The sequence below is a fragment of the Shewanella oneidensis MR-1 genome, from assembly GCF_000146165.2.
Taxonomy (GTDB): Bacteria; Pseudomonadota; Gammaproteobacteria; order Enterobacterales; family Shewanellaceae; genus Shewanella; species Shewanella oneidensis.
Map to the genome: position 1 here is coordinate 1 of NC_004349.1, position 57,281 is coordinate 57,281.

Annotated in this window: 60 protein-coding genes and 4 pseudogenes; 41 read left to right on the forward strand and 23 right to left on the reverse strand. The window is 43.1% G+C overall.

Going from position 1 to position 57,281, the window contains the following annotated elements:
• Positions 1–607: 607 nt before the first annotated feature.
• From SO_RS22135 to SO_RS22150, 4 genes are all read left to right on the forward strand, one after another.
• Positions 608–1,489: a RepB family plasmid replication initiator protein gene (locus SO_RS22135; RefSeq protein ID WP_011074341.1), complete on the forward strand. Its 882-nt coding sequence runs from the start codon at positions 608–610 to the stop codon at positions 1,487–1,489.
• Between the two features lie 343 nt (positions 1,490–1,832).
• Positions 1,833–2,048, forward strand: coding sequence for a hypothetical protein (locus SO_RS22140; protein WP_164925943.1), 216 nt, complete (start codon positions 1,833–1,835; stop codon positions 2,046–2,048).
• Between the two features lie 602 nt (positions 2,049–2,650).
• Positions 2,651–2,878, forward strand: a complete 228-nt coding sequence (locus tag SO_RS22145; RefSeq protein ID WP_011074342.1) for a helix-turn-helix domain-containing protein — start codon at positions 2,651–2,653, stop codon at positions 2,876–2,878.
• Positions 2,879–2,898: 20 nt separating this feature from the next.
• Positions 2,899–3,933: a restriction endonuclease gene (locus tag SO_RS22150; protein ID WP_238560618.1), complete on the forward strand. Its 1,035-nt coding sequence runs from the start codon at positions 2,899–2,901 to the stop codon at positions 3,931–3,933.
• 4 nt (positions 3,934–3,937) lie between these two features.
• On the opposite strand, the gene SO_RS22155 is transcribed toward SO_RS22150, so the two are convergent.
• From SO_RS22155 to SO_RS22165, 3 genes are all read right to left on the reverse strand, one after another.
• Positions 3,938–5,650, reverse strand: coding sequence for an Eco57I restriction-modification methylase domain-containing protein (locus tag SO_RS22155; RefSeq protein ID WP_011074344.1), 1,713 nt, complete (start codon positions 5,648–5,650; stop codon positions 3,938–3,940).
• A 63-nt stretch (positions 5,651–5,713) separates the two neighbouring features.
• Positions 5,714–6,019, reverse strand: coding sequence for a hypothetical protein (locus SO_RS22160; RefSeq protein WP_011074345.1), 306 nt, complete (start codon positions 6,017–6,019; stop codon positions 5,714–5,716).
• A gap of 17 nt (positions 6,020–6,036) precedes the next feature.
• The gene (locus tag SO_RS22165; protein ID WP_011074346.1) at positions 6,037–6,813 is read right to left on the reverse strand and encodes a ParA family protein; all 777 of its coding nucleotides are present in this window, start codon (positions 6,811–6,813) and stop codon (positions 6,037–6,039) included.
• Positions 6,814–7,112: 299 nt separating this feature from the next.
• Between SO_RS22165 and SO_RS22170 the strand changes: the two genes are divergently transcribed.
• The 6 genes from SO_RS22170 to SO_RS22195 all read left to right on the forward strand — a co-directional run bounded on the left by SO_RS22170 (position 7,113) and on the right by SO_RS22195 (position 9,948).
• Positions 7,113–7,850, forward strand: a complete 738-nt coding sequence (locus SO_RS22170; protein WP_011074347.1) for a hypothetical protein — start codon at positions 7,113–7,115, stop codon at positions 7,848–7,850.
• A complete protein-coding gene (locus SO_RS22175) occupies positions 7,840–8,559 on the forward strand; it encodes a hypothetical protein (protein WP_011074348.1) in 720 nt (239 codons plus the stop codon). The genes SO_RS22170 and SO_RS22175 overlap by 11 nt, the downstream gene beginning before the upstream one ends.
• 13 nt (positions 8,560–8,572) lie before the next feature.
• On the forward strand, positions 8,573–8,818 hold the full coding sequence (locus SO_RS22180) for a hypothetical protein (protein WP_011074349.1): 246 nt from the start codon (positions 8,573–8,575) through the stop codon (positions 8,816–8,818).
• Positions 8,805–9,323: a metal-dependent hydrolase gene (locus tag SO_RS22185; RefSeq protein ID WP_011074350.1), complete on the forward strand. Its 519-nt coding sequence runs from the start codon at positions 8,805–8,807 to the stop codon at positions 9,321–9,323. Before SO_RS22180 ends, SO_RS22185 begins: the two co-directional genes overlap by 14 nt.
• Positions 9,324–9,464: 141 nt before the next feature.
• Positions 9,465–9,707 (forward strand): HTH-like domain-containing protein, encoded by a 243-nt coding sequence (locus SO_RS22190; RefSeq protein WP_011074351.1) that lies wholly within the window; start codon positions 9,465–9,467, stop codon positions 9,705–9,707.
• A 34-nt stretch (positions 9,708–9,741) separates the two neighbouring features.
• Positions 9,742–9,948 carry a hypothetical protein gene (locus SO_RS22195; protein WP_011074455.1) on the forward strand — a complete coding sequence of 69 codons (207 nt, stop codon included), beginning with the start codon at positions 9,742–9,744 and terminating at the stop codon, positions 9,946–9,948.
• Positions 9,949–10,077: 129 nt separating this feature from the next.
• On the opposite strand, the gene SO_RS22200 is transcribed toward SO_RS22195, so the two are convergent.
• Together SO_RS22200 and SO_RS22205 are read right to left on the reverse strand one after the other, a co-directional pair.
• A complete protein-coding gene (locus SO_RS22200; RefSeq protein ID WP_011074352.1) occupies positions 10,078–11,334 on the reverse strand; it encodes a Y-family DNA polymerase in 1,257 nt (418 codons plus the stop codon).
• Positions 11,335–11,739: a LexA family protein gene (locus tag SO_RS22205; protein ID WP_011074353.1), complete on the reverse strand. Its 405-nt coding sequence runs from the start codon at positions 11,737–11,739 to the stop codon at positions 11,335–11,337.
• A gap of 480 nt (positions 11,740–12,219) precedes the next feature.
• Between SO_RS22205 and SO_RS22210 the strand changes: the two genes are divergently transcribed.
• Complete coding sequence (locus SO_RS22210; RefSeq protein WP_164925944.1) at positions 12,220–12,432, forward strand: hypothetical protein; 213 nt, start codon at positions 12,220–12,222, stop codon at positions 12,430–12,432.
• A 512-nt stretch (positions 12,433–12,944) separates the two neighbouring features.
• Here SO_RS22210 and SO_RS22215 read toward each other — a convergent pair.
• Positions 12,945–15,911 carry a Tn3-like element ISSod9 family transposase gene (locus SO_RS22215; protein ID WP_011074356.1) on the reverse strand — a complete coding sequence of 989 codons (2,967 nt, stop codon included), beginning with the start codon at positions 15,909–15,911 and terminating at the stop codon, positions 12,945–12,947.
• A 163-nt stretch (positions 15,912–16,074) separates the two neighbouring features.
• Here SO_RS22215 and SO_RS22220 point away from each other — a divergent pair, with 163 nt between their 5' ends.
• From SO_RS22220 to SO_RS22250, 7 genes and pseudogenes are all read left to right on the forward strand, one after another.
• Positions 16,075–16,365 carry a nucleotidyltransferase family protein gene (locus SO_RS22220; protein ID WP_011074357.1) on the forward strand — a complete coding sequence of 97 codons (291 nt, stop codon included), beginning with the start codon at positions 16,075–16,077 and terminating at the stop codon, positions 16,363–16,365.
• Entirely contained in the window at positions 16,362–16,739 is a 378-nt protein-coding gene (locus SO_RS22225) for a HepT-like ribonuclease domain-containing protein (RefSeq protein ID WP_011074358.1), read from the forward strand. The genes SO_RS22220 and SO_RS22225 overlap by 4 nt, the downstream gene beginning before the upstream one ends.
• Positions 16,733–17,290, forward strand: a complete 558-nt coding sequence (locus tag SO_RS22230; protein ID WP_011074359.1) for a recombinase family protein — start codon at positions 16,733–16,735, stop codon at positions 17,288–17,290. Before SO_RS22225 ends, SO_RS22230 begins: the two co-directional genes overlap by 7 nt.
• A 33-nt stretch (positions 17,291–17,323) precedes the next feature.
• A pseudogene (locus SO_RS22235) lies at positions 17,324–18,154 on the forward strand (Tn3 family transposase); the annotation flags it as partial.
• A gap of 32 nt (positions 18,155–18,186) precedes the next feature.
• Positions 18,187–18,462: pseudogene (locus tag SO_RS22240) on the forward strand (integrase core domain-containing protein); the annotation flags it as partial.
• 311 nt (positions 18,463–18,773) lie between these two features.
• Positions 18,774–19,079, forward strand: coding sequence for a type II toxin-antitoxin system RelE/ParE family toxin (locus SO_RS22245; RefSeq protein WP_011074360.1), 306 nt, complete (start codon positions 18,774–18,776; stop codon positions 19,077–19,079).
• Between the two features lie 74 nt (positions 19,080–19,153).
• On the forward strand, positions 19,154–19,453 hold the full coding sequence (locus SO_RS22250) for a HigA family addiction module antitoxin (RefSeq protein ID WP_011074361.1): 300 nt from the start codon (positions 19,154–19,156) through the stop codon (positions 19,451–19,453).
• A gap of 69 nt (positions 19,454–19,522) precedes the next feature.
• Here the strand turns inward: SO_RS22250 and SO_RS22255 are convergent.
• Together SO_RS22255 and SO_RS22260 are read right to left on the reverse strand one after the other, a co-directional pair.
• Positions 19,523–20,682, reverse strand: a protein-coding gene (locus SO_RS22255; protein WP_141135407.1) for an IS3-like element ISSod1 family transposase whose coding sequence is annotated in 2 segments (ribosomal slippage) — positions 19,523–20,433 and positions 20,433–20,682 — 1,161 coding nt in all. Because the reading frame shifts where the segments join, the coding sequence is not laid out codon by codon here.
• 76 nt (positions 20,683–20,758) lie between these two features.
• Positions 20,759–21,070 (reverse strand): annotated as a pseudogene (locus SO_RS22260) (recombinase family protein); the annotation flags it as partial.
• Between the two features lie 67 nt (positions 21,071–21,137).
• Between SO_RS22260 and SO_RS22265 the strand changes: the two are divergent.
• From SO_RS22265 to SO_RS22285, 5 genes are all read left to right on the forward strand, one after another.
• Positions 21,138–22,297, forward strand: a protein-coding gene (locus tag SO_RS22265; protein ID WP_141135407.1) for an IS3-like element ISSod1 family transposase whose coding sequence is annotated in 2 segments (ribosomal slippage) — positions 21,138–21,387 and positions 21,387–22,297 — 1,161 coding nt in all. Because the reading frame shifts where the segments join, the coding sequence is not laid out codon by codon here.
• A gap of 481 nt (positions 22,298–22,778) precedes the next feature.
• Complete coding sequence (locus SO_RS22270) at positions 22,779–24,653, forward strand: ParB/RepB/Spo0J family partition protein (protein WP_011074367.1); 1,875 nt, start codon at positions 22,779–22,781, stop codon at positions 24,651–24,653.
• A gap of 124 nt (positions 24,654–24,777) precedes the next feature.
• Positions 24,778–25,233, forward strand: coding sequence for a type II toxin-antitoxin system HicB family antitoxin (locus tag SO_RS22275; protein ID WP_011074368.1), 456 nt, complete (start codon positions 24,778–24,780; stop codon positions 25,231–25,233).
• 1 nt (position 25,234) lies between these two features.
• A complete protein-coding gene (locus tag SO_RS22280; protein WP_011074369.1) occupies positions 25,235–25,723 on the forward strand; it encodes a hypothetical protein in 489 nt (162 codons plus the stop codon).
• Between the two features lie 30 nt (positions 25,724–25,753).
• Positions 25,754–25,975: a hypothetical protein gene (locus SO_RS22285; RefSeq protein ID WP_011074370.1), complete on the forward strand. Its 222-nt coding sequence runs from the start codon at positions 25,754–25,756 to the stop codon at positions 25,973–25,975.
• Positions 25,976–26,126: 151 nt separating this feature from the next.
• Here the strand turns inward: SO_RS22285 and SO_RS22290 are convergent, their stop codons facing one another.
• Positions 26,127–27,329, reverse strand: a complete 1,203-nt coding sequence (locus SO_RS22290) for an IS256-like element ISSod4 family transposase (RefSeq protein WP_005054087.1) — start codon at positions 27,327–27,329, stop codon at positions 26,127–26,129.
• A 45-nt stretch (positions 27,330–27,374) separates the two neighbouring features.
• Between SO_RS22290 and SO_RS22295 the strand changes: the two genes are divergently transcribed.
• Entirely contained in the window at positions 27,375–27,656 is a 282-nt protein-coding gene (locus SO_RS22295) for a GNAT family N-acetyltransferase (protein WP_238560619.1), read from the forward strand.
• 112 nt (positions 27,657–27,768) lie between these two features.
• Positions 27,769–27,996: a type II toxin-antitoxin system HicB family antitoxin gene (locus SO_RS22300; protein ID WP_011979515.1), complete on the forward strand. Its 228-nt coding sequence runs from the start codon at positions 27,769–27,771 to the stop codon at positions 27,994–27,996.
• A 349-nt stretch (positions 27,997–28,345) separates the two neighbouring features.
• On the opposite strand, the gene SO_RS22305 is transcribed toward SO_RS22300, so the two are convergent.
• Positions 28,346–29,505, reverse strand: a protein-coding gene (locus tag SO_RS22305) for an IS3-like element ISSod1 family transposase (protein WP_141135407.1) whose coding sequence is annotated in 2 segments (ribosomal slippage) — positions 28,346–29,256 and positions 29,256–29,505 — 1,161 coding nt in all. Because the reading frame shifts where the segments join, the coding sequence is not laid out codon by codon here.
• Between the two features lie 41 nt (positions 29,506–29,546).
• Between SO_RS22305 and SO_RS22310 the strand changes: the two genes are divergently transcribed.
• The 6 genes from SO_RS22310 to SO_RS22335 all read left to right on the forward strand — a co-directional run bounded on the left by SO_RS22310 (position 29,547) and on the right by SO_RS22335 (position 34,993).
• Complete coding sequence (locus SO_RS22310) at positions 29,547–30,668, forward strand: DUF3560 domain-containing protein (protein WP_238560620.1); 1,122 nt, start codon at positions 29,547–29,549, stop codon at positions 30,666–30,668.
• 163 nt (positions 30,669–30,831) lie between these two features.
• Positions 30,832–31,083 (forward strand): antitoxin, encoded by a 252-nt coding sequence (locus SO_RS22315; protein WP_011074373.1) that lies wholly within the window; start codon positions 30,832–30,834, stop codon positions 31,081–31,083.
• Positions 31,077–31,394 (forward strand): type II toxin-antitoxin system PemK/MazF family toxin, encoded by a 318-nt coding sequence (locus SO_RS22320; RefSeq protein ID WP_011074374.1) that lies wholly within the window; start codon positions 31,077–31,079, stop codon positions 31,392–31,394. Before SO_RS22315 ends, SO_RS22320 begins: the two co-directional genes overlap by 7 nt.
• A gap of 144 nt (positions 31,395–31,538) precedes the next feature.
• Positions 31,539–32,027, forward strand: a complete 489-nt coding sequence (locus SO_RS22325; protein ID WP_011074375.1) for a hypothetical protein — start codon at positions 31,539–31,541, stop codon at positions 32,025–32,027.
• 468 nt (positions 32,028–32,495) lie between these two features.
• The gene (locus tag SO_RS22330) at positions 32,496–33,626 is read left to right on the forward strand and encodes a tyrosine-type recombinase/integrase (RefSeq protein ID WP_011074377.1); all 1,131 of its coding nucleotides are present in this window, start codon (positions 32,496–32,498) and stop codon (positions 33,624–33,626) included.
• On the forward strand, positions 33,623–34,993 hold the full coding sequence (locus tag SO_RS22335) for a tyrosine-type recombinase/integrase (protein WP_011074378.1): 1,371 nt from the start codon (positions 33,623–33,625) through the stop codon (positions 34,991–34,993). Before SO_RS22330 ends, SO_RS22335 begins: the two co-directional genes overlap by 4 nt.
• Positions 34,994–35,915: 922 nt before the next feature.
• Here SO_RS22335 and SO_RS22340 read toward each other — a convergent pair.
• The 5 genes from SO_RS22340 to SO_RS22360 form a co-directional block, all read right to left on the reverse strand.
• Positions 35,916–37,844 (reverse strand): alpha/beta hydrolase family protein, encoded by a 1,929-nt coding sequence (locus tag SO_RS22340; protein ID WP_011074381.1) that lies wholly within the window; start codon positions 37,842–37,844, stop codon positions 35,916–35,918.
• Positions 37,845–38,326: 482 nt separating this feature from the next.
• Complete coding sequence (locus tag SO_RS22345) at positions 38,327–38,530, reverse strand: bacteriocin-like peptide (RefSeq protein WP_011074457.1); 204 nt, start codon at positions 38,528–38,530, stop codon at positions 38,327–38,329.
• An 11-nt stretch (positions 38,531–38,541) separates the two neighbouring features.
• Complete coding sequence (locus tag SO_RS22350) at positions 38,542–38,751, reverse strand: bacteriocin-like peptide (RefSeq protein ID WP_011074458.1); 210 nt, start codon at positions 38,749–38,751, stop codon at positions 38,542–38,544.
• Positions 38,752–38,935: 184 nt separating this feature from the next.
• The gene (locus tag SO_RS22355; protein WP_011074382.1) at positions 38,936–41,113 is read right to left on the reverse strand and encodes a peptidase domain-containing ABC transporter; all 2,178 of its coding nucleotides are present in this window, start codon (positions 41,111–41,113) and stop codon (positions 38,936–38,938) included.
• Positions 41,113–42,360, reverse strand: coding sequence for a beta-barrel domain-containing protein (locus SO_RS22360; protein WP_011074383.1), 1,248 nt, complete (start codon positions 42,358–42,360; stop codon positions 41,113–41,115). Before SO_RS22360 ends, SO_RS22355 begins: the two co-directional genes overlap by 1 nt.
• Before the next feature lie 1,361 nt (positions 42,361–43,721).
• On the opposite strand from SO_RS22360, the gene SO_RS22365 reads away from it, so the two are divergent.
• The gene (locus tag SO_RS22365) at positions 43,722–44,090 is read left to right on the forward strand and encodes a hypothetical protein (RefSeq protein ID WP_011074384.1); all 369 of its coding nucleotides are present in this window, start codon (positions 43,722–43,724) and stop codon (positions 44,088–44,090) included.
• Between the two features lie 61 nt (positions 44,091–44,151).
• Here SO_RS22365 and SO_RS22370 read toward each other — a convergent pair whose 3' ends face one another.
• Positions 44,152–45,012: a DUF7146 domain-containing protein gene (locus SO_RS22370; RefSeq protein ID WP_164925945.1), complete on the reverse strand. Its 861-nt coding sequence runs from the start codon at positions 45,010–45,012 to the stop codon at positions 44,152–44,154.
• Between the two features lie 48 nt (positions 45,013–45,060).
• Here SO_RS22370 and SO_RS22375 point away from each other — a divergent pair.
• A protein-coding gene (locus SO_RS22375; RefSeq protein ID WP_141135407.1) for an IS3-like element ISSod1 family transposase occupies positions 45,061–46,220 on the forward strand; the annotation gives its coding sequence in 2 pieces (ribosomal slippage) (positions 45,061–45,310 and positions 45,310–46,220; 1,161 coding nt in all).
• Here the strand turns inward: SO_RS22375 and SO_RS22380 are convergent.
• Positions 46,156–46,482, reverse strand: a complete 327-nt coding sequence (locus tag SO_RS22380) for a hypothetical protein (RefSeq protein ID WP_193378421.1) — start codon at positions 46,480–46,482, stop codon at positions 46,156–46,158. The two genes, SO_RS22375 and SO_RS22380, sit on opposite strands and share 65 nt — an antisense overlap.
• A gap of 128 nt (positions 46,483–46,610) precedes the next feature.
• Here SO_RS22380 and SO_RS22385 point away from each other — a divergent pair, with 128 nt between their 5' ends.
• From SO_RS22385 to SO_RS22415, 7 genes are all read left to right on the forward strand, one after another.
• On the forward strand, positions 46,611–46,793 hold the full coding sequence (locus tag SO_RS22385; RefSeq protein ID WP_011074385.1) for a hypothetical protein: 183 nt from the start codon (positions 46,611–46,613) through the stop codon (positions 46,791–46,793).
• Positions 46,794–47,237: 444 nt separating this feature from the next.
• Positions 47,238–47,987, forward strand: coding sequence for a hypothetical protein (locus tag SO_RS22390; RefSeq protein ID WP_011074387.1), 750 nt, complete (start codon positions 47,238–47,240; stop codon positions 47,985–47,987).
• 749 nt (positions 47,988–48,736) lie between these two features.
• Positions 48,737–49,027, forward strand: coding sequence for a type II toxin-antitoxin system TacA family antitoxin (locus SO_RS22395; RefSeq protein WP_011074388.1), 291 nt, complete (start codon positions 48,737–48,739; stop codon positions 49,025–49,027).
• 3 nt (positions 49,028–49,030) lie between these two features.
• Positions 49,031–49,558, forward strand: a complete 528-nt coding sequence (locus SO_RS22400) for a GNAT family N-acetyltransferase (RefSeq protein WP_011074389.1) — start codon at positions 49,031–49,033, stop codon at positions 49,556–49,558.
• Between the two features lie 186 nt (positions 49,559–49,744).
• Positions 49,745–50,431 (forward strand): ParA family protein, encoded by a 687-nt coding sequence (locus SO_RS22405; protein ID WP_011074390.1) that lies wholly within the window; start codon positions 49,745–49,747, stop codon positions 50,429–50,431.
• Complete coding sequence (locus tag SO_RS22410; protein ID WP_011074391.1) at positions 50,424–50,783, forward strand: hypothetical protein; 360 nt, start codon at positions 50,424–50,426, stop codon at positions 50,781–50,783. Before SO_RS22405 ends, SO_RS22410 begins: the two co-directional genes overlap by 8 nt.
• A 144-nt stretch (positions 50,784–50,927) precedes the next feature.
• Positions 50,928–51,485, forward strand: coding sequence for an IS6-like element ISSod8 family transposase (locus SO_RS22415; RefSeq protein ID WP_011074392.1), 558 nt, complete (start codon positions 50,928–50,930; stop codon positions 51,483–51,485).
• Between the two features lie 188 nt (positions 51,486–51,673).
• Here the strand turns inward: SO_RS22415 and SO_RS22420 are convergent.
• Positions 51,674–52,591 (reverse strand): annotated as a pseudogene (locus SO_RS22420) (IS256-like element ISSod4 family transposase); the annotation flags it as partial.
• Between the two features lie 237 nt (positions 52,592–52,828).
• On the opposite strand from SO_RS22420, the gene SO_RS22425 reads away from it, so the two are divergent.
• Positions 52,829–53,988 (forward strand): IS3-like element ISSod1 family transposase gene (locus tag SO_RS22425; RefSeq protein WP_141135407.1). Its coding sequence is split into 2 segments (ribosomal slippage): positions 52,829–53,078 and positions 53,078–53,988, totalling 1,161 coding nucleotides; the frame shifts between segments, so codons are not numbered across the junction.
• On the opposite strand, the gene SO_RS22430 is transcribed toward SO_RS22425, so the two are convergent.
• The 5 genes from SO_RS22430 to SO_RS22450 all read right to left on the reverse strand — a co-directional run bounded on the left by SO_RS22430 (position 53,924) and on the right by SO_RS22450 (position 57,275).
• Complete coding sequence (locus SO_RS22430) at positions 53,924–54,424, reverse strand: hypothetical protein (RefSeq protein WP_238560621.1); 501 nt, start codon at positions 54,422–54,424, stop codon at positions 53,924–53,926. The two genes, SO_RS22425 and SO_RS22430, sit on opposite strands and share 65 nt — an antisense overlap.
• A 79-nt stretch (positions 54,425–54,503) precedes the next feature.
• Complete coding sequence (locus tag SO_RS22435) at positions 54,504–55,382, reverse strand: hypothetical protein (protein ID WP_011074393.1); 879 nt, start codon at positions 55,380–55,382, stop codon at positions 54,504–54,506.
• Between the two features lie 138 nt (positions 55,383–55,520).
• Positions 55,521–55,808, reverse strand: a complete 288-nt coding sequence (gene nadS / locus SO_RS22440) for a NadS family protein (RefSeq protein ID WP_011074394.1) — start codon at positions 55,806–55,808, stop codon at positions 55,521–55,523.
• A complete protein-coding gene (locus SO_RS22445) occupies positions 55,805–56,140 on the reverse strand; it encodes a type II toxin-antitoxin system RelE/ParE family toxin (RefSeq protein WP_011074395.1) in 336 nt (111 codons plus the stop codon). The genes nadS and SO_RS22445 overlap by 4 nt, the downstream gene beginning before the upstream one ends.
• A gap of 430 nt (positions 56,141–56,570) precedes the next feature.
• Entirely contained in the window at positions 56,571–57,275 is a 705-nt protein-coding gene (locus SO_RS22450) for a DUF2931 family protein (RefSeq protein WP_011074396.1), read from the reverse strand.
• Between the last annotated feature and the right edge of the window lie 6 nt (positions 57,276–57,281).

Here is a 57,281-nt window from a genome sequence, read left to right on the forward strand (position 1 = left end):
CCAGAATCGCTACAGCCCAATGACACCAAGGGCTACAGCGGAGGACGGTGTATTCTAATTGGGTAAATGGTGTATTCTAATTGGGTAAACGGTGTATGCTAATTGGGTAAATGGTGTATTCTAATTGGGTAAGCGGTGTATGCTAATTGGGTAAATAGCTCCTTTTTTACACAGAGCAAAGCGACACGCCTAATTTGTTTAAAATCAATGCCTTACAATTATATCAAAAATAAAGCGTTTCACTGGCTATCCCGCAGTTACCCACAGCTCGATAAAACTGATCGTGATATTCTGATCTTTAGCCCTCTAACATAGCAAAGTGTATTCTAATTGGGTTTTGCATTTGGGGTTCGGTGTATGCCGAGTGGGTTCAAAAAATAACCAGCGGTGTATGCCGAGTGGGTAAAGTGAAACGCAAACCAAGCCATAAAGAGGGGTAATACCGCCCGATTCAACCGTCCTAAAAGCCGTGCGCTGTTGATAAAGAGCGAGCGCGATCTATTATTACAAAACTATTACGGATGATAGCGTGTAACATTCCAATTAGGTGTATTCTAAATGGGTTCCATGGTGTACTCTAATTGGGTTACAGGCATAAGTGGCGCACATGGACCGATCAGAAAACGCATTATTACCCATACCGGTTACCGAAAACCTCAACAGCGGTAAACTCCTAACGATTAGCAGCACAACCAGTGTGCAGCCTAATGTTCTCCTCAGGACAGGTGTATTTACGCCCGTAGGCCGCAGAACGAATGCCAATGATGTCAAAGCGCAAGATCTCAGTAATGATCTGGTTAACCTCGATGTTTGCCAAAAGGAAGGCTATGACCTCGTTACCGTCAGGGGCCAACGGCTGAATATCGAAACCGATTTTAAGGTGTGGTGCGGTATTGTACTGGTTTTTAGTAAGTACGGATATTCATCCAACACAGTAAAACTAACGTTTTCAGAGTTCGCGAAGTTTTGCAGTTATCCCAGCCGACGTTTTGATAAAAACCTGCGTAAACAGATCGGTGATTCACTCGGGCGCATCCAAAGCCAAAGTTTGTCATTCAGGCGCAAAAATTCCGAAAAGGCCGTGCATACGGGGATGCTGTTGCGGGCCATGTATGACGGTGAAGAAGATATTGTTGAGCTAATGGCCGATGAAACCCTGTGGGATCTGTATCGGTTAGACTATCAGGTGTTAGTTAGTCTGCGAGTATTGGAAAAATTGCCCCGTGCAGAGGTCGCACAGTGCCTGTATTTGTATTTCACCTCTTTACCCGAGAATCCTCACCCCGTTTCATTTGAGCGCCTTAGAGAGCGTTTGAGGCTTGAGACGTCCAAAAAAGAAGCAAATCGGAAGATTAAGACTGGTATTCAGAAGTTGGAATCGATTGGCTACCTGTCTGGCAGCTTCGCAGTTAAGAACGGTGAGCAATACTATTTGATTGATCAGCGTTATAAGAAACTGGAAGCCGCCATTACTGGCTCACTGTTTTGATAATGTAACATTATCAAGTTGACGTTGAATCAATTCTCTAGAAATTTGATTCATACCAAGTCAAAAAAACCGCCCTCAAATAGCTCAAAACTGGGTTCAAGGGCAGGTTTTTAGAGGTAGCGTGAATCAGTCATTCACTGTCTCCAATTCGTGAGTTTATGATCAAAATTTGTATGCTTAACGTAAAAAATCAATGGTCCGTTTTGACGCTGTCATTAGATTGGCTACTTATGCCATATAACAAATAATCCAGCTCAAAATTCCCTCAGCCCCTTGAAAAAAATTTTTAACGCCATATATACATGCATGCAACACTGCATAAACTTAAGAAGAGATTTTACCGATGAAAGATTTGGATTACGTGAATTTTAGCGAAGATCATGAAATGAATTATCATTTAGGGTTAGTTAGTAAATCGAAGTCTGAAGACAACAGAAAATACCTAAGAGATAACACTCAAACGACAGCAAAAAACAAGTTGGGAAAAAGCCCCATTACACACGCTGAATTTAAGCCCTTTGTTATAGCAGATAAGCCGTTTTTACAAAACCCAGCTTAACGCGGAAATGCAGATAAAACGCCTCCTATGAGGAGGCGTCCTTTGTTACGGCACCACAAGCGCTTGGTTTCTATTGGGCTACATCCTTCCATAAATACCACTCCGAGAAATGGAACAATAAATCTGGCCACTCACTTAGAGATGGTAAACACGTTTTGAGGCAAAAATTGGTTAGCCAGAAACTCATGAAATAATGATCGAGTTTAGTGCGTGAACCAGACTAGACAAGTCTTATTCACGCATTATAAAGTCACATCATTATTCGAATGGATCAATAGATCTTGTCGCGCATTCTAGTCAGGCTACGGAACCACTCAGTAGCAATGTATAACAGCGAGCAATATTATAATTTTACAAAATTTAGCACATCATTTTTAATTATTAAACATTTTCAATGTTGCCATAAAACCAATTCCTAAGAAATTTTGACTGTTCATTATGTTGTTCGCAGCCCTAAATCAACAAACAGACTCAAAACCCACTACCCACAGTACAGCATAACTTCAACCAGCATTAATTACCCTGGCACCATAATGCTACTTATAGTCTGTAGACTTAAAGTGTTCACATGTAATTATCTATATAATTTTTAAGAGGTAATTATGCGTAAACCTAGTAAAAAACTTCTAGATAACCTTGCTAATAATGTTAGAACATTTCGTCTCAAAAATGGAATTTCACAAGAACAGCTCGCTGAAATATGTGGGTTCCATCGAACATATATAGGTTCGATCGAACGCGGTGAAAGAAACACGACATTGAGCACTCTAGAGGTACTTGCTAAAACTCTTAACGTATCAATTGCCCAGCTACTTAACGATGATGAGTAATAGATGCAATGAATAGTTTAATGACGGGATTAATTAAGGTAGATAATATTACAAGATCAGGCTTAACAATTTACGATCGAATAAGGACTGGTGATCAACAATTTTGGCTTACAAGTGAAGAACTTTCCGCTGTTTTAAATCTAAGATTAAAAGGTACATCATTTTATGGATTAGCTATTAGAACACGCTCAAAAGTAGCAAAAGAGCTAGTTTGTAACGCACTTGGTTACAAAGTTCCATCTTCATTTGTAAAATGTCAACCACGATTTTCAGGTCAAATGTTTGACACGTATGTACAAAAATCAAACAACTTGCAAGTCTGGAATGAAGAATTAGATGTGGAAAGGCGATATGTAATAATTCGCACCGATGAAAACGATATTATCACACAAGTTAAGGTCATCGCTGGTAGTGATCTCGCTGTTTTAGATACCACAGGTACATTGACTCAAAAATTTCAAGCTCGATTAACTCTGTCAGATCAAAAGATGGAGTTAATTTCGCATTTTGATACTTTAAACATTCAAAAAATATTAGCACCCATATCATTAAATTTAGAAATAGACAGTCCAGTGTCTCAGCCACAGAATGGTAAATTACTACCAATTGGAGAATGCTTTAGAAGATTATCAAAAATTGTAGGGTGTTCTTTTACAGATGCCGGTCGTACCCAAGAAAGAAATAGGGGAGCTGCATTACACGCATTAGTTTGTAAAGCTTTAGGTTATACAGACTATCGTGATAACGGACAATTTCCTGATATTAAGCATCAACTTCTTGAGGTCAAATTGCAAACATCACCAACAATAGATTTAGGATTGGTATGCCCTAATAGTCAAGCAAATTTAGATATTGAACAATTGGGTTTGCAGCAAATTAGACATTGCGATGTCAGATATGCAATTTTTTATGGTTACATAGTTAATGGTTTAGTCCATATAACCAACTTATACCTCACAACAGGTGAAGATTTTTTTAATCGTTTTGAACAATTTGGGGGTAAGGTATTAAATAAAAAAATTCAAATACCATTACCCCGCGATTTTTTTAGTTGATTATTTAAAATATTGGACAAGGGAGGTCAAATGCCTCCCAAACCAGATCATCTAAAAGTTTTTCACTTTCATTCCTTTCTTGTTTATCTGTACAGTTATAAATAGATTTAGCTAACATGATCATTTTTACTGAGATTACAGATTTTGGATCTGGAAGCGGAAACTGCTCAACATATTGTGATATAAAACGTCTTTTATTAGAGTACAACTTATTATTGAACTTTATATCGTAAAAATATTCTATAAACTTTGAGTTTGCTACAGCCAAAACTAACCAAAGAAGATCTGTTTCTTCTTTTTTGTAGTCATTAACCATCCAATAACAATCTCCGTTAACGATAGATTGCTTGTTATCTAGCCAAAATGTTGGCTCTTCACAAATATCTCTGAATACAATTTTATTTTCTGCCCATAGTAAAGGACTTTGAGGAACCCATATTTCGAACCATTTACGATTAGCCTCAATTACATAATTACGTCCTTCAAGCTGTACTCTATGTTGCTCTAGGTACATTTTGCTGATTGGGTATTTATCAATATCGATAGCCTTCCTCTTACCATTCACCATCTCATGTGTATAAAGGATATATTTTGTTTCTGCATCTGATTGCTTAAACCTTTCAGCTACATGATGTGTAATCAACGGCCTAATAAGCTCTGGTACTAGCCCTGTTTCATCAATCCAAGAACTTTTGATAAAAACGTTATCAGCCGTAGTCTTTACGCCAACTCGAATTTTACCTACTTCACCAAAAGTTGCCCATGTTTTTCTATAAACATCATCCAACCACTTTTCAGAAGTAAGATCTTTCACCCTCCAAATATCTTTTGGTGATGAATCATAATCAAGAAGTCCTGCCTTTATAAGGTAATTCTTACCATTAGAACACCTTACAACACCATCCAATGAAATTGCATCAACTGGTGTTTCGGCAAAATCAACTTCATTTTCATTTGTTTCATAAATAGAGCGAAACTCTGTCGAAAAATCAGGTTTTTCAGCTTTCATTTTAAATAACAGAACTGCAGGCAAAACAGCAGCTTCAAACAACTTTGTGTCCCCAAAATCCCAAATATTATATATATCATATAAATCGTGTAGAGATTGCCTTAGTGCTCCGGTTCCTTTGGTTGTTAAAAATCTGTTTGAAACTATAACTCCCGCAACACCATCTTCCGACAAACACTTGCTCATACCAATAAGAAATGCTTGATATATATCAACTCTGCCTTTTAATCCAAAATTTTTAGATAAAAATTGAGATTGTTCAGCTCCCAACACTTGAGTTCTTACATATGGTGGGTTAGCAATAATTGCGTCAAATTTTGGTAATTTATACTCACACAAATCTGAATTACCATTAATGCAATAATCCAAATAATCACCGTGAATTAAATTTATCCTTACATTAGGGTAAAAGTTTAAAATTCTTTTTTTGCTTAGTTCAATTGATTCTAGATTAATATCGAAACCAATAACTTCAATATTATCAGTTGAATCTAGAGAGGATAAAAAACTGAGAATTAACTCACCATCACCGATAGCAGGATCTGCAATAACAATACTTTCTTTTTTCTTAAGTTTTTCTATTATCTTTTCGCTAACAAATTGACTAAGTCTTGTAGGTGTATAATGAGCGCCTTCACTTTTTCTACATCCCACGTGTTGGTATCTATCTACAGTTGAATCCAAAATACAATCTCTACTCATAGTCATCACAACCCATAAATTTACCATAATATTTAAATTTGCGCATCTTTTTGTCTAATCAATACTGAATCAAGTCACATCATTAATGGCACGGATCAACGCCTTGGTATTGATCTTATCGCGCATGCTGATCAGGCCACGGAACAACTTGGCCGCAGTGATATTTTTACCCGATTCCGCCTCTAAGGCTTCGAGCCATAGGTTTAAATCGGCCCTATCGTTTTCCGTTAAGCGCAATGGCAGCGGTGAGGTGCCGGTGGTGATATTTCGGCGGGTGGAAACCGTGGTAATTTTCTCTTGTGGCTTTGGGCTTTCTTGGGATTCTTTTCCAGATTTACGTCTATTCAATCCAGTCACACCAGTTAATTTACTCATATTATGTATTACACTTGTTATACATTAAGACGTTGCATGACTTCTTTAGCCAAGCTCTTATAATCCGCTAACGTGAGGCTGCTAGGCTTGTAATTCAGCAAGGTTTGGCCGCTGACGCTGGCTTGGCCTACGTCCTCAGAACGGCGAATCGTCGTCGCTAATACTTTGCCTTCGAGTGAGGCTAATTGCTCATCGAGGAAGTTGTTAATCAGCTTATTAGCCTTGGCAAATTCGTTACGGAATACCGCGTAGTTTACGTGCTCGCTTTCTTTGACTTCTTCAAGTGCATCGAGCAAATCAGCTAAGCCGTTTAATGAAAATGAACCACCATCAACGGGGATCAGGAACATATCAGCGGCCATCATGGCGTTAACCGATGTCAGACTTAGGTTAGGCGGGCAATCTAAGATCACGATGTCAAAATCGCTGGCAATCGCTTCAAGCTGCTTTAACAAAATGCGTTCACGGTGAACTTTGGTAAGGCTCTGTTCAATCACTCGGCTTAGGCGAATATCCGTTGGGCAAATACACAGGTTGGGAATTGCTTCACCATTAGACTGCGCTGGCATAATGGCCTGTTGGATGGGGCACTTTTTCGAGGACTCGAATACATCGGTGATCGAGTGTTCAAATTCAAATTGACCGCCCGTTAATACCACGGATAGGTTAGCCTGGGGATCTAAATCAATCACCAGCACCCGTTTACCTTCATGCGCTAATTGTGCGGATAGGTTGATCACTGTGGTGGTCTTGCCGACGCCACCTTTCTGATTTATCACTGCTAACGTTTTCACAGCATACCCTCGACCTAAAATGTAGGACAAATGTAATACATTAAAATCCTTATGTATAGGCATGTTTTTTTAAAATGTGCTGTATAGCAAATGTAATACACCAGTCAATCTATAGCCCTTGAGATGCCTAGACGTCGTCATCTAACTGCCCGAGATTAACGAACGTTTTTTTAGCACAGTTTCCGATCCTGCTCTAACCTTATAGAAGGTGTTTTTTGTCCCCCCTTATGCTTCGCAAAAATTTATAATTTTTGTACGAAAATAAACACGGGACACCCGAACATGCAAGGATGCAGCCTATGCGCTTTCTTAAGCTAAAAAGCACAGCTCCACGCGCCAACGGTGCCGCTTATAAACATGCGCTTATCGTCGATGCGCCCCGCCGTTTCGCCCCTTCAAGCCAACGCACCGAAACCAGCCTGTCGCGGCAAAAAAATCACTTAATCGAGGGCGCTCACGATTCGGGCAAAACTCGCTGGCTAGTGCGACTTTATGAAAATTGGGCCGATATTTGGGGCGCAAAAATCCAGGAAGAACCGCTGTATTTGAGCGCCCTTGAACCGATCACCGATTGGATAGATGCCCCGCATGTGGAAGCCTGGTGGGCCGAAGTGGAATGTGAACGGGCATTAGCAGCCGATGAACCGCCGCGCAAATGGTACAAACTTAGCCAAAAACACAAGCTAGAAGCCCTGAGCAATTACCTCCATGCCACTAAAACGCTGCTGTTCCTCGATGACGCGCACCGGCTAACGGGCCGAAAATTACAGGTCGCCCGCCAATGCGTGCTTGGTTCTAAATACTGGATCATTAGCTGCAGCTCTGAAAACCGCTTACCGCCCACGTTACGCACGATTGTTGAACGTGGCGCACCACAGCGTACCCGCCTTGAAAGTGATGCCAGTTATGATTCTACTAAAGTGTTGATGTGGATGCTGATTGTTGGCTTTGCGGCTGCAGGCGTGTGGGAAGCGGCTATCGTCCTTGGTGGATTCCAAATGCTCGGCACAGGCAGGAGAGCCGCCCGTGCTGATTAAAAGATATGCACAGATTTTGTGGATAAGTGGCTTTTTATTAAGCAATACCGCGTGTGCACGTGATCCATGGAACGACAAGGAACAGAAGCCAGATATTAGACCGTTTGAAGTGCCACGGCTGCAGGGTGACACACAATATCAAGATCCCATACCTTCACTCTTACCCGCCCCCGAAATCGATCCCGACTCGATTTATACCGCAGCGTTAAATTGTTACCCCGAAGAATCTAAATTTAAGGTCGATGTGGATTTAGTCGCGGGCTATCGGCGCGTGAGTGATCAATATGACACCAGCGGCTGGCCAGCATTGAGCGAGCATTACATAGGCGTAGTAGGCAAAATTCCGCTGTTATCGGATAGCGAAGATAGCCGCGCCCGGGACCGCGAATATTTGCGCCGTACACGTACCGCAGAAGCCGTAGCCGGTTTTGCCCAGGCGCTCGCTAATCGCAATTTTGCTTACCGTGAAATAGGGCTTTATATGGCGCTTGAAGCGCGGGCGATTGTGCGTGTGGGTAAAGGGATAGCGCCAACCGAAGAGCAAATAACCATGATGGAAAAAGTCGCAGAAGCACAGCGCAATGTGACTAAGTACAGTGCCGAAGCGGTGCAATTTCGCCTTGCAATTATTGCCATGTGCGACGACCAAAAGGCACCCGTGCTCAATGATTATTTAAAGCAAATTGCCTTTTTACCTAAAGCTAAATAAGCGAGGGAACGCTATGAAAACCATGCGTTGGAAACAAGTCATTATTTATAGCTCAATCATGAGCGCAACTTTTTATATTGCCGCTTTTGCCTATTTTTGGTTGCAGCCAGTGCCTCCCATGCGTTGCATGAATGAATTGAGTGAATTGGCCGACATAGCGTTACAAGAATATAAAGCGGGCAGAACCAAGGCATTTACTCAAGATATGTACTTCAACGAAGAAACTAAGCAATGGTGCTATTTCGATGAAGTGGATTAACCATACGCTTATTGCTGGCAGCATTTGCGCGGTGATCTCACCGATCCATGTTGCGCCTGTCGTGATAGGTGCCACCGCGCCCGATTGGATGGAATGGGTAGTTAAACTCACAGGCCGCCATATTAAACATCGTGGCGTTACGCATATTTTGACGCATTGGCTTATTGCTGCACTCGCAACAACCTTTTTGTTTGATTATCAAGGCATGCTAACCGCATTCGCCTGGGGCGGGTTTTCGCATATTATCACCGATGCCATGACAGTCACTGGCGTCCCATTTTCGCCTTACAGCGACCGGCGTTTTCACTTATTCGGGGGTCGCTTTCGCACTGGTGATCCGGTGGAATATGCTATTAGTTTTGCCGTTGTTGTGCTGTGTATTCTGTTTATCAAGCTGCTCGGAGATAGCGGTTTTATCCCGTTTTTCTACGATTGGGCGGGTTTTTACGATAAAGGCATTATTGATGCTTATGAATGGAAACAAAACAGATTCAGAATCTTATAATCAAAATGTATTACATTTGAAATACATAATGCATTTACCACATGAATTAATTTGACTTTCATAAAAATTATATAAATAATCAAATTTAGCTAATTAATATAAATTAGCTAAATTTGATTATTTAAGAAGGGGATATGACTAATGAAACACTATCAAGAGATTTTTTCAAAAATCAAAGCAGCGATTGCCAATGCACCACGCAACCAAGCAACAGCAGAAATGCATTTACAGATGATAAAATACGCAGATCAGCTCGAGCACATTACCGCAAAAGAATTTTGTGAAGGAACAGACTTAAAAGCGAGTTTCGGTACCGAATTTAGTAAGATGCGAAACATATCGGCTCGACTCAAAGCTGCAGGCTTGGATGTAGCAAAAATTTAAAACTAATAAATGGCCATTAAAATAGGGATTTTTTATGTCCTGCAATCAGATTTGTGCCTTAGTCAATGGCTCTGTTTGTATGAATTTATGCGTTTTAGACCTTAATCCTCGGGGTTACTATCTTGTCGAGCATGGCCAAATTTGGCAATTATGCCACCAAGACTTAAGTAACCCCGTTGCAGAAATTGAGACAACAGATCACCACACGCTCGAGCGGCTATCACTATTGATCGCAAAGTAATTGAGCGCAAAGCAACTTGATAAAGTTACAAAATCGAGACTAAGCGTCACACAAGCCCGCTCGTTGTGTGACGCTCGGTACCGCGATGATAAGACACCATCCTCTTTTTGCATTCAAAAATATTGATAACTAACACTGCACTTTGGGCAAATTAAGCCACTTAGTAGTGTATTGCGGGGTTAATTTATCCCTGCGCATGGCCCATTTATGCTCAATACCTTGAGCCGCCATAAATATACAATCACTGCCATAGCGTTGATTTAACTTATCAAAAGTTTGCATCAATGCGGGGTTTTCGGTGGGGGCATGGAACAAATCATACTGAATATGCTTGGTAGGCATTAATTCAATTAACCCCACGCCAATTTTGTAATAACGCACACCAGAGCGGAAAACTTGTGGTAACACTCGTGATACTGCAGCCGTGATCTCGGCAGTGGATGAAGTAGGGCAAGGAAACTGCACCACAGCTTTATAACTCACAGGCCGCTCATCATGTGGCGAATTACTGGCAAATACCAACATGCTTTTACAGCTTGAGCCTTGTTGCCGAGCTTTTGCGGCAGCGATCCCAGCGTGCTTACACAGTGCTTGCTGCAGCGCATCAATATCGATAATTCGCTCGCCAACGCTACGGGTTGAAAATATTTGCTGTTTATCGGCCCGCGCTTCATCCCATTGTTTGCACACTTGGCCGTTTAACTCGCGCACAGTGCGCTCGATTTCAATACTAAATTGTTTACGTGCCAGCCCTGGCGGCATAGCCGCCAATTGCGCCGCCGTAGTAATGCCCATTAGGGTTAATTTGGCAGACAAGCGCCGCCCAATGCCCCACACTTCACCCACTGGCATTTGTTGCAATATCGCTAGGCGTTGCGGCTCTGACTCAATCACGCAAACACCGGCATAACCAGATATTTTTTTAGCGGCATGGTTAGCGATTTTGGCGAGCGTTAAGGTGCTCCCAATGCCAACACACACCGGTAAGCGAGCCTCTTTCCACACAGCACGGCGGATCGCCTGTGCCTGCGTTTTTAAACACGTGATAGCGGGATAGCAGCGGGTAAAAGAGAGAAAGGATTCGTCAATCGAATATACGTATTGTTCGGGCGCAAAGCGCCCGATGATTTGCATCATTTTGGCCGACAAATCCGCATACAATTCGTAATTGGACGATAGCGCAATCACGCCTTTTTTCTGGCAAAGATCGCGTATTTGAAAGTAGGGCACAAATTTAGGGATGCCCGCTTCTTTCGCTTGGCGATTGGCAGCGACGACCATTCCATCGTTATTACTGAGCACCACCACCGGTTTACCACGCCAATCGGGCCGAAACACCTGCTCGCAACTGCAGTAAAAACTATTGGCATCAACAAGGGCAAACATTTAAGCACACAGTAACGAACTAGGGCGGTGACAACGAATCGAGCGGATAACCACGCCTTCAATACTAAAATCATCGAATTCTTGTACTGTGACCGGCTGAAATTGTTCATTGCATGACAACAGCAAACGCCTTTGGGTGTCGATGATCTTACAGACAAACAGGCCGTTAAAATTAGCGACTATCACATCACCATTGCGGGCGGTCTCATGGCGGTCAACGATTAAGACATCACCATCATAAATCCCTACACCTTGCATCGAGTCTCCCTGCGCCACGCATAAAAAACTGGCACTAGGATGGATGATCAGCAATTCATCAAGGCTAAGCCCAAGCTGAGTATATTCAGCTGCGGGGCTTTCAAAGCCGGTAATACCCGCTTGAGCTGGGATAGGAATAACACGCATAACACACCAGTTAACTGTATAAATATACAGTTAATTTTAGCAAGTCACCTAGTTTACACAAGCCCTAAAAGTAATTTAGCTATTAAAAATAATATCCTTTAAAAACAGGTTTATAAAAAATAAATGTATTACATTTGATATACAAAATAAAATTACACACCGCGACACGCCCTGCTGCGCCCCCGCAAAAAAAGCTTTTAAAAGGGGGCGCAGCGTGGGAGGGCGGGGGATGCGGTGGCCGCTAGGCGAGCTTTATGCCAGCGGTGCTTTTGAGTAACAATTTTTGCTTTTGATTTTTTGGCAGTTGTGGGTGGGCGAATTAGCGCACCGACAGCACGAAAAGCGGTGATGTGGTCACGCGGGCGGGCAAAGGCTTAAGCCTTATAAGGCATTGGGCGTGGCAGACTGAGCCCGCATTGCTGCGGGCCGTACTGTCGCAATGACGAGCTCCCCCCAGCTTTTACCTCGGCATGCGACTGTATGAGCCAAGCAGCAATGAGCCCACAAACGCTGTGCCGCGCTGTTTGTCACAGCTATAAAGGCACAGGGTTGAGGGCGGAACAGGGCGAAGGAGGGAGCAAAAGCCAAGCCTTTGCCCGCCCGCGTGACCTGCTACGAGCTGCTTTTAGTGCTGGCGGTGCTACCTTACAACGGGTGGGAAGCTTTAAAGGCCCAGATCTTCCGCTAGTTTAAAACCGCAACAAATGAACGAAATAAACCACCGTATAACCCGAACAAAATAACTGATTTAAATTAGGTTTTTTCCGAACATATATAACCGAATCAAAGCAGATATAACCTTTTACCCGAACAAGGCCACCGATCCGAACAGATCGACACCGCCAGCCGCCGATTTACACTAACAACCTACGTTATAAATCTTGAAAAAGTTACAAAATCAAATATACAAACAGGGAAATACAGGGCTGAGGGTAGCCGCCCCACAGGCTTCGGGCGTGGCGTAGGACATCAGCCGCGGGGCAAGGGCGGGTTTATATGCCACTGGCGCCCGATAAACGGGCATTGGGCGTGGCAGACTGAGCCCGCATTGCTGCGGGCCGTACTGTCGCAATGACGAGCTCCCCCTTGCTTTTACCTCGGCATGCGACTGTATGAGCCAAGCAGCAATGAGCCCGCAAACGCTGTGCCGTGCTGTTTGTCTCAGCTATAAAGGGGTCGCCTCAGAAAACGGAAAAAATCGTACGCTAAGCCGGTGATAGAGGTCGTAGAGGCCTGAATTTACCTGAACCTATCTTGGCGCTGCTGCGCCACAGATAATCCCCTGTCAGGTTGATGTGCTCCCAGCCTAGCGGCGATAGGTACTGCAATAACTCTTCATCGACGGCATGTCCCTTGGCACGTAACCCATGTGCCACCCTTTCCAGATAGACGGTGTTCCATAGCACGATGGCGGCAGTCACCAAGTTAAGGCCACTTGCCCGGTAACGCTGTTGCTCAAAACTGCGGTCACGGATCTCCCCCAGTCGATTGAAAAACACGGCACGAGCCAAGGCGTTACGAGCCTCCCCCTTATTCAGTCCGGCATGTACCCGGCGGCGGAGCTCGACACTTTGCAGCCAATCCAGAATGAACAGCGTGCGCTCGATACGCCCCAATTCGCGCAAGGCGACCGCCAAGCCATTCTGACGTGGGTAGCTGCCAAGCTTCCTCAGCATGAGTGAGGCCGTCACCGTTCCCTGTTTTATCGAGGTAGCCAGCCGCAAGATCTCGTCCCAATGTGTACGGATTAGCTTGATGTTGAGCGTCCCGCCAATCATTGATTTCAATCCCTCGTAGGTGACATCGCGCTTTGGAATGTAGAGCTTGGTCTCACCCAAGTCGCGGATACGCGGTGCGAAGCGAAACCCCAACAGGTGCATCAACGCGAAAACGTGATCGGTGAAGCCAGCCGTGTCGGTGTAGTGCTCTTCGATCCGTAAGTCAGATTCATGGTAGAGCAGGCCGTCGAGCACGTAGGTTGAGTCGCGCACACCGACATTGACCACCTTAGTATGAAATGGTGCGTACTGGTCGGAAATATGCGTGTAAAAGGTCCGTCCTGGACTACTGCCATATTTCGGATTGATGTGCCCCGTACTCTCCGCCTTGTTGCCGGTGCGAAAATTCTGGCCGTCAGAGGAGGATGTAGAACCATCGCCCCAATGTTCGGCAAACGGATGCCGGTACTGCGCATTGACCAGCTCGGACAAGGCCGCGCCATAGGTTTCGTCACGGATATGCCAGGCTTGCAGCCAAGCGAGCTTGGCATAAGTCGTTCCTGGACACGATTCTGCCATCTTGGTCAGACCCAGATTGATCGCATCGGCAAGGATAGTCGTCAGTAGCAGGTTCTTGTCCTTGGCCAGAACACCAGATTTCAGGTGTGCGAAGTGCCTGGTAAAGCCCGTCCATTCGTCCACTTCAAGCAGTAACTCAGTGATCTTGACGTGCGGCAGGATCCTAGCAGCCTGATCGATAAGGCGCTGCGCGGTATCTGGTACTACTGCATCCAGCGGCGTTATCTTTAGGCCAGAGGCCGTGATGATGGCATCCGGTAATTCGTTAGCCTGCGCCATGCTGTTGACGGTGGCGAGCTGCGTTTCCAATTGCGTCAGCCGTTCATTCAGATACTGCTCACAGTCGGTGGCTACGGCCAGCGGCAATTGATTGGTCTGCTTGAGACTGACGAATTTCGCGGGTGGTACAAGGTAGTCCTCGAAGTCCTTGAACTGGCGCGATCCCTGTACCCAGATGTCACCGGAACGCAATGCGTTCCTCATCTCCGACAGCGCGCATAGCTCGTAGTAACGCCGGTCGATGCCGGTATCGGTTATCACCAGCTTCTGCCAACGCGGCTTGATGAAATCAATTGGCGCATCTGCAGGTACTTTTCGGGCGTTGTCGTTGTTCATGCTGCGCAGTACTTCGATGGCCTCCAATACACCTTTGGCAGCCGGTGCGGCCCGCAACTTTAGCGCGGTGAGGAAGGTCGGTGCGTAACGGCGTAGTGTGGCGTAGCTCTCACCGAGACGGTACAGGAAATCGAATTCCTCGGGCTGCGCGAGCGATTGTGCCTCTGTCACGCTCTTGGCAAAGGCCTCCCAGGATATGACGCCCTCGATAGCAGCAAACGGATCATCACCCGCTTGCTTAGCGTCGATCAACACTTGGCCGATACGGCCGAACAGGCGCACCTTGGCATTGATAGCCTTCCCCGATGCCTGAAACTGTTTCTGATGTCGCTTCTTGGCATCATTGAACAGCTTGCCCATGATGCGGTCATGCAGATCAATAATTTCATCTGTAACAGTGGCCATCCCCTCGATGGCTAGCGCAACCAAAGTCGCATAGCGGCGTTGTGGCTCGAACTTGGCCAAATCGGCGGGGGTCATCTGTCCGCCTTCTCGGGCGATCTTGAGCAATCGGTTTTGGTGGATCAGACGATCGACACCAATAGGAAGATCAAGCGCCTGCCATACCTTGAGTCGTTCGATGTGCTCAAGCATGTGCCGCGAATTGGGTTTGACCGGAGACAGGCGAAGCCAAGCCAGCGTAGTCGTTTTGTTGTTGTCCCGAAGCTTGAGCAGATCATCGAGCCGGTGGCGGTGCGAGCCTGATAGTGGTTCGGTCAAGGTGTCGTAGATACGCCGGTTTGCACGGGTTAGAGCCTCGGCACAGACGCGCTCGACAACATCTAACGTTGGCAAAATGATGTGTTTATGACGCAGCGTCTCGACTACGCTGTTGGCCAACACTATGCCCTTGTCAGTCTGCAAGGCCAGTTCGGTCGTGGTATGGACAGCCTGCCGATGGTGCACTTGACTAAATGGTTCCATGCCAAGATACACCCGCAGTTCGAGCAAGTGCTCGCGCCGTGTCTCCTCTCGCTCGGCATACTGCGGCCAACATACAGGATCGAGCTGTAACTGTTGTCCTATCCATTGCAGCAGAGGCATTGGCACCGTAGCGTCGGGCAACAAGCCCTGGCCTGGGAAGCGCAGCAAGCATAACTGTACCGCGATCCCCAAGCGGTTAGCATCACCGCGCCGCTGCCGTATCAGTGATAGATCGGGTTCGCTAAACGTATAGTGGCGGATCAGTTCGTCTTGGGTATCGGGTAACACCAGCAGGCTGTCTCGCTCTGCGGCGGATAGGATTGAGCGGCGAGGCATGCGGTTTCCTTCTTCTTGAAAACGTAGGTTTGTAAGAGCAACGACAAGAGCTCTCGGACACAACAGCAGATCAAGGGGTTATGATTCTCAAAAATCATTCTTGAAATATTATTCTCAGTTGCATATCATTTCAACGAGTTTTGATAATAAGGAAATAGCCATTATGAGACCATCCGCAGTGCTCGCTCTTAAGCGAAGCGTTATTCGTGAGACCGCGAGTCGTTTTCGCGTAACCAATCCACGTGTTTTTGGTTCAGTGCTCGATGGGACAGATCTCGATGGTAGTGATCTGGACTTATTAGTTGATGCCCTCCCTGGAGCGACACTTTTTGACTTGGGAGGTTTACAAGATGAACTTGAATCGCTGCTCGGCCTTCAAGTTGATCTACTGACCCCTGGCGATTTACCACCGAAATTTCGAGCCCAAGTACTCGCGGAGGCACGACCTGTATGAAGGTGAACCGTTTACCTGATTATCTTGACCACATGCACCAAGCCGCTTCCGATGCGTGTTATTTTGTTGAAGGGTTGGATAAAGATGAATTTTTAGTGGATAAACGTACCCAACAGGCTGTCATCATGAGTCTGATCGTAATTGGTGAAGCATCAACTAAGGTGATGGACGGTTATTCTGAGTTTGTCATTGCCCATTCAGACGTTCCATGGCGTAGTATGCGTGGAATGCGCAATCGCATTGCTCATGGTTATTTCGATATAAACCTTGATGTGGTTTGGGATACGGTACAAACGGCGCTGCCAACATTATTATCGCAGCTGGCAGCGGTTAGATATGATGTAGATAAAAATGAAGGTCATGATTTATGCTGATCGGTTATGCAAGAGTATCAACACAAGATCAGCACCTAGAACTTCAGCGAGAAGCCTTGCTTAAAGCGGGGTGCGAAAAAGTGTTTGAAGATACAATCAGTGGTACTCGGGCTGACAGGCTTGGTTTGAGCAAAGCCCTTGAAATACTGCGCGAAGGGGATACATTGGTTGTTTGGAAGCTGGATAGATTGGGCCGGTCAGTCAAACAACTGGTAGAGCTGGTCAGCGATCTGCACAAACAAAACGTCCAGTTTAAGAGTCTCACCGATTCTATCGATACCGGCACGCCATCGGGCCGATTCTTTTTTCATGTCATGGCAAGCCTCGCAGAGATGGAACGAGACTTGATCGTCGAAAGAACCCGTGCGGGGTTGGACGTTGCCAGACAACTCGGTCGTAAAGGCGGTCGCAAGCCGAAGATGACCGACAGCAAGATCGAATCAGCCAAAAAGCTATTAGCCAGTGGAGTCCCCCCCAAGGATGTGGCTAAGAATCTTGGCGTGTCGGTTCCTACGCTATACCGCTGGCTCCCTGCCTCTGCGCATGCTTAGCGTACGATTTTTTCCGTTTTCTGAGGCGACCCCAACCACATCCCAATTAATGGCTACCTGATTGGCACTAACGATTACGAAGCTCACCATGTCTTTGATATCTGGTACCGCAACACCTCAGCAGTGAAACCGACAGCCATCACCGGTGACATGCATAGTATCAATAAGGCCAACTTTGCGATCCTGCACTGGTTTGGTCTGCGCTTTGAACCTCATTTTACAGATCTGAATAAGCAACTGCAGGAGTTGTATTGCGCCAGAGACCCCTCTACATATAAAAAATGCTTGATCCAGCCCGCCGGACAGATTGACCTTGGCCTTATCTCCCGTGAAAAAAGCAATCTCGATCGCATTGTTGCCACGCTGGGGCTGAAAGAAATGACACAGGGAACGCTTGTCCGCAAACTGTGCACGTACACAACGACCAATCCGACAAGGCAGGCGCTATTCGAATATGACCGGCTGGTACGCAGCATATACACGTTGAAGTATCTCCGCGATCCGCAGCTGGAACGTAATATCCGGCGTTCCCAGAACCGGGTTGAGTCTTATCACCAGTTGCGTGCCGCAGTGGCCAAAGTCGGCGGTAAGAAAGAGTTAACCGGGAAAAATGACATTGAAACGGAGATCAGCAACCAGTGTGGACGGCTGATTTCCAACGCGATCGTTTATTACAACTCGGCGATCCTGTCGCGATTGCTGGAACGACTAGAAGCGGAAGGTAATGCCAAAGATATTGAGGCTCTGGCCCGGATATCACCGGTGGCTTGGCAGCACATTTTGCTGAACGGGCATTACACCTTTCAGAGCAGTAATGAGATTATTGATCTGGATGCGCTGGTTGCCGGGTTAAAATTGGGCTAACGGAAATTTCGGCGGTTCCGGCGTAGAACCCCAGTAAGCAATTCGGTAGGCTGCTATCGAGCTATGGTATCCGAGCCAGCATGGGTGATGTGGGTGCGTGTTGGGATAATGCCGTTGTTGAGCGATTCTTTGGCAGCTTAAAACACGATTGGATTTTTAAAGTTAATCAACCAACAAGGGAGTTTATGAGGCAAGATGTGACTGCTTACATGAAATATTACAACTTGGAACGGCTGCATTCTGCTAATGACGATCTGTCACCTGTAGAGTTTGAAAATTCTCAAGTAAAAGTGTCCAGTTTGGGTTGACCAGAACAATGTGCCCAGCAACAGGATGCTTTACATATCAGTACAGCCATTCTGATGTGCTGATTCTCCTATCTTCACATATTGTGTAAAAATCTACTTATCTAGTAATACATGGGTTGACACCTGCAACGTTACACGTTACGATTTGCTTGTTGCAGATTAACTACCTCCGACTATGTGAAATGCTTATTGAGCAATAAATTCAATGGTTCCGATTGGTATGGATATTTGGTAACTAAAATACTATGAAGGGATAATGTTATGAATTTATTTATAAAATCAATTAGCTATCAGATAGGGAGGATGCCACTTTGGCAATTAAAAGTTTTTCACATAAAAAGCTTAAACAATTCTATTTTAACGATGATGCGTCAGGGTTAAACCCTAATCATCTTAAAGCATTATCGTTTGCGTTGGACGCAATTGATTCGTCCCATCACCCTAAAGATTTGAAAGGAATTTATTCTCATAAATTTTCTGAAAAAAAAGGATCTGGTGAAGGGGTTTATAGTATTGAAATCAACGGAAATTGGCGATTGACGTTCCAGATAGATGATGATGGAGCAATATTGCTTGATTATGTTGATTATCATGGAAAGCAAATAAAGGCTAGATGAGCTTTAATTTGCCAAACATGCCACCATAAAAGTGGCATTTCCTCTTTTAAATAAGAGCGATATCTGGAGATAAAATGAGACAAATTAGAAAACCTTCGCATCCAGGTGAATTTTTCAAATTCACTGTTTTAGATGAAAGAGGGATATCTATAACGTCAGCAGCAGAGCATTTAGGCGTTACAAGAAAAGCCCTGAGTGAATTTGTAAATGGAAAGGCAAAATGTTCCCATGCCATGGCTCGTCGCCTTGCAGAAGCCACTGGTACTGGAGTTGCGATTTGGATCAATATGCAAGCTAAGCTAGATACTTGGGAGGCTGAAAACATGGATACACCATTGAATATAACGTCACTTCCTGAAGTTAATTACGGTTAGTTATACAGAAATTTAAAATGATAAAAAAAGAGCTATATAGCTCTTTTTTTATTTAAAGGATTGTACTGGTCAACCCAAACTGGACACTTTTACTTGAGAATTCTCAAACTCTACAGGTGACAGATCGTTATTAGCAGAATGAAGTCGCTCCAAGTTGTAATATTTGATGTAAGCCGTCACATCTTGCTTCATAAACTCCCTTGTTGGTTGAGCAACTTTAAAAATCCAATCGTGTTTCAAGCTACCAAAGAATCGCTCAACAACGGCATTATCCCAACACGCACCCACATCACCCATGCTGGCTCGGATACCATAGCTCGATAGCAGCCTACCGAATTGTTTACTGGTATATTGCGAGCCTCGGTCACTGTGAAATACCAGCCCTCGCGCTGGTTGTCGCAGGTTGTAGGCTTTTATTAATGCCTTGGATATCAAATCTGTGGTCATGCGTTTGTCTATGCGCCATCCCACAATCCGGCGTGAATATAAATCCATCACCACAGCTAAGTACATCCAGCCTTCACCCGTCTTTAAATAGGTCACGTCACCCGCCCAGACCTGATTAGCCGATACTGGATTAAAGTTCATGTTTAACAGGTTATCAGCCACTGCATCTGAGTGTTTTCGCTGTGTCGTCACCTTGTAAGCACATCGCTGGGTTGCTTTGAGTCGAAGGCGGTGCATAATTTTACGAACGAGATAGCGACCAACCTGGTAGCCTTCCTTGCGCAATTTCTTCACCATTTCACGATTCCCTAAGCTGCCTCGACTTTGCTTAAATAGCTGTCGAACAAGGCGATAAAGCTTCAGTGTTTCAACGCTTATCACGTTTGCAGGGCGTTTATGCCAATCGTAATAGCCTGACTTACTGACACTCATTACTCGACATAACAGTGTTATGGGAAACAGGTGAGATTGCAGTTTGATGAAACGAAATCTTACTTCATTTCTCTCGCAAAGAAGGCGCTTGCCTTTTTTAGAATTTCTTTTTCCATGCGTAATTCTTTGTTTTCTCTACGCAATCGCTTCAACTCATCACGCTCAGACTCTTCTAAGGTGATGCCTTGTTGCAGGGCTTCGTGTTTTTCCTTCCAGTTGTAAAGCAGGCTCGTGCTAACTCCAAGAGACTTTGCCGCATCGGCAACGCTATAACCTTGCTCCAGCACCATCAAGACGGCTTCATCTTTAAATGCCTGCGGATAACTCTTATGTGATTTTTTCAGACTCATATAGACCTCTTAATTTATTGACCATACTGTCTCAAAATTAAGTGTCCGATGGGATTAGACCAGAACAGGATTAAGCCTACCTGAGTTCGTTTAACTTGACTGCTTTAGCTATGGTAGAACGACTGCATTTAAGCAGACTCTGCACTTGTGACCAGCTTTTACCTTCATCAAGTAGTAACCGAATATTTTGCCTTAATCCATGGTCAGGCTGACGCCCAAGGTATTTGCCTAAGGTTTTGGCCTTTTCGATGCCTTGCGCTTGTCGCTTTCTTCTTGTCTCGTAATCATCTCTGGCCATTGCCGCGGCCAAATCAATCATGAACTCAGTCAGTACCTTTGCGATCATGGTATGTTCTTCTGTGCCACTTAAGATCCCATGTGTCATTGGTGTTCTGGTCTAATCCCATCGGACACTTAATTTTGAGACAGTATGGTCAATAAATTAAGAGGTCTATATGAGTCTGAAAAAATCACATAAGAGTTATCCGCAGGCATTTAAAGATGAAGCCGTCTTGATGGTGCTGGAGCAAGGTTATAGCGTTGCCGATGCGGCAAAGTCTCTTGGAGTTAGCACGAGCCTGCTTTACAACTGGAAGGAAAAACACGAAGCCCTGCAACAAGGCATCACCTTAGAAGAGTCTGAGCGTGATGAGTTGAAGCGATTGCGTAGAGAAAACAAAGAATTACGCATGGAGAAAGAAATTCTAAAAAAGGCAAGCGCCTTCTTTGCGAGAGAAATGAAGTAAGATTTCGTTTCATCAAACTGCAATCTCACCTGTTTCCCATAACACTGTTATGTCGAGTAATGAGTGTCAGTAAGTCAGGCTATTACGATTGGCATAAACGCCCTGCAAACGTGATAAGCGTTGAAACACTGAAGCTTTATCGCCTTGTTCGACAGCTATTTAAGCAAAGTCGAGGCAGCTTAGGGAATCGTGAAATGGTGAAGAAATTGCGCAAGGAAGGCTACCAGGTTGGTCGCTATCTCGTTCGTAAAATTATGCACCGCCTTCGACTCAAAGCAACCCAGCGATGTGCTTACAAGGTGACGACACAGCGAAAACACTCAGATGCAGTGGCTGATAACCTGTTAAACATGAACTTTAATCCAGTATCGGCTAATCAGGTCTGGGCGGGTGACGTGACCTATTTAAAGACGGGTGAAGGCTGGATGTACTTAGCTGTGGTGATGGATTTATATTCACGCCGGATTGTGGGATGGCGCATAGACAAACGCATGACCACAGATTTGATATCCAAGGCATTAATAAAAGCCTACAACCTGCGACAACCAGCGCGAGGGCTGGTATTTCACAGTGACCGAGGCTCGCAATATACCAGTAAACAATTCGGTAGGCTGCTATCGAGCTATGGTATCCGAGCCAGCATGGGTGATGTGGGTGCGTGTTGGGATAATGCCGTTGTTGAGCGATTCTTTGGTAGCTTGAAACACGATTGGATTTTTAAAGTTGCTCAACCAACAAGGGAGTTTATGAAGCAAGATGTGACGGCTTACATCAAATATTACAACTTGGAGCGACTTCATTCTGCTAATAACGATCTGTCACCTGTAGAGTTTGAGAATTCTCAAGTAAAAGTGTCCAGTTTGGGTTGACCAGTACAGTTTGATAATCTAACGTCGATTAATACGGCGTTTTGTCTTCGCGAAACCGAAGTAAAACAGCTCACAGGAGATTGGTCTTAAACTGGGCGTTCCCTTCGGTCGGGCTTTTCGCTTCGCTCCCCGCGATAACGTGATCCACTAATGGCAAGCAAGCTTGCCGTGGCTCTACGTTCCTGCTTGCCAATCCCTAACGCAACCACCAAGTCCCAAACCAAAGCAAATATCAAAGTCACAAGCACTGTCCGGTTCATTGCCGGCTAAAGTGTGAGTAAGCGTGCGCTTCTCTATCGCTTGTCATCGTTTCCCTGTCAATACCGTTCACGTCTGCGCTGTCACTTCTTATCTGTCTCATTTCACAACCTGCCCGCCAAGGGAGGCTTCGCCGCTGCGCGCCCTTGTCTGTCAGAACGTGAAATGAGTCAGGAAGTTAGGCGAAGACGAGAACGATATTTAAACGACAGGAAAACAAGCAATGACAAACTCAATTCAAGCGCAAGCAACTCACACTAAAGCCACCACTTTACCTGCCAGCCCAAAGACTCAAGCAGGCTCTCACAAGCCCGATATTGCTCAAAAATCGGCAACAGCGGCTAACGCTGTGGTGGCATTGGCTTCAACAGCAAAGCCAGTGTTACTGCAATTGCAGATTAACCAGTTGGTGTTGTCTGAGAAGAACGTGCGTAAAGAAAATGCGTCCAAGGCTGACGATGAACAGTTGTATGCCTCCATTTTGGCGCATGACATTTTACAAAATCTGATCGTCGAGCCCATGAACGCGCAAGGCTTATACCCTGTGTTGGGCGGTGGCCGTAGACTGAGACAGCTCATTAAAGCCGTCAAAAATAATAAGCTGAAACCGAAAACGCTTGTGCCTGTTAAGTTGCTGACAGCCGAAGATGTGGCCAACTATGCCACCGAGCTATCTATGACTGAAAACTTCACGCGCGCCAAGATGCACCCAGTCGATGAATTTCACGCTTTTGCTGACATGGTGAATAAGGGCGCTAGCATTGCTGATGTTGCGGCGCGGTTTGGCGTGACTGCGAAATTCGTGCAGCAGCGCATGAAATTAAGCATGGTCGCCCCTGTTGTGCTCGATGCGTACAAAGCGGGGAACGTGTCGCTTGATGTCGTGATGATATTCACGATTGCCAGTGTCGAAAAACAAGTCGAAGTGTGGGAGCTGGCAGGCGATAGACGTTACAACGAAAACCAGTTCCGCAATATGCTTAAAGACGCCGCTGTGAATGCTGATCACTATTTGGCTCAGTTTGTTGGCCAAGAAGAATACGAAAAAGCGGGCGGGGTTGTGACCTCAGACTTGTTCAGTGATGAAGTCTATCTTGATGATAAAGCGTTACTCGAATCATTAGCGATTGCAAAATTGGAGTTAGAAGGGGCAAAACTGGTTATGCAAGGCTGGAAATGGGCAGATTATAAGCTCGTATCTGAATACGATGAACTTGCAGGGTTTGGACGTCTTACCTTAAAAGAAGGGGAGTATGATCCCGCTGAAATGGCGCTAGCGGGGTGTTTGCTCGTGTTAAAAAGTTATGGTGAGCCTGTCAGTATCTATATGGGCTTGGTGCATAAGGACGATAAAAAGGCACTGGCACAATTACAAGCCAGCGTGCAATCAGACCCACTCAACGTGGGTGACGTGAAAAAAATTGAAGAAAAGGATACTAGCGGTTATTCCGCTGCGCTCAATGACGATTTACGGGCGCAGCGCCTGATTATCGCTAAACATGCGTTAATGAGTGCGCCAAGCGTTGCGCTTGATACGCTGCATTTCTCTGTCTGTGTAAGCGCGTTCACTGACTCACGTTATGGCAGCCGTCCACTGCATATCAGCGTTAACGACACCACTTGTCATCCTAAAACGGGATCGCTCACGGATAACAAAGCGGTGCAGTTAATCGAGGGTGTAAAAGCCAGCCTAAATTTAGCGTGGGTTGGTCTGCCAACGGTCGCTGAACGCTTTAACGCTTTTTGCGCCCTCGATGTAAAAGAGAAAGAAAAGCAGGTGGCTTACGCCACGGCTTCCATGTTCGAGGCGTCAATTGATAATAGTCATCAAGCGGTTGAGGCCGTGATATCTACGCTCGATGTGAAATGGTCTAACTACTGGCGACCGACTGCGGAAACCTTCTTTAAGCGCGTGAGCTTGTCTTGTCTAATTGATATGGCTCAGCCTGTCATGGGTGAGCAGTGGGCATTACAAGCCGCCGCACTCAAGAAAAAGGACTTAGCAAATCAGGTTGATAGCTTAGTGAACGGGGAGCGAAAAGGGCTAGATGATGCACAAAAAGCCTACTTTGATGCCTTGATGCCCGCTGGATTTTAAACCGCATACTGATGCAGATTTACCCTGTTAATTCAGGGTAAATCTGAGCAAAAATTAACTAAATAAATTGAGTTGTGTGTATGCGTGTGTATAATGATTCATCGGTTAACGCAGAGGTTTTACAATGCTATTTATGGTCGGGATCGAAAGCCCTGCTGATGAAATGCAGGCGTTTGGTATCGTTATCCCTGTATTTGAAAAATTAGGCTATGGCTGTTTTTCGGCGGCGGATAGCCAAGAAGAAATCTTGTTTAAGGCTAAAGAAGCCATTTTATTAACGGCTGAGGAAGTGATCAACGATGGTCATTTAGTCGATAGCTTGAATGAAGGTTATCGCGACTATCAGACATTGCATCCCAAGTTCGACCAATGGCTGGCCTTAGAGGTGCCACTAGAGGCGCTTAAAGCCAAACAGAAACGCCTCAATATCACATTGTCTGAATCGCAGATTGTACGTATCGATAGCTTTGTGGCGTTTCATCGCGAGTTCAAAGACCGTTCGGACTTCTTGGCCAAGGCGGCCGATAAGTTAATGAATAGCGCAGAGTCAGTAAGATCGTGTTCAAAAGTGGGAGATTGATATGGGCAAAGTAACCGGTATTCCATTTTCAGAGGTGAAAGCGCAGCTTATGGATAATCCCGAGGTTGTCGCGGCCTATGAGCAAGCCGTACAAGCCGATGAACCGATCCACATTATTCCAGTGCAACACAGTGAGGGCGTTATCATGCCAATCAACAATATCGTGAGTTGTACGCGCCAACCCAATCGGGCCAGTTTTTCCTTTGTGAATCTGTTTGGTGGCCATCACTATCCAGTGACGATGATTTTTATGCCCTCTGGCGCGGTGAATGTCGTTGTCGCGGGTGCGCGGTATCGATGCCAAGCAAACCAAGTGCAGCGCGTGATTGATGAGTCAGGGCTTGAGCATGAGGGCTTAGCGTGTTTGAAATATTCGATTGAAGCGGGGGAGTTGAATTTTCATATTCCCGCTGATGTTCACGAGCAGCTTAAAGAGCATCCAGAGTTTCAAAAATGCCGCCTCATCGAATGGGAAGATGAAGAAATGTGAGTGTTGCGATAACGACAAGGAGGATTAGGCATGTCTCAACGTGCGATAGAGATTGTGAAGATAAGTGATCTTAAGTCCGTCAAACAGGGCGAAGTGTTTGAGTGGTGTATTGATTACGAAGAGTTTCAATGGCGCAAGGGAGATAGCATTCTCAGAAGTCGCACGGGCGTCGATTCTCCTTGGGAAATTTGGCCGTTGACTGATAACACCAAAACCGCTGTTAATCGCAAAGTATTTACGCTGATAAAATGAAAGGACAAAGTGATGATGGCATTCTTGAATAATTTACTTGTACTAGCTCAGACTTGATCTGACAGTTACCAGTTTTATGCTGGTGTCTGTCAGATTAGATTCGAGTCAGATTCTTTTCGAGGGCGTTCAAAATTCTGTGTCAGGCTAATTTTTAAATTTCTAGCACGCTATCTAAACGTCCTTCAAAATAAATCGCTAACTGAGATAAACAAAGGCTCCAATTGTGGATTGGCATAGTCCATTTATCTGAGGCGTTTAATATGCCTGCGTAAAGTAGCTTCAACAAGCTATTTTCATTAGGAAATGCACCTTTGGTTTTGGTGAGCTTTCTAAATTGGCGATGTACAGCCTCAACCGCATTGGTCGTGTAAATCACTTTCCTGATATGTTCTGGGTACTTAAAATAATGGGACAAATTATGCCATTTGCGACGCCAAGAGTTGATTACCAACGGATAAGCATCACCCCATTTGGCCTCCAGTTCGTCCAATGCCATCTCTGCGGCTTCTTTACTCACGGCTCGATACACAGGCTTTAAATCAGCCATAAACGCTTTCTGATTTTTTGAGGCGACATACTTCATTGAGTTACGGATCTGGTGGATAACGCATAGCTGTGTTTCCGTATGAGGAAAGATACTGGCTATGGCCTCAGGGAAACCGGTCAAGCCGTCAACACAGGCGATAAGAATATCTTTTACACCACGATTATTAAGATCGGTCAGTACGGATAGCCAGTAATTAGCGCCTTCATTTTCGGATAAGTGAAGCCCTAAAATTTCCTTTTTTCCTTTCATATTAAGCGCTAACAATGTGTAAACGGCTTTACTGACGTAACGCCCATCCTCTTTGACTTTATAATGTATCGCATCAAGCCAAACGATAGGATAATGGCTATCTAATGGGCGCTGCTGCCACGCTTTAAGTTCGGGGATGAGTTTGTCAGTGATAGCACTGACTGTTGCGTTAGACACATTGAGCCCATACATATCTTCAACATGTTGATTAATATCGCGATAGCTCATACCTATACTGAACATCGATAACACTTTACGTTCGATTTCATCGGTTAGTGTAGTTTGATTTTTCTTAATCAACTGAGGCTCAAAGGTGCCATTGCGGTCTCTAGGCGCGTCTAACTCAAAGTTACCGGACGGATGCTTAATGGTCTTAGGGGTTTTGCCATTTTTACGATTAGGCTGAGGATCATGCGCTAAATGCTGCTCAAGCTCAGCCTGGAGAGCCGCTTCAGTGAGTTGCTTGATCAGTGGGCCAAGAATGCTGTCTTTACCTGTGAGGCTTTTACCTGATTGCAGATCTTTAAGGGCTTGTTCGAAGTTAAAAGGTTGGGTCATGTGTCATTCCTGTTTTTGAATATTTTACTGAAATGACACAGAATTATGAACACTACCGAAATAACGTGTAGCTTGATAGGTCGAATGGCTGTTAACCATACCTGTCAAAGACAAGGGCTTGGCTCAATATTGCTTATAGACGCAATCAAACGAATTATCCAAGCTTCCAGTGCTATCCCCATCCCTATGATTATTGTTCAAGCAAAGAACGAAGATGCTAGACGTTTTTATAGTGAGTTTGGTTTTGTATCCTTTCCTGATAATTATTTGAAACTCATGATGACACTGGCCCATGCTAAAGCAATGTTGAAAGAAGCTGAACATTAAAAAATAAGTAAAATAATTTAAATTTAGTGATGATGAAACCGCTTTAAATGAGCGGTTCATTGTTGATAATGTCTTGCCAATTGTCTGATAAATAATGGGGAAGGGGGGAACGATGATGCAAAATGCAATGACATTTAAGGGTTATCACGGCTCTGTAGAAATCAGCCCAGAGGATAATATTCTGTTTGGGCAGGTGTTATTCATTTCACCGTTGATCAACTATGAGGCCGAAACCGCCAAAGAGTTAGAGCAAGCATTTCAAGAGGCGATTAACGCTTATCTTGCTGATTGTGTTCAACAGGACATTCCGCCAGAGAAAGCCTTGGAAGGGATCGCGTAATATCAGCCTGAGCCATGTGATTTAAGCTCAGGCTGCCCCCTGTTAGTTCCCCGCAAAACGCGAAACAAGCGGCGGCTTCGCCGCCCTTTTCCGTTTATCTGACAATACCCCTTGGTGTGCTTTGAAACGTGTCTCGGCGGTCAATCTATTTACTCTGAGTGTCTATTGGCTGCTGTCGCGCTATGTCATCTAAAAACCACTGATGAACTTGGGCGTTCCCTTCGGTCGGGCTTTTCGCTTCGCTCCCCGCGATAACGTGATCCACTGATGGCAAGCAAGCTTGCCGTGGCTCTACGTTCCTGCTTGCCAATCCCTAACGCAACCGCCAAACCGCCAAGCACTGTACTGGTCAACCCAAACTGGACACTTTTACTTGAGAATTCTCAAACTCTACAGGTGACAGATCGTTATTAGCAGAATGAAGTCGCTCCAAGTTGTAATATTTGATGTAAGCCGTCACATCTTGCTTCATAAACTCCCTTGTTGGTTGAGCAACTTTAAAAATCCAATCGTGTTTCAAGCTACCAAAGAATCGCTCAACAACGGCATTATCCCAACACGCACCCACATCACCCATGCTGGCTCGGATACCATAGCTCGATAGCAGCCTACCGAATTGTTTACTGGTATATTGCGAGCCTCGGTCACTGTGAAATACCAGCCCTCGCGCTGGTTGTCGCAGGTTGTAGGCTTTTATTAATGCCTTGGATATCAAATCTGTGGTCATGCGTTTGTCTATGCGCCATCCCACAATCCGGCGTGAATATAAATCCATCACCACAGCTAAGTACATCCAGCCTTCACCCGTCTTTAAATAGGTCACGTCACCCGCCCAGACCTGATTAGCCGATACTGGATTAAAGTTCATGTTTAACAGGTTATCAGCCACTGCATCTGAGTGTTTTCGCTGTGTCGTCACCTTGTAAGCACATCGCTGGGTTGCTTTGAGTCGAAGGCGGTGCATAATTTTACGAACGAGATAGCGACCAACCTGGTAGCCTTCCTTGCGCAATTTCTTCACCATTTCACGATTCCCTAAGCTGCCTCGACTTTGCTTAAATAGCTGTCGAACAAGGCGATAAAGCTTCAGTGTTTCAACGCTTATCACGTTTGCAGGGCGTTTATGCCAATCGTAATAGCCTGACTTACTGACACTCATTACTCGACATAACAGTGTTATGGGAAACAGGTGAGATTGCAGTTTGATGAAACGAAATCTTACTTCATTTCTCTCGCAAAGAAGGCGCTTGCCTTTTTTAGAATTTCTTTCTCCATGCGTAATTCTTTGTTTTCTCTACGCAATCGCTTCAACTCATCACGCTCAGACTCTTCTAAGGTGATGCCTTGTTGCAGGGCTTCGTGTTTTTCCTTCCAGTTGTAAAGCAGGCTCGTGCTAACTCCAAGAGACTTTGCCGCATCGGCAACGCTATAACCTTGCTCCAGCACCATCAAGACGGCTTCATCTTTAAATGCCTGCGGATAACTCTTATGTGATTTTTTCAGACTCATATAGACCTCTTAATTTATTGACCATACTGTCTCAAAATTAAGTGTCCGATGGGATTAGACCAGAACAGATCGTTGATATAAATTTCTTTTGGAGCTGGTACGAGAAGGAATACTCAGAGCTAGAAATTTATGTAACCGTGATTGATGGTGTATTAACTAAAGTGCGTTTTTCTGATTGTCCCTATCATTTTTCTGACGATATCGTTTTGACCTTTGAAGAAGTCAAAGCGAAAAAGCCGCATTTTACCTATGCACAAGTTAAACAGGCATTGTTAGACGGCTATTTATGCCCGTTGTCGAACGATTCAAAAGCGCCAGAGCCAACACCACCAAACGATGACAACACCCGCAAAGTGGTTAGTTTTGGCGATTTCCAAGATCGCCTAGAAAGCAAGCGCGACCGCTTAGAGAACGCCTCAAGCAAAGCGGCGGCAGAATCAAACAAATTTTATGAGTCGTCTAGAAGCCTTGCTTCTTGTATTCCGTTCGGCCAGCCGATTTTAGTGGGGCACCATAGCGAGGGACGCGCTAGACGCCACGCAGACAAGATTTTTAATGATATGGGTAAATCTGTTGCGGCAAGCAAAAAAGCGGGTTATTACGCTGACAGAGCGGCCAGCGTTGGCACTAATGGCATTGCATCGGATGATCCCGAAGCTATCGCCAAACTAAAAGAAAAACTCGCAGGCTTGGAGCGTTCACAAGAAACGATGAAAGCGATCAATAAAGTTATCCGCTCTAAGCATATGACGGACGCCGACAAAATCGAGTACATGACGCAAACGCATAAGCTAACCGAAAAAGAAGCGGAAGAATTACTAAAGGGGGATTTTTGCGGTCGGGTAGGGTTTGCTAGTTACTCAATCGCAAATAACAGCGCGACTATTCGCACCGTAAGGGATCGAATTGAAGATTTGGAAAAGTTACACAATCAAGAGGCACTGAGTGCAAGCGGCAAAATTGAGGGGCTTTCTTGGGCGTTATATGAGGAAGATGGACGCATTAAAATCACTTTTGATGATATACCTAGCGAGGCGCTACGGTTAACAATAAAAAACTATGCTTTTAAATGGTCGCGATATTCTAAAGCTTGGGTTCGTAAAATAACACCTAATGCCATTTATAGCGCAAAACAGTTAATCGGTAAGCTTACCGAAAATTAGCAATAGAAAAGGGGGGAAGGTCTTGCCCCCTTTTTTAAATGTATTTTTTCTTACTCATTCTTCGCAAGAAAAAATTTTGTCGTGTATGCCTGCTAGCCATTGCGGATTTACTCATTAAGTATTACAATGTAATACTTAATGGCGAGTGAATAGGAGGCTTTAAATGCAACGCATCTATGAGTTAAAAAAATCGGGTAATTCAACAGTGATTAGGATCCCTTACGATGAACTTAAAGCGAATGATTGCGCTGCTGGGGATAAAGTCATTATGAGTTTTCACAAGGTTAAAACACCTAGAGAGAATTGGTTTAATAAAGTATCAGCGGCTCAGGCGCAAGAAGAAGTCGAGTTAATGAATAAAGATTTTTCAAATGTGGATTTAGAATTGACGGACGAGTGGGGCACTGAATGGTAAATCAATTTGATGTAGTGTTGATTGATCTTAACCCTACCGTTGGAGCCGAAATTAATAAAACTAGGCCCTGTGTGGTTATTTCACCTGATGATATAAACCAGCATCTTAGAACCGTTATTATTGCGCCTTTAACGTCAACCCCTAGAGGTTGGCCATTTAGACCCGTAGTCCAAGGCAGTAAAGTTAAAAGTGAGGTTGCAATAGACCAGATGCGAGCAGTCGATAAAAATAGGATTATAAAAAAACTTGGACAGCTAACCGCTATAGAATCAAATTTAGTTGCGTCAGTTGTTAAAGAGTTTTTCGAATAAGTTACAAAATCAAGTGTTATCACTGATATCAAAAAAGTGGTGAATTACTTTAGTTTAATAGACTTCGCTTCCCCCTAACCTTATGTAAGGAGTTTTTTCATCCTTGCGTAAGCCTTAGAACTTAACTATTAAGAGGCTTAACTTGTGAGTAAATTTTTATTTATAACGTTGCTAGCAGTAATTAGTGCAAGTTTTACTACACATGCAAATGACTATTTCGTTTCGATTAATGTATTAGACAGCCAAAAACAAAGCCTATCCATTCCTTTGACATTGATAGCATCAGAGCCGGCAGGTTATAAGTCTGATTTAGAAAAAATACCGTATCCTGTCAAAGAGTGTTCATCGAGTAATGGTAAAATAACAGAACGTTTTTACGGCAAAGAGTTTAAACGTGGTTATGCAATCAATTTTTCTTCTGGTCTTCCAGATAAAGAATTTAAGGTAACGGAGTATTTAATAGATGATAAGGAATATCCATTATATGATTTTAAAAAAGATTGTTTTGCTAATCAGGTGGTACAGATAGTGAATGAATATTCTTTTACTTTGAACGTGCTACAAGCCACATCAAAAATCGTTGAGCTACAAAGTGGTGGGGAAGTAAGCATAATGGTTCATGCTTCTAAATAGTCGTTAGCTCCTTTCACTCATTGCCTGCTTGCAGGTGTTGAATTTGTGGAACTGGACTAAGGCCGACAGAACACCAACCACCGCATTATTGGCAAGCGAATATTAAGCCGCCACGCTTGCAGAAAACGCACTCATTGAGTGCGTTTTTTTTGGCCTGAAAATCCCCCGATACCTTTGCCGCTTCATACGGCAGCCGCCTAGCAAAAATCGAAAATCCCCAAAAAATCCCCAAAAAATGAAAAGTGCAAAATCCTGGCGAAATAGTGAAGTTGGAACCTTGAGAATAAGATCAGACCAGACCACACCCCACGCCCCAAGGGAATGGTTGTTTGTTGAGTTTAGTGCATTGATTTTAATGTGTTTTATTGTTTTTTCTCAGTGAAATTTAATGCGTTTTTTACGTGTTTTTAGCCCGAAAATGGTTCGAAAACACCTCATGAATGCCACCTTACTGAACGAGGAAAACCTATGCCGAGTATTAAACTACAACAGTCAATGATAGATAATTTACCCACACCACAGAAAATAACGGTGTTTTACGATAAATATTTTCCCGCTTTTTTTATGCGAGCCTATCCCTCTGGTATTCGGTGTTATTACGTTCGTTTCCAGTATCAAGGCTTGCGACAACTTCATGTTATCGGCAATGCAAATGATATCACGCTTGATGATGCGCGACTTGAGGCAAGAAAGCACATAGATGCGTTACGTTATGGGGTGGTGAGTGAACCTGTACCCTCCCTTACGCTCTGTGCGTTCGCTGAAGAGTTTTTTCCAAGATATGCCCGTCATTGGAAGCCCTCGACATTACTCAATAGCCAGCGTGGTTTTACGCGGCATATCGCCCCTGTGTTGGGTGATGTTCCGCTTGCAGCGTTGACACGACAACACATAGAGCAGTGGTTTGATGGTATGCATGCCTCGAAAGGCATGGCTAATCGCTTGTTGCCGTTGTTGTCGGTAATGATGCAGCAAGCTGAAGTGTATGAGTATCGTCCAGCGCAAAGTAACCCTTGCAAAGGCTTTAAGCGGTATAAATCTACGCACAGTGAGCGTTATTTATCTGAGGAAGAACTCAAGCGGCTATGGTTGGCTTTAGATAGCCACGAAAAAGCGTCACCCGTTGCGGTGATGGTCTTACGGTTACTCATCCTGACGGGTTGTCGCTGTAACGAAGTGTGCTCCGTCAAATGGGCTGATTATCGGCAAGGGCATTGGTATTTGCCCGACAGTAAAACAGGCGCGAAAACGGTGTTTCTGTCTTCCTTTGCGCGGGAGTTGCTGAGTGATTGGCCGCAAGTCAGCGAGCATCTTTTTTGGCATCAATCACCTTCACAGCCGTTTACTCCTGCTTGTTTAGACCGATTTTGGCGGCCATTTCGCGAGACAATTCATCTAAATGATGTTCGCATCCATGACTTACGCCACACCTACGCCAGTATTGCAGTAAAGCACAATATCAACATCCTCACGATTGGCCGCTTATTAGGGCATGCCTTGCCTGAAACAACCTTAAAGTACACACACCTTGCTAAACGTGATGTTCAACAGGCGGCAAATGTCGTTTCTCAACTCATTGCAGGGGAGATGCAACGATGAAAATAGTGAAATTAACACAAGTGTTTATTCGGTCATTAGCTCGTCAAACACGCGCCTACACCATTCAAGACAGTCTCTGTCATGGCCTTGGCGTTAAAGTGATGCCCGATAAACCGATGCAGTACGTTATTAGCCGCCTTATTGATAATCGGACACGCACACGCATTCTTGCGCCTGTTAGTGCGCTAACGGTTAAAGCGGCACGGGAGAAAGCAACAGGGCAGCTTCAAGCATGGCGAGAGGAACACACTCAACCGAGCATGAGTGCTTCCCCCCGTTTTGATGTGTTTGTTGAACAAACATGGAAGCCGATGATTTTTGAACACTGGAAACCCAGTACAAAACGGTCAGTCTTGCCCGCGCTGAATAGACGCTTGTTAGCACATTTTGGCCGTTACCCGTTGCACATGATTAACCATAAGATGGTGCAAGCATGGTTTGATGAGATTAGTAAAACGCGCAAAGGTGCCGCTAACCGTAACCTTGATACATTGCAATCCGTTTTCAAGTTAGCATTGAGGCAGGGGCATTGCCTGACGAATCCCTGTATTGGTATTCGGCAAAACAAAAGGCGGGTATTAAATCGCTTTTTGAGTGTTGCTGAAATGCAGCGTTTATCTGTGGCGCTTGATGAATGTGAAGCGGTCGGCGGCAGTATTGCTCAATGTGCTGATGTTTTGCGGCTTTTACTGCTAACAGGCTGCCGATTATCGGAAATCACTTTTTTAAAAGGGGAGTACGTGCGCGGCAATGAATTGCATTTACCTGACAGTAAAACGGGGGCAAAAGTGCTTTATATTGGTCAAGCCGCAGTTGACATATTAAGTCGCTATCACTGTAAGGCCAATACAGAACTTTTTCCGATGAAACAGGGCGCTTCCACCTCATTGGTACAGTCGCTATGGCTAAGGTTGCGAAAACAGATAGGGGTTGAAGATGTGAGATTGCATGATTTACGGCATACCTTTGCAAGTTATGCCGTCATGGACGGATGCAGTATTCCGATGGTGGCCTCTTTACTGGGGCATAAAAAAGTCACAATGACATTACGATATACCCATGTAGGGGATGATAGCGTAGAGCAAGCCTCTGAGGTTATTGGGGCTGTCTTCAAAGGCATTTTTACTCAGCCTGAGCCCCCTAAGCCCTTAATCCCCCGAACTAATGAGACTCCCATGCCAGCCGTAAAAGTAAAGCAAAAGCGTCTGCCAGAAAGAAAACCAACAGCGAAGCCAAAGCCTAAAGCGGTGAAGAAAGTGAAGCAAGTTAAACCATTACAGAAACTGCCCACTTTAACTAAAGAGGAACTTCGTGCGATACAACGGTTTAGGGATAGTGAGCTTTTTGATAGAGTGAAAATTGGCTAATTGTAATGTTATTGTTCTATCGCCTGTTACGGCAAGGGATCAATAGTCGTCGCTAGCCAACTGCCAGTGGGCAAAACTGAGACAGGCGGGTTCACCGCGCGGTGAAAGTGATGGTAACGGGTGAATCTGCGAAAACAAGGATCAAAGTTGATTTATGCCGATAAAGCTGAGGAAAACTGATAGGTTGATAGCGGGAAGAAAAATCGTGATTGGCATGATGTTATTAGCCAATATTTCAGCCATAAAATTGGTTTGACTGAAGTTGGTCTGATTATAGCTTGCAAATATTTAGGTTGAAAAACGTTTACGCAATCGCCCTTATGATTTTGGATGCTGGAAGTGAAATATTTACAGACTTTACGGGGGTTGTTAAATTATGGTTTGATATAATTTGGTCAAACACTCTTTTTGTTGGTATATTTGAATTTTTGTATTGCTATGTGAATATTAATGCAATCACAATTGCTATTTTCTTTATTGTACTCAAGGTGAATGATATTAATGTATATCGTTTTAGTCTTGGGAATAAATCTCGGCAAATTGGTACTTTGCCATAGTATAATGAACATTTGTTTATTGGGAGTAAAATAGTTTTTAATTTATAGTCTTTTTCATTGATTTTGATGTTGAAGGTTTTGTATGGTAACCAAAGAAATTGGTGGAATATTAGTATGTCGTCTTTTTTGCACGAAAGCTCGCCAGTAACTATTTTGTACTTAAAGCTAAAGGTTTCATCGTTAATTTTTACATCTTTCTCATAAGAGAGCATTTTACGAAAATCCCTATTAGGAAACAAAGCCGTCTCACGTTAATCGGTGGTGAAACATTTTGGCTGAAAATAATTTAGCTCAAATCTAATCTTACGGAGGCACCAGAGAAATATGCGACTGTCAGATCAGATCTGAGTAAATACACATAAAAGTTACTTAAATCCAATTTTCCGATTTAAAAAATCAACTATTTTCTTATTGGCCTCACCTATATTTTCTTGCTTATAAAATCCGTGACCTTCTTTGTCTTTTATAAGTTTCTCATAAGGGATATTTGCTTTATCTAATGCCTTCATTAAAGCGTTAGCGTGCTCAATAGACGCTCTTTTATCTTCTTCGCCATGGATAATGAGTACTGAGGCCTTAAGCATATCGACAAAATGCACAGGGGATTGAGATTTTAATGCCGCTTTATCTGTACCGAGAGTTTTATCTAAATAAGCATCACCCCAACTGGTATCTTTCACATCGCCTTCGTTATATAACATTTCTAAATCGTAAACCCCAGCATAACCAATTGCACATTTAAAGGTATCAGGGTAGCGAGTCGCACTCTGCAAAGCACTATATCCACCAAAACTAATACCTAAAATACACATCCGATTTTCATCTGCAATACCTTGTTGTATGGCATATTGTGTTGCCAGCATTATATCGTCTTGAATTTTAGTGCCCCATTTTCCATAACCCGCTTCTTCAAAGTTTTTACCATAACCGGTTGAGCCCCTAAAGTTCACTTGCACCACAGCAAAACCTTGATTAGCCAGCATTTGCACTAATGGGTCGAATCCCCAATAATCACGAGCGTGTGGGCCACCATGGGGCAAGATAACTGTAGGTAAATTTGTTTTTTTATCTTTAGGCAAAGTCATCAATCCATTTAAGGTAAAACCATCCTTTGTTTTGATTCTAAAAGGTTCTGTTTCTGCCATTTCCTTGGCATTTATCCAGCCTCTACTGCTCATTAAAAAGCGCGCTTTCATTTGAGTGGTATCAAAAAGATAAAAATCACCTGGATTGCGATCACTACTCACATGCACAATAGCCTGTTTACCATCCTCAGTGATACTGCTAACCAGTACGCTATCACCATTAAAAGCATCGACTAAGGACTTGTGTAGCTTAGCGTCGACTGAGTCAGGTTTGAGATAAAGGTAATTAGGATAATCTTCATCTATCCGTAATCCATATACCTCATTCAATTGACTACCGATAGCATAAGTTGGATCAACCATCTCACTTTGATATAACTTAGTTTCTTTTTTAGTCGATAAATCATAGTGATATAAGCCTTTTGGTCCATCATCTGTGCTCTTTAAGGCATAAATACTTTGATTATCCGCAGCAAAAGCGATTGGCTCAAATGCCCCTGCAAATTTATCACCAAAGAGTTGCCAATCATCGCCTTGCCCTTTGCTATAGTAAAGTTGCGTAGTAAATTTATCATCAGTCCCTGCAACAAAACGCGGGACTCCAGCATGATCGATTAAAAACTGACTATAAGCTAAAGGCGCACGCTTGATTCGACGGGTTTTTCCTGAATATATATTGAGCTTTACAATTTCTGGAATCACATCCGTACGTCGACTTAAAGCTTGAGAGCGGATTAACACATGTTGATCATCCCCTTTCAGGTTATCAACTAAAAAACCGCCATTGCTTGTCGGTGTTTTGGCTCGGTAACCATAGATCATTGCTCCTTTCTTACCATCAAAATTGACAGCATAGATTTCACCATAATTTAATGGTTTTTCTAATGAGCCTCTAACCTGTTCAACCTGCACAATCACTCGTTCATTGTTGACCCAGTAGTAATCTGCAACTTGATCGCGCTTGTCTCCACCCAGCGCAAAAATGACCTTAAAAGTGTCACTATCTAAAAATGCTAAAGTTTTACGGCCTTCAGTATTAACTAATGTGGCAAGGTATTTCCCATCCGGTGATATTTTTACATCATAAAACTCAGGATGACGGGAAAAATCATTAATAGTCACCGCTTGGATGGAAAAACTGAAAAATATAGAAATCAATAATACTTTTAATATCACAATAACTTCTTTATAAAATAAATGAATTTTCATAAAACTCTCATTTAAACTATTAAACACAAAGGTAATAATGCTTATAGTGTAACCCCTTATCATCTTTACTAATGGAATGATCATCTTATTAATTAGTTAGATTTGCCTAATAAATCTACTGAATACTAATCAGTAGGTGATTTATGAAATCCAGTTTAAAATAAGTTTGATTACATTTCAAATGCATGCTTAATAAGTTACTACAAAAATTATTGCTAAATTATTTTTTTATGTTGTTATTATCAATTTCATGAAATCTATGCAACGCTCTATATTTTATTATCAACTTATGATAAAGGCAGCCGATAAAAAATGAAAGGAACAATAAAAACAAGCAAATCAGTTTTATTGCTACAGAGCAGTCAAATAAGAAATAATATAGTACAGAACTAATGAGTAAATAGAATGCACTATAATTGTAATCTAATTTATCCATAAATACCTCAAAAAAAGGCCTATATAACGTATAGGCCTTGTAATTATTATTTATAACAAACGGCAGCTGCTAGAAATCCCCCCAAAAAAGCACCAGCACTAGCACCTGCCGAAAAACCGCCTCCAAAACTAAGATATCCAGCTCCCAGTCCTCCAGCTAAAGATGCTCCGCCAACAACTAATGCCGTGCAAAGCCCTGAATCAATTCCACCTTGAACTTGTTCAAGATCGATTGCTTTTAAATCTTCCATTTATCTACCTCTTATCTTAATTGTGAACAAAGTGCTAAGCCTATTGATTGACCAAATTGGGCTCCCCAGAAACCGCCTGTAGCCATACCTCCAGGTCCAACTATACCTCCGGCGATCACACCAATAGCTCCTCCCATGATAGTAGTGCTACCCGTAAGTGCTACACATGCGGCTGAACTTCCATTAACCTGCTCAATTTCATTCATTGTTAATTCTTGCATAATGATTTCCTTCCATTACAATTTCACAGTTTTGATTGCTAAGTCGGTTTATCCATCTTAGCGGCTTTCCAAAGGCTCGGTTTCCGGCTAAAGTCACCGAGCCTTTGTTTTAACCTGTTAAATCACGATGTCAATGTCATCTAACAGTCTAAAATCTTGACCTTTTCAATCCTAAACCCTACTCTTATGACGCGGACTGGGCTTGCTGTAATTCTTCAGCAGTCATTATTTTCCCTTGATGCATCACAACCACTCTATCTGCCTGCTTAATGGTTTCTGGTCTATGGGCAATGATAATGCGGGTCATATTTAGGTTTTTTATCTGCTCACTGATTTTAGCCTCATTCATAATGTCGAGATGACTTGTAGCTTCATCCATAAACAAAATCGAGGGTGACTGATATAAGGCTCGTGCTAGCAATAAACGCTGTACTTGCCCACCCGAAAACTGATTCCCCATATCGCCCACTAAACTGTTATACCCCATGGGCATATGTGCGATATCCATATCAATCACCGCCAATTGTGCACATTGTTGCATTTTTACGTAATTAGGCTCAGGGTCGAAAAACGTAATATTGTCAGCAATCGAGCCTGAAAGCAGAGTATCGTCCTGCATAACGGCTGCGATTTGCTGCCGATATTGTGTTAATCCAATCTGTTGTATCGCTTGGCCATCGAGCAAAATACGTCCACTCGAGGGGACTAATAGCCCTAGCATCAGTTTCACTAAGGTGGTCTTGCCACAACCAGAAGCCCCCACTATAGCGACAGATTCTCCCGCCTGAATATCGAGGCTCAGGTTGCTAACCACCTCGGGCTCATTTTCACCATAACGAAAGCTTACGTTCTCTAAACTTAAGCGCCCTTTGACAACATTGAGCGGTGTAAAGCCTTCTTGATGAGCCTCTTGCTCGTGGAGAGCAATGTCAGAGATACGGTCAAGGTGTAATCGCAACATACGAAACATAATTAACTGTTCAATTAAGCTTGCCACTCGCTCAGTCATTTGATTTTTGTAAGCAATAAAGGCTAATACCATGCCGATGGTGAGGCCACCACTCATGACAATCATTGCCGCCATGTAAATCACAATGATATTTTCAACTCCAAACAACAGTTTGTTCATTGCATCGAAGCTGATTTTTAGCCTACCTAAACGAATGTCAGCATTGATGACTTCACTGTAGCGATTTTGCCAAATACCTTGCCTAGCGCTTTCACAGGTAAATAACTTGATGGTTTGAATACCTCGGATATTTTCCAAAAAGTTACTTTGCTCTTTTGCTTTTGCTTGAATCGACTCTTCTGTGGCTCGATGAAGTGGCCTGTATAATGCGAAACGCATCAAGGTATACAATGCCACAGCAGCCATGACGACAAGCGTGAGTTTTACACTGTAAATCAGCATCATCACTAAAACCGCAATGGACATGACTCCATCAACAACCGTTTCAACTAGGCCTGTCGTTAGCCGCTCACGTACTTGTGCCAAAGAGCCAAAACGCGACACTAAATCACCAATATGCCGCTTTTCAAAATAGTTCATGGGTAAGCGCAATAGATGGCGCAGTAAATTAACCCCCATTTGCATATTCAATAGGCTAGAAACCCTTAACACTAGCCAGCTGCGCACACCGGTGGTAAACACGTTTATCACCACCAACAGCCCGAAGCCAATGGCTAGCACAATCAGCAAAGGCTGGTCCTGACTCACCAATACCTCATCAACCACCCATTGCATGTAATAAGGCGTGACTAACGCAAATACCTGTAATAATACGGATAAGAGCAGCAATGTTATCAACGCTGCGTTAACGCCACTGATTTTGGTCCACAGTTGGCTTAATCGCATTTGCTGGCGTTCATCTTGTTTTACAAACGCCTTCGTCGGTGTCAACTCAAGTGCAATTCCTGTAAAATGTTTAGCAAATTCCTGCAGCGATAAGGTGCGTTTACCAGCAGCAGGGTCATTTATGCTGATGCTTTTTTTAGTGACACCAGTGAGTACAACAAAGTGATTCATATCCCAATGGAGAATACAAGGTAGTGCTAACTTACCTACCTCTTCCAACGGGCACTTGAGCGCTCGACTGGAGAGTCCAATAGAATCACCTAATGAAATTAACTGCTGTAAATTCATCCCTTTTAAATTAGCGGTGAAGCGCTTGCGTAACGCCGCCATGTCTAACTTGTGACCGTTGAAGCTTGCTATCATCGCCATACAGGCAAGACCGCATTCCGCCATTTCAGCTTGTAAAATAAGTGGCACACGCTTATTGCCAGAGAACTCAAGTAAGTCAACGGGACTATTGCTCTCGCTTGCCATCAAGGCGGCATGTTTGTCAGTTGCAATTGTCATTAACTCACCCTTCCGCGCAGGCTGTAAATTGGGTCAAGCAACCAATCGAGCAGCGTGCGCCTGTCCAGAACTATATCTGCCTCTAAGAGCATGCCGCTTTTAAGGGGGAATGCTTCACCATAGGCCTGCATGTCTTGCGCGGATAAGGTTGTCTTTATACGGTAAACAGGCTCTGATAACTTAACGGGTAAATCGGCTTCACCATCGAGTAGTAATGCTTTATCTACACGCAATACCTCACTGTGCAGAAAACCAAACCGTTGATAAGGAAATGCATCAAAGCGTAATCTAGCCTCATCACCCTGTTTAACAAACCCCGCACTTCTTGTTGGTAGTAATAACTCTGCTACCAATGAAGAGCCCTTTGGGATAATGCTCATTAATGGGCGATTGCTGGCAATAAACTCGCCCTCAACAACACTTACTGCCGCCACAGTACCTGATTCTTGAGCGCGTATAACAAATGTGTAACTATTCTCCGCTTCATTTAATTGTCTTTGAATATCAGATTGGCGCTTATGAACATCTGACTGTTTTAAATTAAATTGGAACGGTAAGCTCACTAATTCAGCGTGAGTTTGATTTAACTCGCGGTCAATCGATATTTTGTTCGACTCTAAGTTTTCCACTTCTTGCTTTACTTCAATTAATTTTGATAATTGAAGCTGATAATCAAGCTCTGATAAATAACCATCTTTGTAGAGCTTGTCGTGTTGTTTTTTCTGTGCAACTTGTATGTTTAATTTATCTGCTAACAACTGTTTTTGTCTAGATAATACCTTCATCGATTCTGATAAGTCAGACAACCTTTTTTTGAGCCTAAGAGTCTCGGCTGCATTCAGCTCTATGTTGTTATCTAATTCTTGATTTAAAATACTTTGCTGTTGTTTTAACTCACTTATCAGTGTTTCGCTTAACTCAAAACCAGATGCCATGCTGCTTCTTATTATGACTGTTACTAATGGGTCGCCTGCATTGACATCACTACCTTCCTTTACGTGCAAGATATCCACATTTCCAATGCGATTAGCATAGGTTTTTATCACACCTTTATCGGGGACAAGATATCCGCGAACCGTTTCTTTGCGAGCGTAATGTGAAAAATATAAAAATAAAATAATCGCAGTAACGATTAATAATATGGCTATGGAAATAGTGTATATAGATAATGGTTGAGCTAACGATATATCGCCATATAGCCGCTGCTTTTGTTCGTTAACTACTTGTTGGCGAAATAAGTCAGACATGGCATGGGTCCTGTTAATGGGTTTTGGGTATAATGCTGTGCTAAGTCAATCCCTGTAGAATCCGTGTTAGTTTCAGGTTAATGATGTGAGTCATTCAGGTATATACTACTTTAGTATGGTTATTTGGCGTGAGTAAAATGTGGATTGTTAGATGGCGCATGGTTGAATTGCTGGTGTATTAAATTCATTGGCAATAAATTATCAAGGATTACAAATTATTAACAATCTTACCGAATGGCGTATTTGTGGTAGTGATATTTCAATGCTTTGTATAGCTAATAGGCATTATTTGTTAGAACTAAACGAGTGTTTTAAATATATTTTTAGGGGATACGCTAAAAAGATACAAGAATGATATTATGGGAGGTTGTTAGTCTGTAATTTTTGGTCGCGGGAAACTACTTCTTCTTACATATATAACTTTTATTATTTATGCATGTTCTATGTGATTGATGTGGTTAATTTAGTTTAAATATTAATCGGTAAAACATTAACGCAAAATGCCACCTTAGCTCGTTTTGCGTTGTCCACACTTCACGCCGCTAAAAAATCCAGTATTTTTTGGGGGAAAATTGTCACTTTAAGAGAATTTTTGCCTGTAAATTTGATTGCGGGAAACTACTTTTTTGCACAGCTTTTATTATTTATGCATGTTATATGTGTCTGATGTAATTAGTTTAGTTTCAAATATACATCTGTAAAAAATTAACGCAAAAATGCCATCTTAGCTCGTTTTGCATTGTCCGCACTTCACGCCACTAAAATAAGCCACGTTTTTTGCCGAAAATGACACAAAAATGCCACCTTAAAGAGGTTTTTTGCCCGAAAATTGGTTGCGTGGGACTACTTTTTTACACAACCCCAGCCCCTTCAAAGGGTTCTAAGTTGCTGATATACTTAACCTGAGCGGAAATAATCGAACACGTAAAATTAATGCAAATATGCCACCTTGGCACGTCCCATATTCTCCACACCCCACGCAAGAATTGATAAATCAATTCTCATGGTTGTTTGTGTTTTAAGTTATTGAAAATAAATACTTTGTAATCTGTAGCCAATTTAGAATAAATTTTTAAAAATTCATTTTAAATTTGTTGGAAAGTGTATTTCTCGCGAACTGCCCGTCAGGTCCATGTGTATTAGATCCTTATTCCTGTTGGGCTACAGAGGAGTGTATTTCACTTGTATTGCAAATTATCGAATTTTATAAGTCACTGTTTTAAAATTAATTATTGTTTTGGTGTATTACTCGTGAAATACTTGGAAATCGAGCGCAATACATGTGAGCTACACTCTTTCTTATGAAAAATCATTGTGTATTGCAGGTGTATCGTAGTTTTTTTCCTGTTGAGGTATGAATAATGGCTAGAAATAAAGTGATCCAAGTAGCGTGTCCTCCGGATCTGTATTCAAAAATTAAAGATTACAAAGGGGCTAAAAATCTGGCGAGTGATGCTGATGCAATGAGGGAGTTAACCTTATTTGCTCTGCGGATCATTGAGCATTCAAATGACAAAGATGAGGGGATTTCAACAAGGGAATTACTCGAAGTCCTTCTTGATAATGTGATAAAAATTCATCATCAAACATCTATTAACTATTATCAAAACTTTAACGCAGAACAATACAATGCAAATATGAAAGAGCCTGATGTTGTTCCCTCATACAAGAGGTTAATGGCAAAAGCCGAGGAAAGAACTCAACAAATATTAGCCGGTGATAATCCTTAAAGGTTTATTCTTTTATGTTGCTTAAAGTAAATGGCGGTTAGATTAACCGCCATATGGTTTTTTATCTGGTTTTTTCGCCAATATTAGGTGTGTCAAATTCGAGAGGTTTTTCTTTTGATGCTCGGTCACTATCCATTGCTAAATGTTGATAGTGTTCATCATGCTTAATTCTACTGGCCGATAAATTATCGCTGTCCTCTTTAGCCGTTATGTTTCTCGAACCTGCAATGTCATTATTTAATGATTGGATCATTTTAGATATTGTGGTGTCTTTTTTCGTGATGTTATGAACGGCTTCATTCACTAATTGTTTAATGGTTTCGTGCTTATTAAGCCCTTCGGGGATTGAGCTTGGCTCAATAATGATAGCGTGCTTATTCTCTTTGCTAAACTTATCAGTTAAGTCGTTTGATAGTTTAGTTGTGTCTTGTGCATTGTTACTGTCAAGTACCACAATGACGTTTTCACGTAATTCATGAGTGTTGATGGTTTTTGTATCGTTGTTATTATTTAGTGCAATAATATCAGCCCCATTTTTATTGTCGGCATTTATCTTAAGCGCATTCTCTACGCCGACAGCGACAATACTATAGTCTGAATTATTCCCTTTGCTGATAATCGTACTGTTACCAGATTTAGAGCCCAGTATGCGCTTGTTTATTTTAAGCGCTGCAATGTCACTGCTGGATTTATCAAGGTAAGTAATTTCGACTGCCTTGGTCTCATTCTTTTCATTGGTGATATTTGTTATTAAAGCTGGATAAGTTTGGCGTGTTTCAGATGAAAAAACCGCAGGATGAAAACGGATGTTTTCGTGTTGTGTGATATCAATTCCCTGCTTAGCTAAATAGGTTTGTACAGGGGATTCAGTAATGGGCTTAGCCTCATTAAAGTATTGATTAGTGTTCTGGTCTAATCCCATCGGACACTTAATTTTGAGACAGTATGGTCAATAAATTAAGAGGTCTATATGAGTCTGAAAAAATCACATAAGAGTTATCCGCAGGCATTTAAAGATGAAGCCGTCTTGATGGTGCTGGAGCAAGGTTATAGCGTTGCCGATGCGGCAAAGTCTCTTGGAGTTAGCACGAGCCTGCTTTACAACTGGAAGGAAAAACACGAAGCCCTGCAACAAGGCATCACCTTAGAAGAGTCTGAGCGTGATGAGTTGAAGCGATTGCGTAGAGAAAACAAAGAATTACGCATGGAGAAAGAAATTCTAAAAAAGGCAAGCGCCTTCTTTGCGAGAGAAATGAAGTAAGATTTCGTTTCATCAAACTGCAATCTCACCTGTTTCCCATAACACTGTTATGTCGAGTAATGAGTGTCAGTAAGTCAGGCTATTACGATTGGCATAAACGCCCTGCAAACGTGATAAGCGTTGAAACACTGAAGCTTTATCGCCTTGTTCGACAGCTATTTAAGCAAAGTCGAGGCAGCTTAGGGAATCGTGAAATGGTGAAGAAATTGCGCAAGGAAGGCTACCAGGTTGGTCGCTATCTCGTTCGTAAAATTATGCACCGCCTTCGACTCAAAGCAACCCAGCGATGTGCTTACAAGGTGACGACACAGCGAAAACACTCAGATGCAGTGGCTGATAACCTGTTAAACATGAACTTTAATCCAGTATCGGCTAATCAGGTCTGGGCGGGTGACGTGACCTATTTAAAGACGGGTGAAGGCTGGATGTACTTAGCTGTGGTGATGGATTTATATTCACGCCGGATTGTGGGATGGCGCATAGACAAACGCATGACCACAGATTTGATATCCAAGGCATTAATAAAAGCCTACAACCTGCGACAACCAGCGCGAGGGCTGGTATTTCACAGTGACCGAGGCTCGCAATATACCAGTAAACAATTCGGTAGGCTGCTATCGAGCTATGGTATCCGAGCCAGCATGGGTGATGTGGGTGCGTGTTGGGATAATGCCGTTGTTGAGCGATTCTTTGGTAGCTTGAAACACGATTGGATTTTTAAAGTTGCTCAACCAACAAGGGAGTTTATGAAGCAAGATGTGACGGCTTACATCAAATATTACAACTTGGAGCGACTTCATTCTGCTAATAACGATCTGTCACCTGTAGAGTTTGAGAATTCTCAAGTAAAAGTGTCCAGTTTGGGTTGACCAGTACAGCCGTTGCTTGCAGTATTCTTATTACTACATTATTAAGAAATATTGTTCTGATTTCATTTGATGATGCACAACCAAATTCAGCTCGAAGATCTGCTAAATGTTTTTCAATAGCAGTTCGAGAGCAATTGCCTTTGCTTTGCAGTTGTGCAGTAGTCATTCCAAGCGAGAAATTTTTCATCACTTCTAGCTGTCTAGTGGTAAGAGTGGGAAAGAGCTCTTTTAGCAGATTGTTTTCGTTTTCGTTCTGGGTCATAGTTTTACTTCTTTATCGAAAAAACAATATGTTCTATCATCAGAATGAATAGACAAAGTGCCATAAAGGTACTGTATAACAGTAAAGATACTGTTATACAGTACCTTGGTCAACAAAATATTATTTGAATGAAAAAAAAATATAAGCCCTCAACCACTTCAAAAACGGAGTTAATCGCTTTTAGGTGTCCTGTTGAGTTGAAAAAGAAAATAAACGATGCTGTTGAAAAACAACAATTTCAAAGCGTTACGGATCTTATTGTTCAATCTGTCAGCGAAAAACTAGGTGGTGAATCTGATTTGGGTTCATAGTTGATCTGTTTTGCATTAGTCTTGCAATTTGTGTGACGAGCAATTAAAATACGGAGTAGATTTTGAAGCAAAAGTGCATTACATAGCACGCTACTACATAGTTTTCTATGTAGTGTATTTTTCAAAATTAGAGTGTGTTGGGGGTGGTTCCCTGACGTTAAGCATTCGACAACGAAGCCGACTTACCGAATGGGTCGGCTTTTTTGTGCCTAAATTTCAAGGCATTGAAAGATCGTTGATCTTTGCGATCGTTTAGTTTAGAGTGATCGGCAATGTTTGATCTAACCAATCAAGCAGCCCAAAAACATTCGGAATCATAACAAATGCCTAATATTTTTTTTGGCTGCCATTTGCAGCACCTAATCCGTAGACACATAAGACCACTTTGCGTTAGCCCGGTTTTGATCATTCGATCACCGCTTAACTGCATTGTCGGCATGTGTCATGCAAAAATCTAAAGCCGATAAAGCACGCATCAAGCGCCAAAAGTTGCGTTCAGCTAAACGCGAAGCTGCGTTACATGTTAAAACGCAGAATACGGCGGTTGGCTCTAATGCCTACAAAGCTAGCCTTGAGGGATTTAAAGCTAAAGGTGCTCGCTTACCCCGCTATTTTAACGAAGTAATCAATAACGCCCGTAAGCTGATTTACAGCCGCAAGCTTGAAGTTGACGAAGGCGGTATATCTAGAAATATGTCTGAACGAACTAAGCGCAAGTTGTTCGAAATCGTAGTAACCATGATTACTACGTGCGATCTTCTTACTGGCCAAGTCGGTATGGCCAAAAACATCGGTTTCGATACAACGAGCCATGATTCTTTGATGTTGGCTCATGCTAAACGCTGGGGGGAAGCGATCCCGAGCTCTACCTGGTATCGATACATCGATGTTCTGAAAAAGTCAGGCGTTTTCACCGTGCAAGAAGTTAAAGTTGCAATTGATGATAACTCAACCGGTGAAGAAAAAACGATTCGTTCAGTAGCGGCCTACAAATGGCTTTCTACACGTTTTTTACAGGCGATAGGTGTTTACTCTGACACGATAAGAGCGCAAATCAAGCAAGCATATCAAAGAGCCGTGGATAAAGGCTTGTCATTCACTTGGCGGGTTTACAAACGGCAATTACCAAACAAACAGCGCTTTACCCCTGATTTGTTTTTCTCGCAATCGTACTCGCAACCCAAAACGCATTAGGCACAATTCTAATGAACCGTCTAGCTTTAGCTTGACGGTGCCCTACCCTGCTTGAATGTAAAATAATCTGAAATTTAAGCGGTTTAAGCGCGTAATCAGCAACTCTACGGCCTTATTCTCACTGTCCCACCATTGAAATAATCAACGTTTACTATCAAATCACATAGGTCTGTGAATAACTCATGTATATCGAGAACAAAATGGGAGTAAGAAAAAGGAGTATAGAGTGAGAGTCCAAAAGCTTTTTTCTTTTCAAGGAAAGCTTATGTATTAATTAAAGATAAATTATTAAAAGGCACAAAGAACGGTGGATAAATCCACCTTAATAATGCCTCGCCACTTCCTGGCATACGCCAGGGGCGAGATCTAACATCAAAAGCGACGCTGAACATTCCTTTTGTCATACGACCGTCAAGCTACAAACGCGCTAACTAATCGCTAAAAATCAAAAGCGGCCTTGCAGGGAAAGAAATTGCAAGCACTGTGCCATTATCATTAAAATCTCGTACGGATTTAATACGGATAAGCTTGACTTCGATATGAGGTGTCCGTACTATGTACGGAGTTTCATTGAAACTAGAAATTTTAAACATATACATTTATTCAATTATATTTCTTAAATCCAGTTTTATTAACAGGTAAATTAGGAGTAAAAAATGAAAAAAAACAATGAGATAGACAATTTTGTTGACTTTCGATGTATTTAAGGAGGTTACGGCTTAAAAAATTAAACCCTAGAGGAATTCAAAATGAGTACTGTAACACCGAGTGCGGCTAACGCTGGAGCCGCTTCAAAACCAGCGCGCATTGAACTTAAAACTTCACCAGAGGTAAAGGAACTGCTTGAGCGAGCGGCAGCTATCAATGGCATCAATCTTACGGCATTTATTATTAATAACGTTCGAGAGAAAGCTCTAGCGATTGTTGAATCAGAAACTACTCTAAATCTGAACCAACGCGCCTGGGCTCAATTTGAAACCATTCTAGATAATCCTCGTAAAGCTACTCCGGTACTAAAGACTCTTTTTTCGGAGAAATAGCTAATGAGTACCAACTATATTGACTGTCAGCTACTAAACAAGATGGAACGACAACCGAGCTTTTCAAGTTTCGATTGTGGTGATCCGTTTCTTGATAGTTTTGCGCCTAAGAAATTGGCGAATGCTGATGCAAACAATGATTCTCGGGTCTATGTTGCTGTAGACGGGGATATAGGTGTTGGCTATGCCACGATGAAAGTTTTTATGCTCAGTAATGACGAGTATAAAATTTTATCAGGTAAATACCCTCGCCAGGTTCCTGTTGTGATGTTAGACCAAATCGCAGTTGATAAAGCATATCAAGGCAAAGGAATTGGTAAGCGCCTTATGCGAAAAGTGCTTGAAGCAACTGTGTTAGTGAATGAACTTGCGGCCGCTAAAGGTTTAGCGTTATGGGCTCACCCTAGAGCAAAAGACTTTTATGAGTCATTAGGGTTTGAAGCCATTCCTGATGCAACGAAACAAGTACAAGACGTTGAGTTAACACTGATGTTTATTCACGTAGAAACCATTTTGGATGCATTGAAGTAACCTAGAGTTATCAAGAAACGGATCACCACTAAGACCCCGCAAATGCGGGGTTTTAATTATTAGCCCTAATCCACTTACTTCAGTTGGATTTTTTTGATAAAAATATAGCTAGCTAGTTTTAATTTATATAGCTATCTTGTTTGTGAATAGCTAGCTATCTATCATTATCTGAATGGAGAACCAATCATGGCTGTTATTGCATTTGCACAAAGTAAGGGTGGAGCGGGGAAAACTACTGCTTGCGTCACGTTAGCGGGGGAATTGTGCCGACAAGCATCAGAAAGCGGTATACAAATTACCCTCATTGATACCGATCCAAACCAGCATAGTGCCGGCTGGGCCAAGAAAAAAGGTTGTCCCTCAAATCTGATTTTGATTGAAAAATCAACGGAAGACACTGTTCTGGATGATATTGAAACTGCAAGTTCACAGACTCAGTTTGTATTGGTAGATCTTGAAGGAACAGCAAACTTTGCTGTGACCCAAGCGATTAGCAGGGCTGATTTAGTTATTGTTCCCTGTCAGGGATCGGAAGATGATGCCACCGAAGCAGCGAGAACCATTGGCTTGATCCGCAAACAAGGACGCTTACTAGCTCGAAAAATCCCCTGCTGTATTTTGCTAACACGAACAAGTGCAGCTATACAAACACGTTTATTGAAACTAATTAAACAGGATTTTCTTGATAGTGGTGTTCATATTCTTAATTCAAGTTTGATTGACCGTGAAGCATTTAGAGCCGTTCGCAGTTATGGTGGAACAGTAAACAATTTAGATCCTGCACTGGTATCAGGTATCGACAAAGCTGCAAGCAATGCTAAAGCGTATGCAAATGACGTTAAACGTATGCTGTTGGAGGCTAATAATGGATAACCCACGCTCGAAAATTGTCATTGACGACAATGATGAAGACATTTCACTTTTAAAAGTATTGGCGGCTACAAGTTCTAAAGCAGCTCCCTTGACAGATAGGCAATTGAAAGAAGTTGAGGCGCAAAGTGAGACTTTGGGTTTTAAGCGCCGCGAAAACCGAAAACGCTCGCCCTATATTATTCAGAAAAATATCAAAATTCGCGTGGGTATGGATGAACTTTTAGGTGAAATAGGTAAGGCTATCGGTTCTAAGAGTGATCAGGAAACCTTTGATATTGCGATCAGTAAACTGGTTGAAAGTATTGGTTCTGTTCGACTGTCAAGCATGCTGGAAGAATTGTCAAAGAGATAGCTAGCTATATAGCTTACAGCTAGCTATCTCTTTATTAATTAAATAGGCCAAGGATGATGGTTCAAATCATGGTTCTGTCGCAAAGTTGACGATAAGAGTTTAACAGTGAATGATCTTTCAATATGAATTTGGAGCATCCACTGCATGACCCTCAATTTTTCTGGCAGACATTTTCCATCTGATATCATCATGCAAGCGCTGCGATATTACCTTGCTTATAAACTTAGTTACCGTGAAATTGAGGAAATGTTCGCAGAGCGAAACATTCATTTTGACCACTCAACACTGAACCGCTGGGTTATCAAATATGCACCTCTGCTCGAAGCCATATTCAGGAAGAAAAAGCGTCCAATATCTGGCTCGTGGCGAATGGATGAAACTTACATAAAAATGAAGGGGCAGTGGGCTTACTATTATCGTGCAGTGGATAAATTCAGCGCGGTGATTGATTTTTACTTGAGTGAAACCCGTGATGAGAAGGCCGCACACGCTTTTTTCACTAAAGCTATCAATCAACATGGCTTACCTGAGAAGGTGGTTATTGATAAAAGTGGCGCCAATGCTGCAGCGTTAGATACTGTTAACATTCGGCTGTGGCTATCAGGATGTATGCTCTTTATGATTGAGGTGCTTACCGTTAAATATTTGAATAATATTGTCGAGCAAAGCCACCGAAAAGTGAAGGGTAAAATTAATGCCTAGGCTGGAAGTCTTGGGAAGGGGCTGAGTCAACACTGGCTGGCGTTGAGCTTTGGTCCATGATTAAGTTGGGGCAAATGGACACGGCTCAAATGATGACCCCGTGGGAACAATTTTATTCTTTAACGGCCTAGTTGTATCTGAAGGATACTGCCCCTTCAATTTGGAGCAGCAAGATCTCAGTTTGCGACAGAACCGATTACCAACGGATAAGCATCACCCCATTTGGCCTCCAGTTCGTCCAATGCCATCTCTGCGGCTTCTTTACTCACGGCTCGATACACAGGCTTTAAATCAGCCATAAACGCTTTCTGATTTTTTGAGGCGACATACTTCATTGAGTTGCGGATCTGGTGGATAACGCATAGCTGTGTTTCCGTATGAGGGAAGATACTGGCTATGGCCTCAGGGAAACCGGTCAAGCCGTCAACACAGGCGATAAGAATATCTTTTACACCACGATTATTAAGATCGGTCAGTACGGATAGCCAGTAATTAGCGCCTTCATTTTCGGACAAGTGAAGCCCCAAAATTTCCTTTTTTCCTTTCATATTAAGCGCTAACAATGTGTAAACGGCTTTACTGACGTAACGCCCATCCTCTTTGACTTTATAATGTATCGCATCAAGCCAAACGATAGGATAATGGCTATCTAATGGGCGCTGTTGCCACGCTTTAAGTTCGGGGATGAGTTTGTCAGTGATAGCACTGACTGTTGCGTTAGACACATTGAGCCCATACATATCTTCAACATGTTGATTAATATCGCGATAGCTCATACCTATACTGAACATCGATAACACTTTACGTTCGATTTCATCGGTTAGTGTAGTTTGATTTTTCTTAATCAACTGAGGCTCAAAGGTGCCATTGCGGTCTCTAGGCGCGTCTAACTCAAAGTTACCGGACGGATGCTTAATGGTCTTAGGGGTTTTGCCATTTTTACGATTAGGCTGAGGATCATGCGCTAAATGCTGCTCAAGCTCAGCTTGGAGAGCCGCTTCAGTGAGTTGCTTGATCAGTGGGCCAAGAATGCTGTCTTTACCTGTGAGGCTTTTACCTGATTGCAGATCTTTAAGGGCTTGTTCGAAGTTAAAAGGTTGGGTCATGTGTCATTCCTGTTTTTGAATATTTTACTGAAATGACACAGAATTATGAACACTACCATGTTTAATAATAACAATTAATTAAGTTAGATTTGGCGGAAATTTCCAGAATCCCGGCGGCCCCTCTATTTCTGTCTTAACTTATATTTTATTGTCTTCATTGCTTTTATAGGTGTTCTGGTCTAATCCCATCGGACACTTAATTTTGAGACAGTATGGTCAATAAATTAAGAGGTCTATATGAGTCTGAAAAAATCACATAAGAGTTATCCGCAGGCATTTAAAGATGAAGCCGTCTTGATGGTGCTGGAGCAAGGTTATAGCGTTGCCGATGCGGCAAAGTCTCTTGGAGTTAGCACGAGCCTGCTTTACAACTGGAAGGAAAAACACGAAGCCCTGCAACAAGGCATCACCTTAGAAGAGTCTGAGCGTGATGAGTTGAAGCGATTGCGTAGAGAAAACAAAGAATTACGCATGGAAAAAGAAATTCTAAAAAAGGCAAGCGCCTTCTTTGCGAGAGAAATGAAGTAAGATTTCGTTTCATCAAACTGCAATCTCACCTGTTTCCCATAACACTGTTATGTCGAGTAATGAGTGTCAGTAAGTCAGGCTATTACGATTGGCATAAACGCCCTGCAAACGTGATAAGCGTTGAAACACTGAAGCTTTATCGCCTTGTTCGACAGCTATTTAAGCAAAGTCGAGGCAGCTTAGGGAATCGTGAAATGGTGAAGAAATTGCGCAAGGAAGGCTACCAGGTTGGTCGCTATCTCGTTCGTAAAATTATGCACCGCCTTCGACTCAAAGCAACCCAGCGATGTGCTTACAAGGTGACGACACAGCGAAAACACTCAGATGCAGTGGCTGATAACCTGTTAAACATGAACTTTAATCCAGTATCGGCTAATCAGGTCTGGGCGGGTGACGTGACCTATTTAAAGACGGGTGAAGGCTGGATGTACTTAGCTGTGGTGATGGATTTATATTCACGCCGGATTGTGGGATGGCGCATAGACAAACGCATGACCACAGATTTGATATCCAAGGCATTAATAAAAGCCTACAACCTGCGACAACCAGCGCGAGGGCTGGTATTTCACAGTGACCGAGGCTCGCAATATACCAGTAAACAATTCGGTAGGCTGCTATCGAGCTATGGTATCCGAGCCAGCATGGGTGATGTGGGTGCGTGTTGGGATAATGCCGTTGTTGAGCGATTCTTTGGTAGCTTGAAACACGATTGGATTTTTAAAGTTGCTCAACCAACAAGGGAGTTTATGAAGCAAGATGTGACGGCTTACATCAAATATTACAACTTGGAGCGACTTCATTCTGCTAATAACGATCTGTCACCTGTAGAGTTTGAGAATTCTCAAGTAAAAGTGTCCAGTTTGGGTTGACCAGTACAAGGATAACCAATTCCCCAATTTGGGTTATGCCACATGGCCACATACCGGTATGATATAACGCTAAGATTGCTACCCACTTTCCAGGCTGATTGGAAAGGACCTCTTTGGCTGCATGTTTACAAGCGAACAGCGCGCTACCTTTCATTGCCTCTGTGTAGTTATGAGGGCCATCGACGAGTTTAGGATGAGCCTTACCAACGCTTCGCAACGATCTCAACGCAGCTTTATAAACCATTTTCTCAGCCTCTTTGTCGTAGATCTGTTTGTCTGGTTTAGTTGGATATGTTCCTTCGAAAGGATCGGATTGATCTCTGCTGCTCGGCAACCAATCCCATTCAATTTGTAATTGAGAAATCGCCAAGATGTGCTCTGCTTGGCTTAGCCAGTCGGTATTCTCTATTTGTTCAATTAATGCTTCGATGTCCATTAGCTGTTACCCCTGAGTCGGTTCTTGGTTTGCCAAAATTAAGTCATAACAATCATGTGGATTAATCTCAGTTACCTCATTATGTTGTTAATGAATGGATTAGCACCAGAGTATTTTGATCAATTGGCAGGTTACTTAAATCACACTCACCTAAGGGATCAAACGTTATTGGGATTGACTCATGACCTGAAGTAAAAAACGCATTTAATTCATTCTGCCATGGTAGGGGTAAATCAAGTTGCCGTAGTGGCGCATTAGTCGTATGAAACCGCCATAGATTGACTAAACCATGTGCATTAACACAGTAACATTTTTCCAGTGGCGAATATTCCTGTTGCGAGCGATTAGACTTGACCATAATGCTGATATTGTCGATAAACGAGTCCATGTCCTGATTGATTATGGCCGCAAGACTACGCAGCATCGCCATACTGTATTTCGAATCTTTTAGGCTTGTGAGTTTTTCTCGTAAATTATCTGTAACAGGTGTGACACCTAGAATGGCATATACGGCATTGCAGGCTAAGACCGTCACTTTATGACCAGTTACAAAGGGTGGCACAAATTGCTTTTTATAGGCGGCGATAGTGGGTGAGTCATTAATGGCGAGTGCCGCTAGCAGCGGCCAAATATGCAGACTATCAGTCCCCGAAAAATATCCCCCTCGCACCAATCTTACTAAACAACCAAAACGCCCCGCCAAAGTCAGGCAATTTGTAAACTCAGCGAAGTTATCAAAGGCCACGCGTTGTATTATGGCTAATTCGGTTAATTCATATTCTATGTAACGAAAGCGATCAATAAATTCGCTAGCAACGAGCTCACGATTCTTTATTAAATACTGATCTAGGAGAGCGAGTTTAACTGCTTGTGGCTGAGTTAACTGCTCGTCATTTTCTGCCAGTTTCTGTAATACGCTTAGAGCTTGATCTCTATCTTTTTTAGGGTAACTTTTCATCCTACATCTCACTTACTATCGGAAGCATAACTTCAAGGTTGAAAGTAGTCTTAGAAATACCTGGTTCTGTCGCAAACTGAGGAACGAGTTTATCATATAGGGGGAATTCAAAGGCCCAAGAAGGGCCTTTGAATAATGTTAGTGAGCGGCAAGAGCTGCGTAGATTTTAGGATCTTGCTGAATCGTCGCAAGCACTTTAGCTGCTAATCCTGCAGGATTGCGGCGTTTACCTTCCCAACTTTTAACAGTGTCGACACTGACACCCATCGTGGCAGCAAATTCGGCCTGCGTCACTTTAAGCAGATCTTCACGGATTGACTTAACATCAGCAACTTCATAACGAGTTACTCGAGCGGGCTTTTTGAGACCATGATGAATTTCTACCGCTTCTTCAAGGGAGGCTTGAAGTTCGTTAAATATACTCATTTGCTCTCTCCTTTAAGTGATTGAACGATTAGTTTTAGTTTGGCCTTTTCTTCCGCAGTTAGGCTATCTTTAACTGCTTTTGGATAAGCGAGTACCAGGTAAATTTTATCGGCCAGAGCAAGGACATAGAGCACTCGTATACTGCCACTCTTCCCTTTGTTTCCTACAGCCATTCTAACCTTTCGAAGGCCACCAGTACCTTTGATAATATCGCCTTTATCCGGCTGAGCAATAAGCTCTGCTTGCAAATCCTTTAGTTCGTCATCAGTTGAAAGTTCCTTGATCTGTCTTGTAAAGACAGAGGTTTCAACAAACTCAATAGCATGGCTCACTAATTAAAATCCTTATACCACCACAAGGTGTACATTGTACACCTTGTGGCAGTGGTAATCAACACAGAGTCATTTGCCGTTTTGTTGATACGACACTCTAGTCAAGACTGCTTTAGTGAATCAGTCTGGTGTAGAGTGATTCACTGGTACTATCTAGGGGTAAACTACTATTATAAATTTATAATTAATCTATAATTCTATATTTTAATCAATAGGATAAGCATATTCAAAATGTTCATCACACAGGATGTTCTTGAATGTATCTTGTGGCTGGATTATCACAAAATTCGCATTCCGTGCCTTCAGGGACTTTCCACTCAGCACAATACGGGTATTATAGCGTCACTCTTGATTTTTATCCCAGATGGACCGGCGTGACAAGCTATGGTCAATGGCAATAACAGCAGTAAGAGTATCCAGTTCATTGATATCATTGCTGCACGGGGTTTGTATCTGTTTTGGGCTGTGCGGCGCGGTAAGCGTCCATGATTGGAGCCCAGGCCATGCCACTGGGAACAGGATAGTGCTGATAGGCTTTGCTGTAGTTCGCGTCAAAATCAGCCCAACGATTTGCAAACTGACTTGAGAGAGGGAAACGCTTCTCATCGGGATCATCTGTGACCTCTTTGGCAATCCCCCTAGCCAGCAGGATATCAGGCTTCACCTTGGCATTGGTTAAAAACGCTTCCACATAGCCGCCGGTGGTCATACCTAAGCCAATGTTATCTCGGCGTACTTCAAGCCACTCATCCCTTACCTTGATACGATAAGGTTGCGCAATCATGCTTTCCAGTTCTGCTGGCAACACCAAGCTAATGCGATAGCGCTTTTTGTCGTGGAATGAAATCCACTCTACCTCTACCCTATCGGGGGCGGGGTGAACATCTCGGCGACCGGCAGTGATCAACCAGCGATAGTCCCTTTCACTAAGCGACTCTGCATCAACGCGACTAGACGCTCCGTTGGTTGAGGCATCTACCAATTTGCCCTGACGATAAAAGAGCACCTCCGTCACCCATATCTTATCAGCATTGGATCCCACCATATGGCGCCACTCTAGATTTTTTAGCTCAGTTGGAACGGTCTGACAAGCTGTGATCAATGGCAACAGCAGCAATAATTGTATCCAGCGCATTAATAA

Coding starts and splice junctions, on each gene's coding strand:
- SO_RS22230 (WP_011074359.1), top strand. CDS start 16,733: ATGCTGATCGGTTATGCAAGAGTATCAACACAAGATCAGCACCTAGAA.
- SO_RS22300 (WP_011979515.1), top strand. CDS start 27,769: ATGATGCAAAATGCAATGACATTTAAGGGTTATCACGGCTCTGTAGAA.
- SO_RS22330 (WP_011074377.1), top strand. CDS start 32,496: ATGCCGAGTATTAAACTACAACAGTCAATGATAGATAATTTACCCACA.
- SO_RS22210 (WP_164925944.1), top strand. CDS start 12,220: ATGAGCCAAGCAGCAATGAGCCCACAAACGCTGTGCCGCGCTGTTTGT.
- nadS (WP_011074394.1), bottom strand. CDS start 55,808: ATGAGTATATTTAACGAACTTCAAGCCTCCCTTGAAGAAGCGGTAGAA.
- SO_RS22400 (WP_011074389.1), top strand. CDS start 49,031: ATGAGTACCAACTATATTGACTGTCAGCTACTAAACAAGATGGAACGA.
- SO_RS22415 (WP_011074392.1), top strand. CDS start 50,928: ATGACCCTCAATTTTTCTGGCAGACATTTTCCATCTGATATCATCATG.
- SO_RS22205 (WP_011074353.1), bottom strand. CDS start 11,739: ATGCGTGTTATTCCTATCCCAGCTCAAGCGGGTATTACCGGCTTTGAA.
- SO_RS22170 (WP_011074347.1), top strand. CDS start 7,113: ATGCGCTTTCTTAAGCTAAAAAGCACAGCTCCACGCGCCAACGGTGCC.
- SO_RS22135 (WP_011074341.1), top strand. CDS start 608: ATGGACCGATCAGAAAACGCATTATTACCCATACCGGTTACCGAAAAC.
- SO_RS22315 (WP_011074373.1), top strand. CDS start 30,832: ATGCAACGCATCTATGAGTTAAAAAAATCGGGTAATTCAACAGTGATT.
- SO_RS22320 (WP_011074374.1), top strand. CDS start 31,077: ATGGTAAATCAATTTGATGTAGTGTTGATTGATCTTAACCCTACCGTT.
- SO_RS22270 (WP_011074367.1), top strand. CDS start 22,779: ATGACAAACTCAATTCAAGCGCAAGCAACTCACACTAAAGCCACCACT.
- SO_RS22395 (WP_011074388.1), top strand. CDS start 48,737: ATGAGTACTGTAACACCGAGTGCGGCTAACGCTGGAGCCGCTTCAAAA.
- SO_RS22345 (WP_011074457.1), bottom strand. CDS start 38,530: ATGGAAGATTTAAAAGCAATCGATCTTGAACAAGTTCAAGGTGGAATT.
- SO_RS22280 (WP_011074369.1), top strand. CDS start 25,235: ATGGGCAAAGTAACCGGTATTCCATTTTCAGAGGTGAAAGCGCAGCTT.
- SO_RS22215 (WP_011074356.1), bottom strand. CDS start 15,911: ATGCCTCGCCGCTCAATCCTATCCGCCGCAGAGCGAGACAGCCTGCTG.
- SO_RS22295 (WP_238560619.1), top strand. CDS start 27,375: ATGAACACTACCGAAATAACGTGTAGCTTGATAGGTCGAATGGCTGTT.
- SO_RS22290 (WP_005054087.1), bottom strand. CDS start 27,329: ATGACCCAACCTTTTAACTTCGAACAAGCCCTTAAAGATCTGCAATCA.
- SO_RS22405 (WP_011074390.1), top strand. CDS start 49,745: ATGGCTGTTATTGCATTTGCACAAAGTAAGGGTGGAGCGGGGAAAACT.
- SO_RS22450 (WP_011074396.1), bottom strand. CDS start 57,275: ATGCGCTGGATACAATTATTGCTGCTGTTGCCATTGATCACAGCTTGT.
- SO_RS22185 (WP_011074350.1), top strand. CDS start 8,805: ATGAAGTGGATTAACCATACGCTTATTGCTGGCAGCATTTGCGCGGTG.
- SO_RS22225 (WP_011074358.1), top strand. CDS start 16,362: ATGAAGGTGAACCGTTTACCTGATTATCTTGACCACATGCACCAAGCC.
- SO_RS22190 (WP_011074351.1), top strand. CDS start 9,465: ATGAAACACTATCAAGAGATTTTTTCAAAAATCAAAGCAGCGATTGCC.
- SO_RS22220 (WP_011074357.1), top strand. CDS start 16,075: ATGAGACCATCCGCAGTGCTCGCTCTTAAGCGAAGCGTTATTCGTGAG.
- SO_RS22335 (WP_011074378.1), top strand. CDS start 33,623: ATGAAAATAGTGAAATTAACACAAGTGTTTATTCGGTCATTAGCTCGT.
- SO_RS22365 (WP_011074384.1), top strand. CDS start 43,722: ATGGCTAGAAATAAAGTGATCCAAGTAGCGTGTCCTCCGGATCTGTAT.
- SO_RS22180 (WP_011074349.1), top strand. CDS start 8,573: ATGAAAACCATGCGTTGGAAACAAGTCATTATTTATAGCTCAATCATG.
- SO_RS22140 (WP_164925943.1), top strand. CDS start 1,833: ATGAAAGATTTGGATTACGTGAATTTTAGCGAAGATCATGAAATGAAT.
- SO_RS22250 (WP_011074361.1), top strand. CDS start 19,154: ATGAGACAAATTAGAAAACCTTCGCATCCAGGTGAATTTTTCAAATTC.
- SO_RS22200 (WP_011074352.1), bottom strand. CDS start 11,334: ATGTTTGCCCTTGTTGATGCCAATAGTTTTTACTGCAGTTGCGAGCAG.
- SO_RS22340 (WP_011074381.1), bottom strand. CDS start 37,844: ATGAAAATTCATTTATTTTATAAAGAAGTTATTGTGATATTAAAAGTA.
- SO_RS22350 (WP_011074458.1), bottom strand. CDS start 38,751: ATGCAAGAATTAACAATGAATGAAATTGAGCAGGTTAATGGAAGTTCA.
- SO_RS22275 (WP_011074368.1), top strand. CDS start 24,778: ATGCTATTTATGGTCGGGATCGAAAGCCCTGCTGATGAAATGCAGGCG.
- SO_RS22390 (WP_011074387.1), top strand. CDS start 47,238: ATGCAAAAATCTAAAGCCGATAAAGCACGCATCAAGCGCCAAAAGTTG.
- SO_RS22145 (WP_011074342.1), top strand. CDS start 2,651: ATGCGTAAACCTAGTAAAAAACTTCTAGATAACCTTGCTAATAATGTT.
- SO_RS22360 (WP_011074383.1), bottom strand. CDS start 42,360: ATGTCTGACTTATTTCGCCAACAAGTAGTTAACGAACAAAAGCAGCGG.
- SO_RS22435 (WP_011074393.1), bottom strand. CDS start 55,382: ATGAAAAGTTACCCTAAAAAAGATAGAGATCAAGCTCTAAGCGTATTA.
- SO_RS22285 (WP_011074370.1), top strand. CDS start 25,754: ATGTCTCAACGTGCGATAGAGATTGTGAAGATAAGTGATCTTAAGTCC.
- SO_RS22380 (WP_193378421.1), bottom strand. CDS start 46,482: ATGACCCAGAACGAAAACGAAAACAATCTGCTAAAAGAGCTCTTTCCC.
- SO_RS22150 (WP_238560618.1), top strand. CDS start 2,899: ATGACGGGATTAATTAAGGTAGATAATATTACAAGATCAGGCTTAACA.
- SO_RS22155 (WP_011074344.1), bottom strand. CDS start 5,650: ATGACTATGAGTAGAGATTGTATTTTGGATTCAACTGTAGATAGATAC.
- SO_RS22410 (WP_011074391.1), top strand. CDS start 50,424: ATGGATAACCCACGCTCGAAAATTGTCATTGACGACAATGATGAAGAC.
- SO_RS22160 (WP_011074345.1), bottom strand. CDS start 6,019: ATGAGTAAATTAACTGGTGTGACTGGATTGAATAGACGTAAATCTGGA.
- SO_RS22355 (WP_011074382.1), bottom strand. CDS start 41,113: ATGACAATTGCAACTGACAAACATGCCGCCTTGATGGCAAGCGAGAGC.
- SO_RS22430 (WP_238560621.1), bottom strand. CDS start 54,424: ATGGACATCGAAGCATTAATTGAACAAATAGAGAATACCGACTGGCTA.
- SO_RS22370 (WP_164925945.1), bottom strand. CDS start 45,012: ATGGGATTAGACCAGAACACTAATCAATACTTTAATGAGGCTAAGCCC.
- SO_RS22195 (WP_011074455.1), top strand. CDS start 9,742: ATGTCCTGCAATCAGATTTGTGCCTTAGTCAATGGCTCTGTTTGTATG.
- SO_RS22385 (WP_011074385.1), top strand. CDS start 46,611: ATGAAAAAAAAATATAAGCCCTCAACCACTTCAAAAACGGAGTTAATC.